General features: G+C 73.0%; 42 protein-coding genes, 1 tRNA gene and 2 pseudogenes (1 of these 45 only partly in view). 31 read left to right on the top strand and 14 right to left on the bottom strand.

Annotated elements, in window-relative coordinates:
• Window positions 1-314: 314 nt before the first annotated feature.
• The 8 genes from gdhA (at window position 315) to ACY1JF_RS14840 (ending at window position 8,137) form a co-directional block, all read left to right on the top strand.
• Window positions 315-1,673 carry an NADP-specific glutamate dehydrogenase gene (gene gdhA, locus ACY1JF_RS14875; protein WP_462705583.1) on the top strand — a complete coding sequence of 453 codons (1,359 nt, stop codon included), beginning with the start codon at window positions 315-317 and terminating at the stop codon, window positions 1,671-1,673.
• 800 nt (window positions 1,674-2,473) lie between these two features.
• Window positions 2,474-4,369: a sensor histidine kinase gene (locus ACY1JF_RS14870; RefSeq protein ID WP_462705582.1), complete on the top strand. Its 1,896-nt coding sequence runs from the start codon at window positions 2,474-2,476 to the stop codon at window positions 4,367-4,369.
• 74 nt (window positions 4,370-4,443) lie between these two features.
• The gene (locus tag ACY1JF_RS14865) at window positions 4,444-4,914 is read left to right on the top strand and encodes a roadblock/LC7 domain-containing protein (RefSeq protein ID WP_462705581.1); all 471 of its coding nucleotides are present in this window, start codon (window positions 4,444-4,446) and stop codon (window positions 4,912-4,914) included.
• 2 nt (window positions 4,915-4,916) lie between these two features.
• A complete protein-coding gene (locus tag ACY1JF_RS14860; protein WP_462705604.1) occupies window positions 4,917-5,291 on the top strand; it encodes a DUF742 domain-containing protein in 375 nt (124 codons plus the stop codon).
• Window positions 5,269-5,901 carry a GTP-binding protein gene (locus ACY1JF_RS14855; protein WP_462705580.1) on the top strand — a complete coding sequence of 211 codons (633 nt, stop codon included), beginning with the start codon at window positions 5,269-5,271 and terminating at the stop codon, window positions 5,899-5,901. Before ACY1JF_RS14860 ends, ACY1JF_RS14855 begins: the two co-directional genes overlap by 23 nt.
• A complete protein-coding gene (locus ACY1JF_RS14850) occupies window positions 5,898-6,467 on the top strand; it encodes a GAF domain-containing protein (RefSeq protein ID WP_462705579.1) in 570 nt (189 codons plus the stop codon). Before ACY1JF_RS14855 ends, ACY1JF_RS14850 begins: the two co-directional genes overlap by 4 nt.
• A 564-nt stretch (window positions 6,468-7,031) precedes the next feature.
• Complete coding sequence (locus ACY1JF_RS14845) at window positions 7,032-7,616, top strand: helix-turn-helix domain-containing protein (protein WP_462705578.1); 585 nt, start codon at window positions 7,032-7,034, stop codon at window positions 7,614-7,616.
• Window positions 7,613-8,137 (top strand): N-acetyltransferase family protein, encoded by a 525-nt coding sequence (locus ACY1JF_RS14840; protein WP_462705577.1) that lies wholly within the window; start codon window positions 7,613-7,615, stop codon window positions 8,135-8,137. Before ACY1JF_RS14845 ends, ACY1JF_RS14840 begins: the two co-directional genes overlap by 4 nt.
• Window positions 8,138-8,144: 7 nt before the next feature.
• Here the strand turns inward: ACY1JF_RS14840 and ACY1JF_RS14835 are convergent, their stop codons facing one another.
• A complete protein-coding gene (locus tag ACY1JF_RS14835; protein ID WP_462705576.1) occupies window positions 8,145-8,984 on the bottom strand; it encodes a class I SAM-dependent methyltransferase in 840 nt (279 codons plus the stop codon).
• Window positions 8,985-9,084: 100 nt separating this feature from the next.
• On the bottom strand, window positions 9,085-9,678 hold the full coding sequence (locus ACY1JF_RS14830; RefSeq protein WP_462705575.1) for a helix-turn-helix domain-containing protein: 594 nt from the start codon (window positions 9,676-9,678) through the stop codon (window positions 9,085-9,087).
• Between the two features lie 169 nt (window positions 9,679-9,847).
• On the opposite strand from ACY1JF_RS14830, the gene ACY1JF_RS14825 reads away from it, so the two are divergent.
• Window positions 9,848-10,207, top strand: coding sequence for an MmcQ/YjbR family DNA-binding protein (locus tag ACY1JF_RS14825; protein ID WP_462705574.1), 360 nt, complete (start codon window positions 9,848-9,850; stop codon window positions 10,205-10,207).
• A gap of 26 nt (window positions 10,208-10,233) precedes the next feature.
• Here the strand turns inward: ACY1JF_RS14825 and ACY1JF_RS14820 are convergent.
• Both ACY1JF_RS14820 and ACY1JF_RS14815 read right to left on the bottom strand, forming a co-directional pair.
• Window positions 10,234-10,620 (bottom strand): annotated as a pseudogene (locus ACY1JF_RS14820) (transketolase); the annotation flags it as partial.
• Window positions 10,619-10,920 (bottom strand): annotated as a pseudogene (locus ACY1JF_RS14815) (transketolase); the annotation flags it as partial. The pseudogenes ACY1JF_RS14815 and ACY1JF_RS14820, both read right to left, overlap by 2 nt.
• A gap of 205 nt (window positions 10,921-11,125) precedes the next feature.
• Here ACY1JF_RS14815 and ACY1JF_RS14810 point away from each other — a divergent pair.
• A tRNA-Pro gene (locus tag ACY1JF_RS14810) sits at window positions 11,126-11,199 on the top strand.
• Window positions 11,200-11,731: 532 nt separating this feature from the next.
• The gene (locus ACY1JF_RS14805) at window positions 11,732-12,559 is read left to right on the top strand and encodes a class I SAM-dependent methyltransferase (protein ID WP_462705573.1); all 828 of its coding nucleotides are present in this window, start codon (window positions 11,732-11,734) and stop codon (window positions 12,557-12,559) included.
• A gap of 538 nt (window positions 12,560-13,097) precedes the next feature.
• On the opposite strand, the gene ACY1JF_RS14800 is transcribed toward ACY1JF_RS14805, so the two are convergent.
• Both ACY1JF_RS14800 and ACY1JF_RS14795 read right to left on the bottom strand, forming a co-directional pair.
• Window positions 13,098-13,817, bottom strand: a complete 720-nt coding sequence (locus ACY1JF_RS14800) for a response regulator (protein ID WP_462705572.1) — start codon at window positions 13,815-13,817, stop codon at window positions 13,098-13,100.
• Window positions 13,814-15,076, bottom strand: a complete 1,263-nt coding sequence (locus ACY1JF_RS14795; protein WP_462705571.1) for a sensor histidine kinase — start codon at window positions 15,074-15,076, stop codon at window positions 13,814-13,816. Before ACY1JF_RS14795 ends, ACY1JF_RS14800 begins: the two co-directional genes overlap by 4 nt.
• Before the next feature lie 181 nt (window positions 15,077-15,257).
• Between ACY1JF_RS14795 and ACY1JF_RS14790 the strand changes: the two genes are divergently transcribed.
• From ACY1JF_RS14790 to ACY1JF_RS14775, 4 genes are read left to right on the top strand one after another with little or no spacing between them, the layout of a single operon-like run.
• Complete coding sequence (locus ACY1JF_RS14790; RefSeq protein ID WP_462705570.1) at window positions 15,258-16,916, top strand: hypothetical protein; 1,659 nt, start codon at window positions 15,258-15,260, stop codon at window positions 16,914-16,916.
• Window positions 16,913-17,374 (top strand): hypothetical protein, encoded by a 462-nt coding sequence (locus tag ACY1JF_RS14785; RefSeq protein ID WP_462705569.1) that lies wholly within the window; start codon window positions 16,913-16,915, stop codon window positions 17,372-17,374. The genes ACY1JF_RS14790 and ACY1JF_RS14785 overlap by 4 nt, the downstream gene beginning before the upstream one ends.
• Before the next feature lie 37 nt (window positions 17,375-17,411).
• Window positions 17,412-18,611 (top strand): hypothetical protein, encoded by a 1,200-nt coding sequence (locus tag ACY1JF_RS14780; protein ID WP_462705568.1) that lies wholly within the window; start codon window positions 17,412-17,414, stop codon window positions 18,609-18,611.
• Between the two features lie 4 nt (window positions 18,612-18,615).
• Window positions 18,616-19,236 carry a hypothetical protein gene (locus ACY1JF_RS14775; protein ID WP_462705567.1) on the top strand — a complete coding sequence of 207 codons (621 nt, stop codon included), beginning with the start codon at window positions 18,616-18,618 and terminating at the stop codon, window positions 19,234-19,236.
• A 166-nt stretch (window positions 19,237-19,402) separates the two neighbouring features.
• Here ACY1JF_RS14775 and ACY1JF_RS14770 read toward each other — a convergent pair whose 3' ends face one another.
• Entirely contained in the window at window positions 19,403-20,314 is a 912-nt protein-coding gene (locus tag ACY1JF_RS14770) for a LysR family transcriptional regulator (RefSeq protein WP_462705603.1), read from the bottom strand.
• A 164-nt stretch (window positions 20,315-20,478) separates the two neighbouring features.
• On the opposite strand from ACY1JF_RS14770, the gene ACY1JF_RS14765 reads away from it, so the two are divergent.
• The 16 genes from ACY1JF_RS14765 to ACY1JF_RS14690 all read left to right on the top strand — a co-directional run bounded on the left by ACY1JF_RS14765 (window position 20,479) and on the right by ACY1JF_RS14690 (window position 37,746).
• Window positions 20,479-21,447 carry a PDR/VanB family oxidoreductase gene (locus tag ACY1JF_RS14765; protein ID WP_462705566.1) on the top strand — a complete coding sequence of 323 codons (969 nt, stop codon included), beginning with the start codon at window positions 20,479-20,481 and terminating at the stop codon, window positions 21,445-21,447.
• A gap of 43 nt (window positions 21,448-21,490) precedes the next feature.
• Complete coding sequence (locus ACY1JF_RS14760; RefSeq protein WP_462705565.1) at window positions 21,491-22,741, top strand: FAD-dependent oxidoreductase; 1,251 nt, start codon at window positions 21,491-21,493, stop codon at window positions 22,739-22,741.
• 8 nt (window positions 22,742-22,749) lie between these two features.
• Window positions 22,750-23,601 carry an SDR family NAD(P)-dependent oxidoreductase gene (locus tag ACY1JF_RS14755; protein ID WP_462705564.1) on the top strand — a complete coding sequence of 284 codons (852 nt, stop codon included), beginning with the start codon at window positions 22,750-22,752 and terminating at the stop codon, window positions 23,599-23,601.
• 44 nt (window positions 23,602-23,645) lie between these two features.
• Window positions 23,646-24,854: a cytochrome P450 gene (locus ACY1JF_RS14750; protein WP_462705563.1), complete on the top strand. Its 1,209-nt coding sequence runs from the start codon at window positions 23,646-23,648 to the stop codon at window positions 24,852-24,854.
• Window positions 24,855-24,880: 26 nt separating this feature from the next.
• Window positions 24,881-25,876 carry an alpha/beta fold hydrolase gene (locus ACY1JF_RS14745; RefSeq protein WP_462705562.1) on the top strand — a complete coding sequence of 332 codons (996 nt, stop codon included), beginning with the start codon at window positions 24,881-24,883 and terminating at the stop codon, window positions 25,874-25,876.
• Window positions 25,857-26,510 carry a flavin reductase family protein gene (locus tag ACY1JF_RS14740; RefSeq protein WP_462705561.1) on the top strand — a complete coding sequence of 218 codons (654 nt, stop codon included), beginning with the start codon at window positions 25,857-25,859 and terminating at the stop codon, window positions 26,508-26,510. The genes ACY1JF_RS14745 and ACY1JF_RS14740 overlap by 20 nt, the downstream gene beginning before the upstream one ends.
• A complete protein-coding gene (locus ACY1JF_RS14735; RefSeq protein WP_462705560.1) occupies window positions 26,507-27,334 on the top strand; it encodes a carbon-nitrogen hydrolase family protein in 828 nt (275 codons plus the stop codon). The genes ACY1JF_RS14740 and ACY1JF_RS14735 overlap by 4 nt, the downstream gene beginning before the upstream one ends.
• Window positions 27,335-27,337: 3 nt before the next feature.
• Window positions 27,338-28,375: a hypothetical protein gene (locus ACY1JF_RS14730; protein ID WP_462705559.1), complete on the top strand. Its 1,038-nt coding sequence runs from the start codon at window positions 27,338-27,340 to the stop codon at window positions 28,373-28,375.
• 13 nt (window positions 28,376-28,388) lie between these two features.
• Complete coding sequence (locus ACY1JF_RS14725) at window positions 28,389-29,636, top strand: YlbE family protein (RefSeq protein ID WP_462705558.1); 1,248 nt, start codon at window positions 28,389-28,391, stop codon at window positions 29,634-29,636.
• 445 nt (window positions 29,637-30,081) lie between these two features.
• A complete protein-coding gene (locus tag ACY1JF_RS14720; protein WP_462705557.1) occupies window positions 30,082-31,551 on the top strand; it encodes a peptide MFS transporter in 1,470 nt (489 codons plus the stop codon).
• 218 nt (window positions 31,552-31,769) lie between these two features.
• The gene (locus tag ACY1JF_RS14715) at window positions 31,770-32,297 is read left to right on the top strand and encodes a hypothetical protein (RefSeq protein WP_462705556.1); all 528 of its coding nucleotides are present in this window, start codon (window positions 31,770-31,772) and stop codon (window positions 32,295-32,297) included.
• A 562-nt stretch (window positions 32,298-32,859) separates the two neighbouring features.
• Window positions 32,860-34,257 carry an RraA family protein gene (locus tag ACY1JF_RS14710; RefSeq protein WP_462705555.1) on the top strand — a complete coding sequence of 466 codons (1,398 nt, stop codon included), beginning with the start codon at window positions 32,860-32,862 and terminating at the stop codon, window positions 34,255-34,257.
• Window positions 34,254-35,594 carry a TRAP transporter large permease subunit gene (locus tag ACY1JF_RS14705; protein WP_462705554.1) on the top strand — a complete coding sequence of 447 codons (1,341 nt, stop codon included), beginning with the start codon at window positions 34,254-34,256 and terminating at the stop codon, window positions 35,592-35,594. The genes ACY1JF_RS14710 and ACY1JF_RS14705 overlap by 4 nt, the downstream gene beginning before the upstream one ends.
• Window positions 35,595-35,607: 13 nt before the next feature.
• Window positions 35,608-35,883 carry a hypothetical protein gene (locus tag ACY1JF_RS14700; RefSeq protein ID WP_462705553.1) on the top strand — a complete coding sequence of 92 codons (276 nt, stop codon included), beginning with the start codon at window positions 35,608-35,610 and terminating at the stop codon, window positions 35,881-35,883.
• Between the two features lie 120 nt (window positions 35,884-36,003).
• Window positions 36,004-36,756, top strand: coding sequence for an IclR family transcriptional regulator (locus ACY1JF_RS14695; RefSeq protein ID WP_462705552.1), 753 nt, complete (start codon window positions 36,004-36,006; stop codon window positions 36,754-36,756).
• A 15-nt stretch (window positions 36,757-36,771) separates the two neighbouring features.
• Window positions 36,772-37,746 carry a cyclase family protein gene (locus ACY1JF_RS14690; protein WP_462705551.1) on the top strand — a complete coding sequence of 325 codons (975 nt, stop codon included), beginning with the start codon at window positions 36,772-36,774 and terminating at the stop codon, window positions 37,744-37,746.
• A 179-nt stretch (window positions 37,747-37,925) separates the two neighbouring features.
• On the opposite strand, the gene ACY1JF_RS14685 is transcribed toward ACY1JF_RS14690, so the two are convergent.
• The 7 genes from ACY1JF_RS14685 to ACY1JF_RS14655 form a co-directional block, all read right to left on the bottom strand.
• A complete protein-coding gene (locus tag ACY1JF_RS14685) occupies window positions 37,926-38,441 on the bottom strand; it encodes a DUF6282 family protein (protein ID WP_462705550.1) in 516 nt (171 codons plus the stop codon).
• Window positions 38,396-38,890 carry a DUF6282 family protein gene (locus ACY1JF_RS14680; protein WP_462705549.1) on the bottom strand — a complete coding sequence of 165 codons (495 nt, stop codon included), beginning with the start codon at window positions 38,888-38,890 and terminating at the stop codon, window positions 38,396-38,398. Before ACY1JF_RS14680 ends, ACY1JF_RS14685 begins: the two co-directional genes overlap by 46 nt.
• A gap of 20 nt (window positions 38,891-38,910) precedes the next feature.
• Window positions 38,911-40,245 (bottom strand): MFS transporter, encoded by a 1,335-nt coding sequence (locus tag ACY1JF_RS14675; protein ID WP_462705548.1) that lies wholly within the window; start codon window positions 40,243-40,245, stop codon window positions 38,911-38,913.
• The gene (locus tag ACY1JF_RS14670; protein WP_462705547.1) at window positions 40,238-41,344 is read right to left on the bottom strand and encodes an amidohydrolase family protein; all 1,107 of its coding nucleotides are present in this window, start codon (window positions 41,342-41,344) and stop codon (window positions 40,238-40,240) included. The genes ACY1JF_RS14675 and ACY1JF_RS14670 overlap by 8 nt, the downstream gene beginning before the upstream one ends.
• A gap of 69 nt (window positions 41,345-41,413) precedes the next feature.
• Window positions 41,414-42,028 (bottom strand): RraA family protein, encoded by a 615-nt coding sequence (locus ACY1JF_RS14665; protein WP_462705546.1) that lies wholly within the window; start codon window positions 42,026-42,028, stop codon window positions 41,414-41,416.
• A gap of 45 nt (window positions 42,029-42,073) precedes the next feature.
• A complete protein-coding gene (locus ACY1JF_RS14660; protein WP_462705545.1) occupies window positions 42,074-42,862 on the bottom strand; it encodes an IclR family transcriptional regulator in 789 nt (262 codons plus the stop codon).
• 92 nt (window positions 42,863-42,954) lie between these two features.
• A protein-coding gene (locus tag ACY1JF_RS14655) for a phosphoglycerate dehydrogenase (RefSeq protein ID WP_462705544.1) crosses the window boundary here: on the bottom strand, window positions 42,955-43,486 show its 3' portion. The gene runs 458 nt beyond the window's last position; 532 of the gene's 990 nt are visible here — the last part of the coding sequence; its start codon lies off the right edge, out of view; the stop codon is at window positions 42,955-42,957.

The following is a 43,486-nucleotide window of genomic DNA, read 5'->3' as shown; positions in this document are numbered from 1 at the left end:
TCACCGATCTCACCACGCTCCTGCCGGAGGACCTCCCCGCGGAGCAGCACTCCGCGCGGCGCCCGCAGGCCACCGCGTGAGACGGCGGCGGGCGCCCCGGCCGGCCCCCCCCCCGGGGCCCCCCCCCCCCCCGCCCCGGGGGCGGGCGGTCGTGCGGTGGGCCCGTCTCGCATAGTGGTCGCTCCTGGACCCCGACGCTGGTCAAGATGTTTACATGCGCGTAACACTTAAGTGTCCCGCGCACGGCAACGGAGCCGAGCGCCCCCCGTCGGCGCGCACCGTCCCCGGTGTCAGCCGTGCCAGAAAGGGCTCCTGTGACCACGCGATCCGAGACGAAGACCACCCTCGCGCGCCTGCTCGGCGAGATCGAGCACCGCAACCCGGCGCAGCCCGAGTTCCACCAGGCCGTGCACGAAGTCCTGGAGACCCTGGCACCGGTCGTCGCCGCCCGGCCCGAGTACGCCGAACCCGGGCTGATCGAGCGGCTGTGCGAGCCGGAGCGCCAGGTCATCTTCCGGGTGCCGTGGCAGGACGACCAGGGACGGGTGCACGTCAACCGTGGTTTCCGGGTGGAGTTCAACAGCGCGCTCGGCCCGTACAAGGGCGGCCTGCGTTTCCACCCCTCCGTCAACCTGGGTGTCGTCAAGTTCCTCGGGTTCGAGCAAATCTTCAAGAACGCGCTGACCGGGCTCGGCATCGGCGGCGGCAAGGGCGGCAGCGACTTCGATCCGCACGGCCGCAGCGACGCGGAGGTCATGCGGTTCTGCCAGTCGTTCATGACCGAGCTGTACCGGCACATCGGCGAGCACACGGACGTGCCCGCGGGGGACATCGGTGTCGGCGGCCGGGAGATCGGCTACCTGTTCGGCCAGTACCGGCGCATCACCAACCGCTGGGAGGCCGGAGTCCTCACCGGCAAGGGCCCGGGCTGGGGCGGCTCGCTGATCCGCCCCGAGGCCACCGGGTACGGCAACGTCCTCTTCGCGGCTGCCATGCTGCGTGAGCGCGGTGAGGACCTGGAGGGCCGGACGGCGGTCGTCTCCGGCTCCGGCAACGTCGCCATCCACACCGTCGAGAAGCTGACCGCCCTCGGTGCCAACGCCGTGACCTGCTCGGACTCCTCCGGTTACGTCGTCGACGAGAAGGGCATCGACCTCGACCTCCTCAGGCAGATCAAGGAGGTGGAGCGCGGCCGGGTGGACGCGTACGCCGAGCGCCGGGGCGCTTCGGCCCGCTTCGTGCCCGGCGGACGGGTCTGGGAGGTCCCGGCCGACCTCGCGCTGCCGTCGGCCACACAGAACGAACTGAACGAGCAGGACGCCGCCACCCTGATCCGCAACGGCGTGAAGGCGGTCTCGGAGGGCGCCAACATGCCGACGACCCCGGCCGCCGTGCACCTGTTCCAGCAGGCCGGTGTCGCGTTCGGGCCCGGCAAGGCCGCCAACGCGGGGGGTGTCGCGGTCAGCGCCCTGGAGATGGCGCAGAACCACGCCCGTACGTCGTGGTCGGCGGCGCGGGTGGAGGAGGAGCTGACCCGCATCATGAACGACATCCACACCACCTGCCACGAGACGGCCGAGCGCTACGGGGCTCCCGGTGACTACGTGACGGGAGCGAACATCGCCGGCTTCGAGCGGGTGGCGGACGCGATGCTGGCGCAGGGCGTCATCTGACCGGACCGACGAACACGGGGGCGCCGGGACGCGGCCCGTCGCCGCGGTGACGGGCCGGCCGGGGGCGGACCCGCCGCGACGCGCTCACCCGGGCGTAGGTCACGGTGGCACCCACCCCGCACGGCCGCGGGGAGCGCTCCGGCGCGCATGGTGAGCCGGCCGGCGCCGTCGTGACGAGGGCGCCCGCCCGGTCTGCCGGGGCGCCGGGCACGGGGTCCTGCCGGGGCGCCGGCCCCGCGTCGACGCGGCCGCGTCGACGCCGCCGCGGCGGCGAGGGCCCGGGCGTGCCCGGTGGTCCCGTCGACGGGCGGTGCGGCGGATGCGGCGCGGCGCGGGGTCCGCGTCCCGGCCTCGTACCCCGACCGGCATCCGCACCGCTGGTCGGCTTCCGTGCCGACGGGCCGGCATCCGCACCGACGGCCGGTACCCGTATCGCTGGTCGGCATCCGCACCGACGGCCGGTACCCGCGCCGCTGACCGGCATCCGCGCCGGCAGCCGGGCCGGGATCAGCGCGCCTCCACCTCGCGCCGGCCGGTAAGAGGTGGAAAGGTGATCCGTAGCAACCGAGAGTGACTCGGTTTGATCGCTTCCGATCGTTAACTCGTCCCTCTATGGCGATGTCCGGGGGATTTCGGCGAACCGCCCCTCGCGCACGAGACGCACGCGACTACTGTGAGTGTCCGTCGGGCGACACGGGCCGGGTCCGCGGTCCGCGCGGCCGACACCGCGATGGCGCATGCCCGCGTGGCGCACCACGCGCGAGCACCCAGCCCCGACGGACCCGCACCCGAGGACACCGATGTCTCACCTCCGCGCCCCGGCATCGCGCGCCGACCGCCGTGAAGGCGGACGGCACGGCCGGCCGGCCGCCCGTACCGAGTCCGCGCCGCCCGAGGCCCCCTTACGGTCCCAGCTGCTCCGTCTCGCCGTGCTGCCGCCCGTCGCGGTCGCCCTCAGCGCCTCGGCGGCCGTCCTGTTCACCGTCCGGTCCACCGGCGTCCGTCCGGCCCTCGTGCTGTGGACCGTGCTGGCCGGCGCGGTCGCCGTCACCGTGGCCGCCGTCGTCACCGCCGCCGTCGCCGCCGACCGCGCCGCCCGCTTGGTACAGGAACGCCTCGGCGCGCTGCGCCGCGGCACCGCCCGCGGCGAGGACGAACTACGGGCCCTGGTGGAAACGTTGCGCCGCGGCGAGAGCCCGCCCCGGCGCACACCACCCGGCGGACCACCGGACGACGCCGACGACTTCGAACTGCTCGCCGCCGACCTGTCCCGCGCCCACGACGGCGCCGTCGGCGCCGTGGTGCAAGCCGCCCAGCTCTCCAGCCAGACGGGCAGCGAACAGAAACTGGAGGTCTTCGTCAACCTGGCCCGGCGCCTGCAGTCACTGGTGCACCGGGAGATCTCCATCCTCGACGAGCTGGAGAACGAACAGGAGGACCCCGACCTGCTCAAGGGCCTCTTCCACGTCGACCACCTCGCCACCCGCATCCGCCGCCACGCCGAGAACCTCGCCGTGCTCGGCGGCGCCGTCTCCCGCCGCCAGTGGAGTCACCCGGTCTGCATGACGGAGGTGCTGCGCTCGGCCGTCGCCGAGGTCGAACAGTACTCACGGGTCCGGCTGGTCCCGCCCGTCGACGGCACTCTGCGCGGCCACGCCGTCGCCGACGTGATCCACCTGCTGGCCGAACTCGTGGAGAACGCCACCGTGTTCTCCGCCCCCGACACCCAGGTGCTGCTGCGCGCCAGCCTGGTCACCGCCGGGCTCGCCGTCGAGGTCGAGGACCGCGGTCTCGGCATGCCGGTGGCCGAACAGCAGCGGATGAACGCCCTGCTGGCCGACCCCGACCAGGTCAACGTGGCCCGGCTGCTGGCGGACGGCCGCATCGGCCTGTACGTCGTCTCCCAGCTCGCCAAGCGGCACGGCATCGGCGTCCGCCTCCAGACCAACATCTACGGCGGTGTCCAGGCCGTCCTCGTCGTGCCGCAGGCCCTGCTGGGCACGGCACCGGAGGCCGCCGCGGCCCCGGGGACACCGGCGCCGGCGCCGCAGGCCACCGGCGGCGACCTGACGGCCGTACCCCCGGCTCCGCCCGCGCCCACCGCGGGACCGGTGCCGACGTCGGCGCCGCCCGGGCCCGCCCCCGGGCCGGTGCCCGCACCCCGGCCCGCCCCGGCCGCCCCCCACGGCGCCCCCGCGCCGCTGCCCGTGCGCGGCGCCCACGGGACGGCACGGCCCACCCCGGCCGAGGCCGTGCCCGGCATCCGGCCCGACGACCGGCCCCTGGTCGCCGAGCACACCGCCACACCGCCCGTACCGCGCCACACCGCCGTGCGCGGCACCGCGGACAAGCCCCGGCTGCCCCACCGCCGCGCCCAGGAGCACCTCGTGCCCCAACTGCGCGAGGGGCCCGCACCCCGCCAGGACACCGACCGGACCACCGGTCACGACCCCGGCCTGATGGCCGCCTTCCAGCGCGGCATCGGCCTCGCCGAGGCGCGGCAGCGCATGGAACCGGGGCTCTCGCGGCCCCTGGCGGACGACACCGGGAACGTCCCCCGCACGACCGGCGCCCGGCCCGACCCCCCGTGGCGGCCCACCGCGCCCGAACCCCGCACCGACCCCACCACCCGGCCGGACATCAGGCCCGGCCTCAGGCCAGGCGCCCGGCCCGACGGCAGTACGCCGGCCGGATGACCGTCCCCCTGCCCGACCCGTCCCCACCCCCGCGCTTGCGCGGATTTCCGTACCCCCCAAGGAGTCGATCCACCATGGCGAGCGATGCGCCCACCAGCCAGGTATCCGATCTCGACTGGCTGATGAGCGGCCTCGTGCAGCGGGTGCCGCACACCTCCAGCGCGGTGCTCCTGTCCTGCGACGGGCTGGTGAAGTCCGTCCACGGCCTCGACGCCGACAGCGCCGACCACATGGCCGCGCTGGCCTCCGGCCTCTACTCCCTCGGCCGCAGCGCCGGAATCCGCTTCGGCGACGGCGGTGACGTACGGCAGGTCGTGGTCGAACTCGACTCGACGCTGCTGTTCGTCACCACCGCGGGCTCGGGCACCTGCCTGGCCGTGCTGGCGAGCCGTGAGGCCGACGCGGCGGTCCTCGGCTACGAGATGGCGATGCTCGTCAAGAGCGTCCGCCCCTACCTGGTGACCGCGCCCCGCCGGCACGCCGTCGGGGCCCCGGCCGGCCCGCCGGTCCCGCCGGTCCCGGTTTCCCCGGCGATGAGGCCTTGAGCGTGGCGACGGCCGGCGACGGGCCGTGGCTGGACGACGCGGCCGGGCGCCTGGTGCGGCCCTTCGCGGTCAGCAACGGCCGCACCCGGCCCACCGTCGCGCTCGACCTGGTGTCGCAGGTGATGGCCACCGGGGCCACGCCGCTGGGTCACCTCGGTCCGGAGCACACACAGGCCCTCGACCTGTGCCGCGCTCCCGTCCCGGTCGCCGAGGTGGCCGCCCATCTGAGGCTGCCGGTGGCGGTCACCAAGGTGCTGCTGTCGGATCTCGTCGACTGCGGCGCGCTGACCACCAAGCCACCCGCCGCGTTCCACCACGACCCCACGGACCGGGCCCTTCTGGAGGCAGTGCTCGATGGACTACGACGACAGCTCTGACTACGACGAGAGCGCCGACGGCGGCGACCCGTTCCCCACCGCGCTGAAGATCCTGGTGGCGGGCGGGTTCGGCGTGGGCAAGACCACCTTCGTCGGCGCGGTCAGCGAGATCGCGCCGCTGAGCACCGAGGAACTGCTCACCACCGTCAGCGCCGCGACCGACGACCTGGACGGGATCGAGAACAAACTGGAGACCACCGTGGCCATGGACTTCGGCCGCATCTCCCTCGACCCGCACCACGTGCTGTACCTGTTCGGCACCCCCGGCCAGGAACGGTTCTGGTTCATGTGGGACGAACTGTGCGAGGGGGCCCTCGGCGCGGTCGTCCTCGCCGACACCCGGCGCCTGGAGGAGTCCTTCGCCGCCATCGACTTCTTCGAGCAGCGCGGACTGTCCTTCGTCGTCGCCGTCAACGAGTTCGACGGCGCCCACCGCTACGACACCGAGGAGGTGCGCACCGCCATCGACCTGCCCGAGGAGGTGCCGATCGTCCGCTGCGACGCCCGGATCTCCAGCTCCGGCGTCCAGACCCTGCTCACCCTCGTACGCCATCTCATCGCCCACACGCCGGCGCCCGCCGCGGGGCACGGCGCCGGAGCCCGCCCATGAGCTACGACCCGCCGCGCCCGGCCGGGCGGCTGCTGCTCACGCCCGAGGACCCGCAGGCCCCGGCGCGGGTACGGCGGCTGCGGCTGCTCGGCCTCGGCGAGCGCTGGGACCCCGCCCTCGACGCCTTCGCGGACCGGCTCGCCCGAGTGACCGAGGCACCGTACGCGATGGTCAACTTCCTGGTGGAGAACGGGCAGTTCTTCGCCGGGCTGCACGCCCCCGCGGGTGTGCCGGCGGGGGACGGCACCGTGCCCGAGTTCACCCGGGTCCAGCCCCGCGACCACGGCTTCTGCCCCCATGTGGCGGCCCGGCGGCGGGCGTTGGTCCTGGAGGACGTCCGCGACTATCCGCGGTTCGCGGGCAACCCGGTCGTCGACACCTTCGGCATCCGCTCCTACCTGGGCGCCCCGCTCATCGACAGTACGGGGACGGTACTGGGCGCGGTGAGCGCCGCCGACGTCCGGCCCAGACCGTGGGGGAAGGCCGGGCTGGAGACCATCAAGGCGACGGCGGCGGAACTGATGGGCCGGATCGAACGGAGCGCGGCCGACGGCCTGCCCCTGTGACCCGCCCCCGCACGGGGCGTGAAGGAGAGCCGCGGCGCGGTCGGGAGAACCTCGACGGACGGGCGACGCCGGGCGGGGCGGATCGCCGGGCGATCACCTCTTTCCCTGGACTTTCCCTGGACGCGGGCCGTTTCGTCGTGCCCGGCGCCGGGACCGCGCCGTCAGGAGCCGCGGCACTGAGAGCGCTGGTCGGGGAGAAGGCGGAGCCCGGCCAGTGGCTCACGGACGTCCCCGGGCCCGCCGCCGGACCCGGTGACGTCCCCGCCCAGGTGCCGCGCACCGGGATCGGCGGCACCGGCCCGCGCGCCCGGGACCGGGACAGCCAAGCGCGCATCCGGGCCCGGGACGGCCGGGCGCGTGGCGGTGAGCTTCCCGCTGCTCCCCGGCCACGAGTTCGCCGGTAAGGCCGTGGCCGCCGGCCGGGGGCCGCCGACAGCGCGGCCGTACGCCGGGGCACGGGAGACCGTCCGCTGATCCGCCCCGGGGCCGGACGCACGGGCGGCGGGGGCCACGAGTGAGCCGCCCGTCACATGTCTGTCTCATACCTGGGATAACGTCTCGGATATGAGACACCGTGCTGACGGAACGGCCCCCGACCCGGTGGACGTCCGGCTGGGCGCCCGCCTGGCCGAGCTGCGCGCCGAACGCGGCTGGTCCCTGGACGAGCTGGCGGAACGCACCGGAGTGAGCCGCTCCACGCTGTCCCGTGCCGAACGGGCCGAGACCAGCCCCACCGCCGCCCTCCTGAACCGCCTGTGCGCGGTCCACGGACGGACCATGTCCCAGTTGCTCGGCGAGGTCGAGGCCCGGCCCGCCCCCGTGGTCCGGGCCGCCGACCAGCAGGTCTGGGCGGACCGCGCCGCCGGTTTCGTACGCCGGTCGGTGTCCCCGCCGCACGCCGGGCTGCGCGGCGAACTCGTGGAGGCAAGGCTCACCGCCGACGCCGACCTGGCGTACGACCGGCCGCCCGTGCCCGGTCTGGAACAGCACCTCTGGGTGCTGGAGGGGGAGCTGGAGGTGACGGCGCAGGACACCGCCCACCGCCTGGACACCGGTGACTGTCTGCGGATGCGCGTCTGGGGGCCGACCCGGTTCCGGTGCCCCGGGCCCGGCGACGCGCGGTACGTGCTGGCGGTGGTGCTGCCATGACGGCGATCCGCCTGGACGCGCCCCGGCTCAACGACGCCGCGGGGGAGCTGGCCGACCTGCTGACCGACACCGTGCGCGGCGGCGCCTCGGTCGGCTTCCTCGCCCCGCTGGACCGGGCCGAGGCCCTGGCCTGGTGGCGGGCGCGGGCCGACGCGGTGGCCGCCGGCGGCCTCGCCGTGTGGGTGACGCGCGAGGACGGACGGGTGACCGGCACCGTCAGCCTCGTCCTGCCCGACAAGCCCAACAGCCGCCACCGCGCCGAACTGGTCAAGCTGATGGTGCGCCGCCGCGCCCGCGGCCGGGGCCTCGGCCGCACCCTCCTGGACACCGCCGAACGGGCCGCCGCCGAGGCCGGCGTCACCCTGCTCCACCTGGACACCGAGACCGGCAGCCCCGCCGAACGCCTCTACCGCTCGGCGGGCTGGACCAGGGCCGGAGTCATCCCCGACTACGCCGCGGACCCGGGCGGTGTCCTGCGGCCCACGACGCTGTACTTCAAACACGTCGGACCGCCCGGCTGAACCGGACTCAGGGGGTGCGCCGCGCGGCCCACACCACGCGTTCGGTACGCACCGCCAGGTCGTCGCGGCGCAGGACGCTGTGCGGACCGTCGGTGTCGAGCAGCCGGTCCAGGGCGGCGAGGTCCCCGGCCGCCAGCGTCCCGGCGGCGGCGTCGCGCAGACGGCGCAGGCCGGCGAGGGCGTAGCGGCCGACCGCGTCGGTGCGCGACGGGCCGGTGTCCACGGTGACGGTGCGTTCGGCCTCGACGGTGAAGCCGGCGGCGGTGAGCGCGGCTCCCCAGTCGGCGCCGCGGCGCGGCACGTGCTCGGTGTGGTGCCGCTCCAGCGCGGCGTGGCAGCGCTCCTCCAGACCGGGACGGTCCTCGGGGGCGTCCGCGGGCAGGAACCGGGGGAACCCGGCCAGTTCGACGACGGCGAACAGTCCGCCGGGCGCCAGCAGGTCACGCACCCGGCGCAGGGCGCGGCCGGGGTCGGCCATGTGGTGCAGGGAGGCGGACGCCCAGACCAGTTCGGGTCTGCCGAGGGCGGGCCAGGCGGCGTCCAGGTCGGTCCGGACGGTGCGCACCCGGTCGGCCGCACCGGCGGCGGAGGCCTTCTCCAGCAGGCGCCTGAGGTGGCCGGCCGAGGCGTCGACGGCGGTCACCTCGGCCTCGGGGAAGCGGTCGAGCAGGGCGAAGGTGCCGGCGCCGGTCCCGCAGCCCAGGTCCACGACGTGCCGGGGAGGGACGGTGACGGGCAGCCACGCGGTGAGGGCGCCGAGGTGCTCGGCGAGCACCTCGGCGTCCAGGTCGAGGATCTCCGCCTGGCCGTCGGAGGCGTGGCCCGCTCGCGGGGAGGTGTGTGTCATGCCGGCCACGCTAGAAGGACCACGGGCCGGCGGCGGGCCCGCTTCCCGGAAGGGCAAGGCGACGGCCGCCCGGCGTGCCGGACGCGCAAGGAACCCGTCCTCACCGGGACGGGCGGCCGGTGTCCTCGGCGGTCTCGGCGCGCTGGTGGCCGCGGCGGGCGTCACGGTCGAAGATGCCCAGGACGTCGCAGGGCCCGCCCTCGGCGCCGAGGGCGTGCGGGAGCATCGTCGGGAACTCGGCGGCCTGGTGGGTCTCCACGCGAACGCGCCGGTCGCCCAGGAGCAGGACGGCGGTGCCGGAGAGCACGACGAGCCACTCCCGGCCCGGGTGGGCGCGCATGCGCGCCGGGTTGTCGGGCGGCGGGTCCGTCAGGCGCTGGCGTACGACGCTCAGACCGGGGTCGGCGCGGACGGACCACCGCATCCGCTGGCGGGCCGCGTCGATCGTCGGGCTGGAGACCACGTCGTCGGCGGCGGTCTCCACCAACTGGTCGAGCGAGGTGTCCAGGGCACGGGCCAGGGTGACGAGCTGGTCCAGCGCGAGGCGGCGCCGGCCGTTCTCGATGCGGCTGAGCGTGGAGGGGCTGAGCCGGGCCCGGCCGGCCAGTTCGTCGAGGGACCAGCCCTGCGCCAGGCGCAGGGCGCGGATCCGGGCGCGTACGAGGGCGTCGAGGTCACCGGAGTATTGCGTCACGCGCACAAGGGTATGCGCGAGCCGCAAAAAACCCGCGGTGCCGGGACCGGCGGGAGCGTCGCGGTGGGCGCCCCAGGACGCGTGCCCGCGCGCAGTCCCCGCGGGGTGCCGGGACCGGCGGGCCGCCGCCTCGGGCCGACTGTCAGTGGGGCGGGCTACGGTGCCCGACATGCCGGACGCCGAAGACGTACGCCGTATCGCCCTGTCCCTGCCGGACACCACGGAGAAGACCGCCTGGAGCATGCCGACCTTCCGGGTCGCGGGCAAGATGTTCGCCACGCTGCCCGAGGACGAGACGTCCGTCGCCGTGCGCTGCCCCAAGGAGGAGCGGGACGAACTGGTCCTCGCCGAGCCGGAGAAGTTCTGGATCGCCGGGCACGAGGCCCAGTTCGCCTGGGTGCGGGCCCGGCTGGCCGCGCTGGAGGACGAGGACGAGCTGCGGGACGTCCTCGCCGACTCCTGGCGCCAGGCCGCCCCGCCCGCCCTGCTGGAGAGCCACCCCCGGCTGGGCCTGCCGCCCACCGGCTGAGCGTGCCCAGGCCAGCGCGGGACCGCCGCCCCGAGGAAGCCGCCGATCCGCTCCCGCAGCGACCGGGCGTCCAGCCCGTGCGCGGCGGCGTGCTCCTCGACGAGCCCGTACCGCCGCAGCTCGCGCCGGCCGACCCCCAGGACCAGCACCCGGCGCGGTACGTCGGACAGAGCCTCGTTCACGGCCGCCGCCGACGTACCCGTAAGGTACGGCTCGACCAGGACCACGTCCGCCCGCGCCGCCCGCACGGCCCGGCGCAGCGCCCCGGCGTCGAAAGGGCGGACCGCGGTGGCGTACAGCACGGTGACGTCGAGGCCCTGAGTGGCGGCGAGCACACCGTCCAGCAGCGGTCCGACCGCGACGACCACGCCCGGGCCGCCCTCGCACAGGGTGCGAAACCGCTCCCCGTCGAGGCAGCCCGTGCCCCAGTGAACCGCTGCCGATCTCCACCCCCGGCACCAGGGCCCGGCCGGGGTGGTGTCCCAGCGGTGAGCTGTGGGAACCGAAGCCGCCCAGCCACTCCACGGGCACGAACCCCTTGGCGGCGAGCACGGCGTAGTACGCCATCGGCCCGTGCCCCTTCGACAGCAGGAACCGGTCCCGCCCCGGGCCGTCCGCGCACCCCGGGCCGACCCGCAGCACCGGTCGTGGAGCACCTGCAGCACGTCCAGGGGGGACGTCGTGGTGGGCCCGTGCTTCTCGTCCCCCGTCATCAGCGCCCTCAGACCGGACAGGTCGTCGTACCCGTGGGCACGTCCGTGTGTTTCGGCGGTCCTCGTCGTACGGACGAGCGTGCGACCTCAACCGGAGTCGAGGCCAAGTGCGGCGGGGACGGGAAAGGGATGCGCGACCACCGGCCCGAGTGCGGTATGGTTTTCCTGCACGCCCTGCCGGGGAAACCCCAGGTCAGGCGGGCATCGGGACGTGGCGCAGCTTGGTAGCGCACTTGACTGGGGGTCAAGGGGTCGCAGGTTCAAATCCTGTCGTCCCGACTGGAGACAGTCGCAGGTCAGGGGCCGGTTTCGGAGAGATCCGAAACCGGCCCCTGACCGTTCCTGGGGGCGGTGCGACTGCGGGCGACGCCGTAAGCAAACGCGACAGCCGCGCCACACCATCGTCACGGCCGAAGGCAATCAGGAGGCTGCCGCGGACGATGTGGTTCACGTCTTCTCTCCGACGGAGAACGGGGCCCGTGGTGACCAGGCCCCGGGTGGTGGATGTTCCTCGCGAGCGCCGTGACTCTCCGTACGGAGGGGGTCCTTGGTGGCGCACCGGTTCACGAGCGGCTCTCGACCGACCAGCAGCCCACCGCCACCGGCAGAACCCTGCCCTCACAACTATGCCATCGGGGCCCCGGTCGTTTCGCGGAGAAACGGAAGTCCCGCTGCTCGCTTGAGGCTCCTCCCGGTTCTCATCACATTCCTACACCCACCGACGAACGGGAACCGGCCGAATCGACACCCGGCACAGCACTTTCCGGTTTTCCTCCCCTCGCGCGCGGTCGGGGCACGGTTGGATGTCCGCATGACTTCCGCCGAGCACGCGCGGCTGATGCGCGCCAACCAGGCGAACTGGGATGCCCGCACTCCGGTCCACGTCGCCAGTCGGTTCTACGGCCTGGACGAGGACCTGGATCCGGAGCGCTGGTTCGCCGCGTTCGAGTGGGAGGACCTCGGCGAGTTGTCCGGCCGGGACGTGCTGCACCTGCAGTGCCACCTTGGCACGGAGACGCTCGCCTTCGCCCGGCGCGGAGCCCGGACGGTCGGCCTGGACTTCTCGGCGGCGTCCGTGACGGCCGCGCGGGACCTCACCGCGACATCGGGCCTCGACGTCGCCTATGTCCAGGCCAACGTGTACGACGCCGTGGCGGCACTTGAGGGACGGCGGTTCGACGTCGTCTACACCGGCAAGGGCGCCCTGTGCTATCTGCCCGACCTCGACCGGTGGGCGGATGCCGTGGCCAGGCTCCTGCGGCCGGGCGGGCGGTTGTACGTCGTGGAGTTCCACCCGCTGCTCAACTCGCTCGGCCCGAAACCGGGTCCGGGTGAGGGACCGGAGCTGCTGCTGCGCCACGACTACCTGGGGGGCTCCGGTCCGGTGCACCGGGACGCCACCTACACCTACACCGACGGTCCGGCCGTCGAGGGAGCCACGGACAGTTACGAGTGGATGCACGGGGTGGGAGAGGTCGTGAACGCGTTGACGGATGCGGGAATGGGCGTCCGGCGACTGCGGGAGAGCGACGAGCTTCCCTGGCCGCGCTGGCCGCGGATGGTCCGTACGGACTCTGGCTGGTGGCGGCTGCCCGAGCCGCGGATTCCCCTTCTGTACGGTCTGCTGGCCGTTCGTTAGGCATACTTCCCCGGCAGTGTGCAGCCCGAGCAGCGCGCGTGCCTGGCCCCGTTCGGGGCGCCGGTGCCGGGTTCCTTAGACGCGAGTCGAAGGGGCGCGGAACCGGCTGCCGGAGCCGGGCCGGCAGGGCCTGTCGTGCGGTGGAGTGGGCATCGCAGACTCCGCGCTGCGCCGGAGGCCTGTTGGTGACGACCTCGCGGCGGATGACCGGCAGGCCGGTGAGACCGGTGCCGGTGGTCCCGGCCGCGGTGGTGAGGGTGTGGACGCAGTCGGCGTCCAGGTCGATGTGGCACTGGCCGGGTTGTGGTTGGCGGCGGCGGAGCAGCCGACGTGGACAGTGGCCGACGGCGTTACTTGACCAGTAGGGCGTTTCTGTGATGTCCATGGACCAGACGGAATCCGGCTGCGAAAAGCGGAGCAAACGGGCGTCGAGGCTGGAGCCTGGAAGACCGTGAAGCTGCACGCAGGACGCAGATCATTCCGGAGAAGCCGAACCTCAAGAGCGCCGTGACACCACGAGCCGTATCTGAATGCCCACTCAGAATCCCGGACGGGCCGTCGGTCCCCGGCGCTGCGCGTCCTCCGCCGGGCCGGACGGCCCGGGGCCCTGGTCGACCAAGCCGTGCAGGTGGGCGTAGGCCACCGCGTGCACCCGGTCCCGCAGGCCGAGTTTGGTCAGGATGCGCGAGACATGGGTCTTGACCGTCTCGTCGCCGATGCCGAGGTGAGCGGCGATCTCCGCGTTGCTGTACGCGCGTGCCACCAGCAGCAGCACCTCGTGTTCCCGTGCGGTCAGCTCGTCCAGCGCGGCGGGGACCGGCGGTGGGGCGAGTCCGTCGGCGAGACGGGAGCTGAGCCGCCGGGTCACCGAGGGATCGATGAGCGCGTCGCCGCGGGCGGCCACCCGGACCGCCGCGATCAGTTCCTCCGGGGGCAGGCTCTTGAGCAGGAAGCCACTGGCTCCCGCCCGCAGCGCCCGGTGCACGTAGGTGTCGTTGTCGTAGGTGGTCAGCAGTACCACCTTGGTGGTGTTCGCCGGGTCGGCGAGGAGCGTCTCGGTGGCGCGCAGGCCGTCCAGGCGGGGCATGCGGATGTCCAGGATGGCGACGTCCGGCCGCAGCCGGCGTACCTCCTCGACGGCGGCCCGACCGTCCGACACCTCCGCCACGCACTCCAGATCGGCCTGGGTGGCCAGCGCCGCGCGCAGACCGGAACGGAACATGGCGTGGTCGTCGGCGACCAGGACGCGCAGGGTCATGAGGGGTCCGCCGGGACCGGTGAGTCGAGGGGGAAGGACACGGTGGTGATCCAGGTTCTGCCGTCGGGCGCGAGGCCGTAGGCGGTGGAACCGTCGAAGAGGGCGGCGCGGCTGCGGATGCCCTGCAGCCCGCGATGCGGGGAGTCGGGCCGCGGGTGCCCGCCCGAGGGCAGTGGGTTGGTAGCGGACACGGTGAGGGTGGCACCGTCGTGGCGCAGGACGACGTCCGCGGTGCGGCCGTCCCCGTGCCGCAGCGCGTTGGTGAGCATCTCCTGCACCACCCGGTACACGGCGATGTCCAGGGACTCCGGCAGCCGGGCCGGGACACCGTGCACGGTGACCTGGGCCCGCAGCCCGGCGGCCCGTACGGAGTCGAGGAGCCCGGCGAGGTCGTCCAGACCGGGCTGCCGGTCCTCGCCGGCGGTGTCCGGCGCGTTGCCGTGCAGCAGGTCCAGCAGCCGGCGCAGGTCGGACATGGCGGCCCGGCTGGAGGTCTCCACGGCGTTCAGGGACTCGGCGAGGGTTTCGGCACCGGGAGCGGCCGTGGCCTTCAGCCGGGCGACGCCCGCGTGCACCCCGATGGCACTGACGTGGTGGGAGATCACGTCGTGCAGGTCACGGGCGATGCTGCTGCGCTCCTCGGCGACCGCCTCGGCCAGCGCCTGCCGGCGTTCGTGCCGCTCGCGTTCGGAACGCTGCTCCAGCTCGGCGATGTAGGCGCGGCGGGCGGTGGTGTACCGGCCGACCAGCCAGGGCAGCAGAGCGTTGGCGACCGGGTCCAGCAGCAGCCGTCCCTCCGCGAGGTTCCCACGGGTGAGCAGCTGCCCGCAGGCGGTGCCGGCCGCCAGGCAGAGCAGCGCCACCACCGCGGGTCCCCGGTCCAGCCAGGCGCCCGCCCGGTAGGCGGAGACCAGCAGGCCCGCGCTGTTGTACAGCGGCGGGGACCCGCCGTGCCCGGCCGGCAGGGCCGCCATCCCCACGGCGACCGCGGCCTGGGCGACGGCCACCACCCCAGACAGGCGCGGCGCGGTCGCCAGCCCGGCGTCCACCAGGACGATCGCGCCCAGCACGACCCAGCGCCAGGGCGACGGCCCCTCCCAGGCGTCGGAGAAGAAGAAGTACAGGCAGTCCACGACCAGCGAGGCCGCGGCCACCAGCAGTGACTGACGGGTGAGCGAACCGCTGACGTCACGGCCGGGGGAGCCGTCGGGCCGTACGGGCGTGGTCCGTCCCGTCCGACGCCCTTCCCTGTCGGACACCGTGCCCCTTTCCTCGGTCGCCGCCGTCGCCGCGATCATGTGGCCGTCCGGCCCGCGGCCGGCAGCCAGGGCATCCATGATGCCTGGTCGCCGGCGCGTACGGGTCCCCCGTCCGGGGGATGCGCGATCCCCTGGCGCCGTGACGACAGCGGCCGGTGGCCGTTCCTAGCCTGGCGGCACCATGAACGACACCGTCTCTCCCGCGGCGGGGCCGTGCAGGCCCCGCCGTCCGGCTCCCCCCACCCGGCACCGGCTGTGGCGCGGTCTCGCCGGTCTGCTGTGCGCCCTGGGTCTGCTGTACGCCGTGAGTCCGCAGGCCGTCGCGGACTCCCCGTCCAGCGGCGGCGACGTCCAGGTGGCCCAGACACTCGGTGACCGAGAGCTGACCGTGGTGCTGCGTCGGGTCACCGGTGTGCCGGGCCCGCTGCACGTCGACGTCATCACGCACCAGGGAACCGCGGCCGGGCAACTCGAGCTGGGAGTGGTGCCGACCGGGGTGTCGGCCTCCGCGTCCGACGCCTCGGCGTCCGGCACCACCACCGACACCGCCACGGTGACACTCGGCGCCCGGGCCGGCACGTACTCCGCCGTGCTGCAGGTGGCGCAGGCCGGCCCGTGGGAGCTGACGCTGAACGACGGCGAACGCACGGCGCGGATCCCGTTCACCGTCTCCGACCAGGCCACCTCCCCGGCGGAGAAGGCCGTGTACGCGGGTTTCATCGGTGCCGGGGTGCTCATCCTGGTCACGGTCTTCGTCGCCGTACGGGTCAGGCGCGGCTGGTGGACGCTGGTCCCGGCGGGCGGCGTGGTCGCCTGCCTCGCCATGGCGGTCACCGGTGCCGTCCTGACCTCGACGCTGCCGCTGCCGGCCGCGCAGGGCGCGGAGGTCGATCCCACGATCGACGGGGTCAAGAACCCCTACACCCACGTCAGCCAGCAGACCGGGGAGTACTCACGCTCGCCCGTCACCCTCGCCGTCCGGTCCTCCACGGTCCGGGCCGGCCGGACCGACGACATCCGGCTGGTCGTGACCGACACCGCAACGGGGCTGCCGGCCGACGATCTCATCGTCCATGACGGGGCGCTGATGCACCTGATGATCGTCGGCCCGTCGGGGCAGCTGTGGCACCTGCATCCGGTGCGGACCGCCGCCGGGACCTACGAGGTGCCCCTGGAGCTGCCCGAGGCAGGGCATTACGCGGTCTCCGCCGAGCTGGCCCGACGGGGCGGCGGCATCCAGGAGGTCCGCTCCGCGACCGGCATCGACGCCACCGGTGACGCCGGTGACTCCGCTTCCGGCGATGCGGTCACCGAGGCGGGGGCCGGCACCCGCACGGTGAACGGCATCGACGTGAAGCTCACCACGTCCACGCTGACGGCCGGCAAGTCCGTGGTGCTCACCGCCCGGGTCGGTGACGAGGCGACCCTGCAACCCTGGCTCGGCATGCTCGGCCACATGATCGTCGTCGGACCGGTCTCCGCCAAGGGCGCGGGGGTGGGCGAGGCCGCGCAGGACGCCGAGGTGTGGGGCCACTCGCACTCCATGGGCGCGGTGTCGGAAGGCGGCCACGGCATGGCCGCCATGGAGGGCATGGCGGGAACGGCGGACACCTCGGGTTCCGACTCGATGGACATGGCCTCCATGAACGGCCTGACCTCGGTCAACGGGGACAGCACCGCCGACGAGACCGTCGCCGCGTACGGCCCCGACATCTCCTTCGTCTACACCTTCCCGAAGGCCGGCCACTACCGGATCTGGATCCAGGCCGAGCGCGACGACACCGTTCTCACCGTCCCGTACCTGCTGCACGTCACCGACGCCACGGGGAGCACACGATGACCGGGCGCGCACGGCGTTCCCTCATAGCCGCAGGCGTCCTGGCGGCCGTCCTCGTCACCGTGCTGGCGCTGCGCCTGATGTGGGGCGCCACGTCCGGCACGGCCGAGGCGGCGTCCGACGACACCTCGGGCGGTACGACCCTCACCGGCGGCACCGTGCACGACGTGGTGACCCTGACGATCTCCGACCCGGTGACCGGGATGACCGACGTCGATGTCACCCTCACCCCGCGCGACGGCGACTCGGCCTGCGGTTCGACGACGACGGTCACCGTCTCCGCGCTGCTGCCCACGGCGGGCCACGCGCTGCCGGACTACACCGCCACCTCGACCGCCACCGGCACCTACCACGTCTCGGGCATCGCGCTGATGATGCCCGGTCGCTGGGAGTTCACGGTCGGCATCGACGGCGACGACTGCCACGACCAGCTTGTCTTCCCGCTCGCCGTCACCCGGTGAGCGCCCTTCCCGTCACGAAGCCCGAAAGGCACGTCCGATGGAATCCGTCCCCGTACCCATACTGAGCGGCGCCGGCCGGCCGGCGCCGGCGGTCCCGCTCGACGCGGCGCCACCGCGTCAACTGCCCGCCGCCGTCGCGGCCTGCACCGTCCTGGCCGGTACCCTCACGTCGCTGATCGGCATCAGCTGGGACGTGGAGTGGCACGTCGACGTCGGCCCGGACACCTTCTTCACCCTCTCCCACCTGATGCTGTACTCCGGCAGCGCCCTCGCCGGACTCGTCAGCCTGGTCATGGTGCTGCGCGCCACCTCGGCGCAGCGGGCCGGCCGCGCCGCCGAGACCGGGGTCGGCGGCAGCCCGGTCCGGGTCCTCGGCGGCACGTTCACCGCCCCCCTGGGTTATCTGGTGGCCGGCAGCGGCGCCGCGCTGTTCCTGCTGTACGGACTGATGGACCTGTGGTGGCACTCCCTGTACGGCTTCGACGCCGTGCTCAACTCCCCGCCGCACGTCGCGCTGTTCATCTCCATCAGCCTCACCATGGTCGGCAGCATCATCGTCTTCGTCGCCGCCCGCGACCAGCGCTGGGGGCGGATCGGGCTCGTGGTGAGCATCCCGGTGCTCATGACGTTCTGCCCGCTGACCACCTACGCCTTCCAGGGGCTGTCGCGCACCGTCGACCCGCAGCTCGCGGGCAACATCTTCTTCTCGGTCTGCCTCACCATGACGGGAGCGCTGGCGCTGCGCCGCCGTGGGATCGTGCTCGCCATCGCGGCCGTCCTCGGAGCCATGCAGCTGTTCCTGTGGTGGTTCTCCCCGTGGGCGGCGAAGGCGTACGCCGGCCATGTGGGACTGCCGCTGCGGGACAACCTCACCGACATGGCCCCGGTACTGCCCTCCGGTATCCCCATGTTCATGATCGTCGTGGCCCTGGTGATCGAGGGGCTGTTCCTGCTCGGCCGCCGGCAGGGCTGGTCCGGCCGCTGGCTGCCGCAGTTCGTCGGGGCCGTCGGCGGCATCCTGGTCAGCCTCTCCATCCTGCTGCAGGACCAACTGGTCGGCGGAGGGAGCGGCGGTGGCGGCGGTGGCCCGATGGGCCCGTCCGGCACCACCGCGAGCACGGTCCTGATCGACGCGGTGCTCGGACTCGCCTTCGGTGCCCTGGCCGGCTTCCTCGCCGCCCGCTTCGCCGTCCTGCTGCGGCTCAACACCCCCGCCACCGACCAGGAAGACAACTGATCCGATGCGCATCCGAACGCTTTTCGCGGCCCGGCCGCGCCGGTCGGCGCGGCACCGTGCCCGCGCCCTCGTCCTCGCCCTGTGCGCCACCGCGGGCACGCTGTTCATCACCGCGCCGTCCGCCCGGGCGTACGCGCCGGTCGACATCGTCCACACGGAACAGGTGCGGGTCGGCCCCTACGAGCTGACCGTCGGCTTCTCCGAGTGGCCGCTGCGCGCCACCCAGTCACTGGACTTCACGTTCGCCCCCGAGGGCGGGATCGGCAAGAAGACCGGCACCCTCAGCATGACCGCCGCCGGCGCCGAGCAGGCCGGGCCCGGAGGGGGCGGCAGGGGAGGCATGGCCCAACCGCTCTCCCGGCATCCGCGCAAGCGGTCGGTGTGGGGCCTGGATGTCCAGTCGCTGTCCACGGCGGGCAAGTGGGACTTCGCCTTCACCATCGACGGCCCCCAGGGCGAGGGAACGGGCACCCTCAAGGACATCACCGTCCTCGAACAGCCCGGCCCGCCGCTCCCGCTGAGCTGGAGCGTGTGCGCGCTGCCCGTCGTCGGTCTGGTCGTCTTCCTGGCCGTCGCCTGGCGACGGCACCGTCCGGCCGGACAGGTGGCGGCCCTGCTGACCTGACCGCCCGGCCCCGGCCCCGGCATCGGGCCCGCCTGCCCGCCGTATCCACCCGGTGCCGGTGCCGGTGCCGGTCGGCCGAGGAGCCGCCCAGGGCCTGTCGGTGCCGGTGCCGGTCGGCCGGGGGCCGCCGTGCCAGGGCCTGCCGGTGCCGGGGCTCGGCACCGGCTCACCCCGGCTCCGGTGTCCCGACGCCCAGTTCCGCGCACGCCAGCTCCAGGAACCGGGTCACCGATTCGGGCAGTTCGCGTTCCTTGGGCCAGACCAGCTCCATCGTCAGCGTGCGGCGCCCCTCCGACAGGGGGCGCAGCGAGACCGGGCACCCGGGGCCGGTGCCGGTGCTGCCCTGGGCGCTGACGGCCACGCCCAGCCCGGCGGACACCTGGGCCAGCACGGCCTGGTGCTGGCTCACGGTCCGGATGTCGGGCCGTACGCCCGCGTGCTCGGCGAGTTCGGCGAGTACCAGGTTGCCGAGTCCCGGGAAGCGGGCGGAGACCGGCGGGGTGAAGACCGGATAGGCCGCCAGCTCCGCCCAGGACACCGTCTTGGCCCAGGTCTCCCGGGGCGGCAGCACCGCCACCAGTCCGACCTCGCCCAGCCGCCGCATGTGCACCGACGCGCGGTTGAGCTGCGCCGTCAGTTCGTGGTTGCTGGTGGTCATCAAAGCGGCGTCGACGGTCCCGTGCTCCAGCCCGGTGATGGCCTCGTCGGGCCGGAGGTCGAGGATCTGGATGTCGACCGAGCGGGCCACCTGCCGGTAGGCCGCCAGTACCTTCGGCAGCAGGGTCTGCACATACGGCATGTACGCCACCAGGCGCAGGGAGCCGACCACTCCCTGGCCGTGCCGGCGAAGTTCCTCCGCCAGCCGGTCGGACTCGCGCACGATCTGTTCGCCGCGGTCCATGAGCAGCCGCCCGGCCTCGGTGGGGACCACCCCGCGGCCGGTCCGTTCCAGGAGCCGTACGCCCAGTTCCTTCTCCAGGGCGGCGACGGTGGTGCTCAGCGGCGGCTGGCTCATGTGCAGCGTTTTCGCGGCACCGGAAAGCGATCCGTGCCGCACGATTTCGACGAAGTATCGCATCTGCCTAAGTTCCATCCGCGAACTATAGGTGAACGCTATAAGGGAATACAGGTGGCCGTGAGTCGGGCCACGTCGGGTGCCGGCCCTCCTAGATTGCCGGAATCGACAGGCACCGCCCTCCTGGCGGACGAAGTCACCCGATTCCTCGACTCAAGGGAGCAGTCATGTCCCACGCCGCAGACGGAAGGCGTCAGCCGCCGTTCGAGGTCAAGGTCGACTCGATCAGGACGGTGGCCGACGGGGTCGCCGAACTGGTGCTGGTCGACCCGGACGGCAAGCCGCTGCGGGCGTGGGAACCGGGCGCGCACCTCGATCTGCGTCTGCCGAACGGCCTGGTGCGCCAGTACTCGCTGATGTCCGACACCGCGGACACCGGCGCGTACCGGGTCGCGGTACTGCGCGAGGCCGCCGGGCGCGGCGGATCCGCCTACATCCACGACGAGTTGCGCGCCGGGACCGTGCTGACCTGCGACGGGCCGCGCAACAACTTCACCTTCAAGCCCGCGCCCGCCTACCGGTTCGTGGCCGGCGGCATCGGCATCACGCCGCTGCTGCCGATGCTGGCGGCCGCCGACCGGGCCGGCGTGCCCTGGCGGCTCGTCTACTGCGGGCGGACCGCGAAGTCGATGGCCTGGGCCGACGACCTGCGGGAACGCTACCCCGACCGGGTCGAGATCCGTCCCGACGACGTCTGCGGACCGCCCGACCTGGCCGCCGTCCTCGCCGATCTCGGCGAAGGCGAACTGGTCTACGCCTGCGGACCGCACGGCCTGCTGGACGCCCTGGCCGCGCACCTGGGCGACCGGGCCCGAGGGGTTCTGCACGTCGAACGGTTCACGCCCGCCCAGGACCCGGCCGAGGGCGGCGAGGCGTTCCGCGTCACCCTCCAGCGCTCGGGACTGGAACTCGACGTCCCGGCGGACAAGTCGATCCTCCAGGTGATGGAGGAACAGGGCATCCCGGTGATCTCTTCCTGCCGGGAAGGCACTTGCGGCACCTGCGAGACCGCCATCCTCGCCGGAACGGCGGACCACCGTGACTCCATTCTCTCCGACAAGGAGAAAGCCGCGAACGAGACCATGATGATCTGCTGTTCCCGCGGGGCGGGAACGGGTCTGGTCCTCGACGCCTGAATTCCGAGCGCGCACGCGCACTTCATGGAAGGCGGAAAAACCCGTGAAAGACCAGACAGAAAGCGGCGAGAAGACGGGACCCGCGCGGAAGAGCACCGCGGTCGCACCCGTGGTCGTCGTGGGCGCCGGCCCGGTCGGCATGCTGAACGCGCTCGGACTGGCCCGGCAGGGCATCCCCGTGACGGTCCTGGAGCGCCACGCGGACGTCGTCCGCGCACCGCGCGCCGTGGTGCACCACTGGGCCACCCTGGAGGGACTCGACCGGCTCTCGGTCCTCGACGCGGCGGTCGCCGCCGGCTTCAAGAAGCAGGACTACTGCTTCCTCAACTGGCGCACGGGCGAGCGGGTGCGCTACGGGCTCGCCGCGCTCGACGGCTCCGTCGCCCACCCGTACAACCTGCACCTGCGGCAGGACCGGTTCGTCGAGGTGATGCTCGACGTCATCGAACGGGACGGTCTCCCGGTCGAGGTGCGCTTCGAACGCGAGGTCATCGGCGTGCGGAACCACGACGACCGGGTGGAGGTCACCGTCCTGTGCCCGGACGGGTCGGTGGACCGGCACCAGGCGTCCTGGGTGATCGGCGCCGACGGCGCCGGAAGTGCCGTACGGCGCCTGCTCGGCCTGCCCTTCGAGGGGTTCACCTGGTCGGAACGGTTCGTGGCGACCGACGTCGTCTACCCGTTCGAGGAGGAGGGGTACGACCAGACCACCTTCGTCGTCGACGAGACATACGGCGCGATCATCGTCAAGATCGACAACTCGTCCGACGCCGGGCTGTGGCGCTACACCTACAGCGACCCGGAGGCCGACAGCCCGGAGAGCGTCGAGCAGCGCATGGGCGGCTTCTTCGACACCCTGCTGCCGCGCGCGGACCGGCGCGCACTGCGCGCCCACAGCCCGTACAGGATGCACCAGCGCTGCGCCCCCGCCTTCCGGACGGGCCGGGTGCTGCTGGCCGGCGACGCGGCGCACGCCACCAACCCCACCGGCGGTCTCGGGCTGACCAGCGGGCTCTTCGACAGCTACCTGCTGATCGACGCCCTCGCCGCGGTCGTCCACGGGCGCGCGGACGACCGGGTGCTCGACCGGTACGCCCACGAACGCCGCCGGGTCTTCAAGGAACTGGTCTCACCGGCCGCCTCCGCCAACAAGAAGATGATCTTCGGTTCCACGGCGACCGACGAGGGCGCGGCGGCCTGGGACCGGGTCCGGCGGCTCGGCCGGGACGAGGAGGCCGCACGGGCCCGGCTGATGTTCCCCAAGTCGCTGGAAACACCGGCCCGCACGGCCTAGGAGACCCGATGGACGACACAGTGGACAAGGCCGCGGTGGTCACCGGCGGAGCCAGCGGCATCGGCTTCGCGCTGGCCCGCGCGTTCCTCGCCGAGGGAATGAACGTCGCCGTCGGCGACATCGAGGCGAGCGCCCTGGACGACGCGGTGGCACGGCTGCGGCAGCACGCCGGCGACGCCGAAGTCATCGGCATACGCACCGACGTGACCAGCACCGAGGGCGTCACCCGGCTCTGCGACGCGGCCGAGGCGGCCTTCGGCCGGCTGGACGTGGTGTGTGCCAACGCCGGGGTCGAGACCGGCGGCCGCGTCCTGGACGTCGCCGACGAGGCGTGGCGCTGGGTGATGGACGTCAACTACTTCGGCACCCTGAACACCGTGCGCGCGGCCCTGCCGCTGCTGGAACGGTCGGGGGACGGGCACCTGGTCATCACCGGGTCGCTCGCCGGATTCGCCTCCGGCACCCCGTTCATGACGCCCTACTGCGCGACGAAGATGGCGGTCCACGGACTCGCCGAATGCCTGGAGATCGAGTTGCGCGCCTCCGGCAGCGACGTCCACGTACACCTGCTGGCGCCGGGACCGGTCCGGTCCCGGATGATCGACGCCGAGCGGAACGCGCCCGCCGGTGTCCCGATCAACGAGGACGCCGCCCGGCGCGCGGCGATGGAGGAGTTCCGGGCCCGCCAGAGCGCCGAGGGACTGCCCGCCGAACACGTCGCCGGCCTGGTCCTCGACGCGATGCGCGAGCAGCGCTTCTTCGTCCTGCCGCACCCCGACCGCGCGGTGGCGGCGGTGCGGCGGCGGCTGGAGTGGATGGAGACCGGCCGCACCCCCGCCAGCCGCGTGCCCGGCACCTGAGCCCGCCCGCCGCCCCCTTCCGACGAGTCCGGAGGAACCCACCCATGAGCACTGCCCCGACCACCACCCGGCCGATACCGGGCACCGACATCGACCCGTTCGCGCTCGACAGTCTGCGGGACCCGTTCGCCGCGGACGGCGCAGTGCGCGAGATCGGCCCCGTCGTCCACGTCGAGAAACACGACTACTACGCGGTGACCCGCTTCAAGGACATCCGCAAGGGACTGCGCGACTGGCGGACCTTCTCCTCCACGGACCGCCCGTTCTACGAGGACTCCCCGTTCCGGCCGCGGATCGTGCTCTTCGAGGAGCCCCCGGCCCACACCCGCACCAAGTCGGCCATCATGGACGTACTCGGCCCCAGGAACCTGCAGTGGATGGGCGAGTACTTCAAGAAGCAGGCGGACGCGCTGCTGGACCGGATGCTCGACCGGGACACCGTGGAGGGCGACGGCTACGCCGACCTCGCGGCCGCCTATGTGCTCAAGGTCTTTCCGGACGTCATCGGCATGCCGGAGGAGGGCCGCGAACTGCTGCTGAAGTTCGGCAGCGCGGGACTGAACGCCTTCGGGCCGCCGAGCGAACTGCGGGACCGCAAACTGGCGGCGGGCGCCGAGGCCGTGGCGTGGGTGGAGCGGAACATCGACCGCGAGTCGCTGACCGAGGGCGGCCTCGGCCGGCAGCTCTACGCGATGGCCGACGAGGGCCGGATCAGCGAGGAAGAGGCCCGGGACCTGGTCAAGACGGTGTTCGCGGCCGGCTTCGACACCTCCACCAGCGGTATCGCCTCGATGCTGCGCGCCTTCGGCGACCACCCGGGGGAGTGGCACAAGCTGCGCCGCGACCCCGCGCTGGTGGCCGGCGCGTGGGAGGAGTCCGTCCGGCTCTACCCGCCGAACCGGTTCGGCGGGCGGTGGACCCCGAACGGCGCGGTCGTCGACGGACATCACATCCCGGCCGGCGCCAAGGTGCTGATGATGTGGCTCGGGGCCGCCCGCGACCCCCGAGAGTTCGACCGGCCGGACGACTTCGTCATCGACCGTGAGATGCGCAACGGGCACCTCTCCTTCGGGTTCGGGCTGCACACCTGCGCCGGCAACCTGGTGGCCCGGCTGGAGGCGACGACCCTGCTGCGCAGCATGGCCGAACGCGTCGCGGACGTGGCGAGCGCGGGGGAGCCCCGCACCGCCGTCAACTACCAGGCGTTCGGGCACGAGTACGTGCCCCTGCGGCTGCGCCGGGCCCGCGCCTGATGACGCCCGCCCGCGCAGGTGCCCCGATGAACCACAACGAGACCGCGGACCACCGGCCGCCCCACGCCCGGGTCGCCCCCGCGCTGCGCCGCAGAGGCGGCTTCTTCCTGGCGGACGAGTGGGACGAGGAGGCGGGCAGGCCGGTCGGACCGGCCTGGGTGCAGTGGGAGGCACCCGCCGCCGAGGACGACTGGAAGCTCCCGGTCGTGCTCGTGCACGGCGGGGGCGGACAGTCCACCGACTGGATGTGGGCCGTCGACGGCCAGCCGGGCTGGGCCGAACTGTTCGTCGCCGCCGGGCACCCCACCTACCTGCTGGACCGGCCCGGCCACGGCCGCTCGCCGTGGGACGACCGGGACCTGGGCCCGCGCGACCCGGCCCCCGGCGCGGAGGCGCTGGGCCGGCTGTTCCGGCTCGACCCGGCGCGGCTGCGGCCGGACGGCGCCTTCACCGCCGTCGCCGCCGCCGGCACCGCCCTGCCGCCCGACCCGGCGACCGCCCAGCGGCTGGACGCGGCCCGCCTGTCCCGGCTGCTGGAACTGACCGGTCCGGCGATCCTCGTCACCCACTCCGCCGGCGCCCCCGCCGGCTGGCTGGCCGCCGACCGCGACCCCGGCCTGGTCCGGCTGGTCGTGGCGGTGGAACCCCTGGGACCGCCCTTCGGCGGCCCGCACCACGCCCGCGCGCTCGCCGAGGGCCTCACCGCCCTGCCACTGGACGCCGCCCGCCAGGAGCCGGACGGGCCACCGCGGGGCCTGGCCCGGGTCCCCGTCGTCGTGGTCACGGCCGCCGCCTCGGGCCACCTCGACGCGGACGTGGCGACCACCGCCTTCCTGCGCGGGCTGGGCTGTGACACCGAACACCTGAAGCTGGCGGAGCACGGCCTGACGGGGGACGGCCACGGCGTCGTCTTCGACACCAACTCGACGGCCGCCTTCCACGTGGTGCACGCCCGGTGCGTCGCCCGCCCGGCCGGCGCACACCGATGCCGAGAGGAAGAGAATGCGCAGCTACGACCTTGAGTCCCTCGCCTCGAACGACTCGTACAAGCTCATCACCGGAGTCGTCCAGCCCCGCCCGATCGCCTGGGTGTCCACGGTGTCCGCGTCCGGTGTGCGCAACCTGGCGCCGTTCTCGTTCTTCACCATCGCCTCCCGCGATCCGGTCACCCTGTTCCTGTCCATCGGCGCCACTGGCCGGCCGGGGCACACGGCGAAGGACACCCTGGCCAACGTGCTCGCGACCGGCGAACTGGTCGTCAACGTCGTCTCGGTGCCGGCACTGGCCTCGGTGGTCGCCTCCTCGGCCGAAGTCCCCGAGCAGGTCGACGAGTTCGACTACGCGGGCCTGGACGCCGTGCCCTCCCGGGACGTGGCACCGCCACGCGTGGCCCAGGCACTGGTGGCGATCGAGTGCCGCCTGGACGAGGTCCGGCGGATCGGCACCGACACGGCCGTGTTCGCCAGGGCGGTCCGGCTGCACGCCGCCGACGGTGTCGTGGACGCCGCCCACCACGTCGACAGCGCCGTACTGCGGCCGGTCGGCCGCACCGCCGGGGCCACCTACTGCGCCGACGCCGCCGTCCTGCCCTCCCCGCCGGTCCCGCGCTGGCCGTACGCCGAGACCCGGCCGCCCCGGGAGGTCCGCCCGGCATGACACCCTTCACCGCGGCGGCCGTCCAGATCACCGGCACCCCCCTCGACCCGGAGGACAACGCCCGCCGCATCGAGTCCCAGGTGCGCCGCTGCGCGGACGAGGGCGCCGCCCTGGTCGTCCTGCCGGAGCTGTGCGACACCGGATACGTGCTCTCGCCCGGCCTGTCCCGGGTGGCCGGCACGCTCCCGGGCCGCACCGGCGACCTGCTGTGCGCGCTCGCCGGGGAGCTCGGCGTCACCCTCGTCACCGCGACCGCCGTGCGCACCGGGTCCGGCGAACTGCGCAACACCGGCCTCATCGTCACCCCCGACGGCATCGCCGCGACCGGCGCCAAACGGTGCCTGTGGGGTGCCGAGCCCGACTACTTCACCCCCGGCCCGCCCGCCGAACAGGCGGTCGCGGACACCCCGGTGGGCCGGATCGGGGTGGCGATCTGCTACGAGGGCGGCTTCCCCGAGGTGGCCCGGCGGCTCGCCCTGGCCGGGGCGCGGACCATCGCGGTACCGGCCGCCTTCGGCGCGGCCCGGTTGCACGCCTGGAAACTGCTGACCCGGTCCCGGGCCCTGGAGAACGGCTGCCACCTGGTCGCCGCCAACAACACCGGCTCCTCCGCCGGCCTCACCTTCTGCGGACACTCCACCATCGTCGGCCCGCAGGGCGAACGCCTGGCCGTGCTGCCCGCGGGCGAGGGCCGGGTCCTCGCCCGTCTCGACCCGGCCGCCGCCGACGAGGCCAGGGCCGCCATCCCCTACCTGCGCGACCTGCACCGCGTAGCCGTACCCGGTCCCCGCACGGACACCGACCCACCCACGCAAGGGAGTTGAACGATGCCGAACCTCGCCCCGATGGACCTGGTGGAACTGTTCCGCAAGGAGTTGGAACTGTGCAAGGTGACCGAGGGGGAGTCCCTGGTCATCCTCGCCGAACCGGCCAGCCGCAGCGAGTACGTGGAGGCCGCCTTCGCCGCCGCGCTGGCCCTGAAGGCCCACGTCATCCAGGCCACCCTGCCCGGCGGCTCACCCGTGCCGCTGCCCTCCTCCCGGACCGGCTCGGGCGCCGGCCTGACCTCCCTGGACGACAACCCCCTGGCCCTGTCCCTGCTCCAGGGCGCCGACATGGTCCTCGACCTGACCAACGAGGGCTTCATCCACACCGAGTCCCTGGGGAAGATCCTCGGCGCCGACACCCGGATGCTCTTCGTCGCCGACCCGCCGGAGGTGCTCGCCCGCAACCTGCCCACCGCCGAGGACAAGGCCCGGGTGCGGGCCGGCGCCGCCCTGCTGAAGGCCGGCCGGGAACTGCGTGTGACCTCCGTGCACGGCACCGACCTGGTGGCCGACCTCACCGACGCGCACCCCGGCTTCCAGTGCGGCATCGCCGACGACCCCGGCCGCTGGGACCACTGGCCCTCCACCATGGTGCTGAGCTGGCCCAAGACGTCCACCGGGCAGATCGTGATCGCGCCCGGCGACATCCTGCTGCCGTTCAAGACCTACGTGCGCGACGAGGTGACCCTGATCATCGAGAAGGGCTACATCAGCGAGGTCAAGGGCACCGGCGGTGACGCCCGGCTGCTGGAGATGTTCTTCGCGGACGCCGACGACGAGGAGGCCCGCTTCCTGTCGCACATGGGCTGGGGGCTGATGAAGAACGCCGACTGGTTCGCCATGGCCCTGTACGACCGGGAGTCCCTGATGGGCATGGACGCGCGCGGCCTCGCGGGCAACTTCCTGTTCTCCACCGGTCCGCACCCGTTCATGGACCGGCACACCTACAACCACCTCGACATCCCGCTGCGCGGCTGCACGGTCGCGGTCGACGGACACACGGTCGTGGACAACGGCGTACTGGTCGAGACGGACTGAGGGGACCACGACGATGGCACAACCACGAGACGACGAGCGGCGGGCACGGGCCAACGCGGCGGCCGTCACCGCCATGACCGCGGCCGAACCGGTCCTCACCGACGTCGTACCGGCCCTGGACGCGCTGCCGGGCATGACCCCGAACACCATCCTCACCTCCGGCGCGCCCCTGCCGTGGGCGCGGTACGCGGGCGGCCAGCGCCGCGCCGTCCTGGGCGCGGCCGTCTTCGAGGGACTGGCCGCGACGGTGGAGGAGGCCGACGCCCTCCTGCACGACGGCAAGATCGCGGTCGAACCCTGCCACGACCACGGGTGCGTCGGCTCGGTGACCGGAGTGACCTCCGCGTCGATGCCGGTGTGGGTGGTGTCCGACCCGGTGTCGGGCAGCCGCGGCCACTGCCTGCTCTACGAGGGCAGCGACCGTCAGCGGCTGACCTACGGGGTGTGGAACGAGAAGGTCCGCCGACGCCTGGTCTGGATCAGGGACGTGCTGGCCCCCCACCTCGCGGCGACGCTCCGCACGACCGGCGGCATACCGGTCAAGCCGCTGATCCGGCGGGCCCTCGGCATGGGCGACGACCTGCACAGCCGGAACACCGCGGCCACGGCCGTGCTGTTCCAGCGGCTCGCCGGGCCCCTCCTGGACGCCAACGGCCTCACCGCCGCCAGCCGGGAGGTGCTCGACTTCGTCAGCGGCAACGACCTGTTCTTCCTGCACGTCGCCATGGCCGCCGGGAAGTGCGTCGCGGACACCGCGGCGGGCACCGGGCACAGCAGCATCGTCACCGCGATGGCCGTCAGCGAGCACGAGTTCGCCATCCGGGTGGCCGGCACCGGCGACCGCTGGTTCCGCGCCCCCGTCCCGGAGCTGAGGGCCAAGCTGTTCGACGGCATCACCGCGGACGACATCGCCTTCATGGGCGGCGAGAGCCTGATCACCGAGACCGTCGGCCTCGGCGGTCTCGCGGCGGCGGCCGCGTTCTCCCTCCAGGACTACAGCGCGGGCTCGGCGCCGGGCATGGTGGCGGCCACCGAGGCGATGTACGGCATCACGCACGGCGAACACCCCGAGTGGAAGATCCCCTACCTGGGCTTCCGGGGTGTCCCGTTCGGGATCGACGCCGCTCTCGTGGCCTCGACCGGCGTCACGCCCAGCATCCACATGGGTGCCGCCCTGCGCGAGGGCGGGCACGCCGGCGCCGGACTGCTGATCGCCCCCGCGCAGCCGTTCCAGGACGCCGTCGAGGCACTGGACGGCTGACTCCTCCCCACGCCCCCACGACGAACCCCATGGCCGCCGGGACGGTGCGCCATGGGGTTCGTACCGCTTCCCGGTGACCGCCCGCGCCGGCCCCTGCCATACACCGCCGCTTAAGCCCCATACGGTCGGTGAATCTCAGTGAACGCCGTCCCACGTGCTCCCTAACATCACCCCTACCGTGGTCCGGATCACACCAGATGGCGTTCGAAGCCACCACACGTGTCGGAGTCTCACGAGACCGGGAACCGCGGACCGGTCTCCCCGACAGCGGTGGTGCCGAGGCGACGGCCGACGACGGCCGCGCACCGTTACGTGACCGTAACCCGGCGATCCGGGTCACTGTCCCAAGATGTCCCTCTATCCACGCGGTGATCCCCGACCCGCTCCGACCGCCCCACACGGTCACCGGACGCGTCGCGATCCCCGACTTCCCCAGAGGCAGCCCATGGTATCGAACCCTTCCCTCGTGGAGACCGGTGAGGCGTCGCTCAGGCGCTCGCCCTCCCGTCACCCCAAGTCCCTGTGGACCCTCGCCCTCACCGAACTGTGGGAGCGCTTCAGCTACTACGGGCTGCAGGGCATCCTGAGTTTCTACCTGCTGTACTCGCTCTCCGAGGGCGGCCTCGCCCTGGGCGCCGCCACCACGGCGAGCATCGTCGGGGCCTACGGGGGTGCCGTCTACCTCTCCCAGATCCTCGGCGCCTGGGCGGCCGACCGGCTCGTCCCGCCCCGCCGGCTCGTCCTGCTGGGCGCGGTCATCATCACCCTCGGCCACCTCGCGCTGGCGCTCCTGCCCGGGACCGCGGGACTGGCGGCGGGTCTCGTCCTGATCGCCCTGGGCACCGGCGCGCTGAAGACCAACATCACCTCGATCGTCGGCATGCTCTACGCCGAGGACCGCGACCGGCGCGACGCCGGCTTCTCGTACTTCTACATGGCCATCAACGCCGGGGCCTTCCTCGGCCCGGTGCTCACCGGGCTCACCCAGAGCACCTGGGGCTTCCACCTGGCGTTCGGGCTCGCGGCCGTCGGCATGGTGTTCGGGCTGGTCCAGTACAGCCTGAGGATGGGCGAGCTGCCGGCCGAGTCGGCCGTCGTCAAGAACCCGATCGACCACGCCGGCCTGGTCCGCGCGCTGAGCGTCGTGGCCGGCGGGCTCCTGCTGGCCGGCCTGGTCTGGTGGACGGGCCTGGTCGACAGCGAGAACCTGGTGAACGTCGTCACCGCGGTCGTCTTCCTCGCCGCGGCGGCCTACTTCACCGTCATGCTGCGCTCCCCCGCGGTGGACACCGACGAGAAACGGCGGATCCGCGGCTTCCTGCCGCTGTGGCTGGCGAGCACGCTGTACTACGGTCTGCTCTTCCAGCAGTTCACCACGGTCGCCGTGTTCATCGACGAGCGCGTCGACCTGCACGTCGGAAGCTGGGAGATGCCCGCCTCCTGGCCGGGCTCCGCCAGTTCGCTGGCGGTCATCCTGGTCGCCCCGGCGGTGGCCGCGCTGTGGATCAGGATGGGGTCCCGCCAGCCGGTCACCGCGGCCAAGTACGCCATCGGGCTGGGTGTCATCGGCGTCGCCTACTTGCTGATCCTGCTGCTGTCGTCGCTCTTCCCCGGGCAGACGGTGCCCGCGCTGCCCCTGCTGCTGGTGCTGGCCGTCGCGGGCACGTCGGAGATCTTCGTCGGGCCGATGGGGCTGGCCGTCGCCACCCGCATCGCGCCGCGGCGGTTCCGCAACCAGACGGTGGCCCTGATGATGCTGGCCCTGGCCGGCGGCTCCTCCCTGTCCGGTCTGCTCGGTACTTTCTACACCGCCGTCCCGGCCGGGGGTTACTTCGCCCTGGTCGGGGTGGTTCCCCTGGTGCTGGCCCTGGCGCTCACCCGCTCGGCGAAACGCATCGACACGCTGACCCGCTGACCGTGGGCCGGCGGCCCGGCCGTACAGCGGCCGGGCCGCCTTTCACGGGCGCATCAGGAGCCGCGCGGACCAGATCCGCAAGTATCCGTGCTCGCACGGGAAATCGATTCCGCAACGGCACTGGAACCTTCATTCCGCTCACCCTCAGTTTTGTCCGTGACATGACAGGACATGGTGGTCGCGGCGCACCCCGCACGCCCCTGCGAGGGACTGGCAAGGTGAGCGAAGACAGCGCGCGTCGGAAGTCACCGGGCGGCTGGAAGCGGGCCGCGGTGGCCCTTGCCACGGGCGGGGTCCTCGCCCTGGGCGGGGTCCACGCCCACGCCGACGCCGCGGGCGGACGGCGCGACGCCGCTTCGGCGGCGTCCGAGACCGCCGCGGCGGTCTCGGACGGGGTCGCCGCGGCCGACGCGTTCACGGACACTCCGTCCGCCGGTCGGCAGGGCCAGGTCCTGCTGGACTTCACGGAGGTGAACGCCTCCGTCTGGTCGGACCTGTCCTGCCGCTCGTCCTGCCGGATCGGCATCCAGCTCGGCTCGCTCGGCAGCGCACGGCTGACCGCCGCCAGGGCGGTACGAAGGCGGACGCCGGCATCGCGAGCGGCACCGGGTGCGACCGGATCCAGCAGGCGCCGGCCGCCGGTGCCGTCCTCGGCCGGAGCGGCAGCGGCGACCACTGCCTGGCGTTCCCCGGTGCCCCGGGCGACACCGTCCCACGCGACAGCCGGCAGCCGCCCTGGTGCATGAGCCCAGAGTCGGGCGTGTTCCGCCAGGCGACACCGGTGCGGAACTTCCGCGCGATCCCGTTCAGGGCCCCGCGGTCGACCAGCCGCTTCCGTCCCCGCAACGACACGGGCGGCAACGGCCGAGCGGGCTCCCGCTCTCCGTCGGACAGTTCGCGGCGGCGCATCGCGACACCACGATCCGCCGGCGGTGATCACTGGAAGAAACCGCTCAGGACGATGGTGTCGAGCGGCGGTCGGCGGCGCACGTGGGATGCGACGCCGGGGATCGAGGAGCGCGACGGCACGGGCGAAGCGCTTGTCCGAGAAGTCCGTCCGGGTGTCCGTGGCGGCGCCGGCGCGGGCGTGGTTCCGGGAGAGGTGGCACCCGCGTCCCGGTGGGTCCGGGTCCCGAAGGCGGCGGGCGCCGGCAACTGCTTCGCCGCTCCATGACGGGAGGGCGTTTGATCGATCATTCTCCAGCTCTTGACGCCCGCTTCACGCGCAGGCAACATCCAACTGCTCACTGAACGATAAGCGTTATCACGCAATGATAATCCCCTGTGCGGGTGGCAAGGAGACCACACATGCGCGTCGGAGTGCTGGGACTGGGTGAGGCGGGAAGCCTCTATGCCGCGGGGTTCCTGGAGAACGACTGGTCGGTGACGGGCTTCGACCCGGGGGACGTGCCCACTCCGGAGGGCGTCGAGCGAGCGGACAGTGTCGAGGCCGCGGTGCGCGGCTGCGACCTGGTCCTCGGACTGACCGGGGCGAAGGCGGCGCTCGCGGTGGCCCGGGAGGCCGCTCCGCACCTGGGGTCCGCCACGGTGTACGCGGACATGAACACCACCGCTCCCGGACTGAAGGGGGAGATCGCCCAGGCGGTCGCCGCCTCGTCGAAGGCCGTCTTCGCGGACGTGTCGGTGATCGGTTCCGTTCCCAAGTACCGCCACCGCACGGCACTGGTGGCCAGCGGCCCGGGCGCCACCGTCGTCGCCGACTACTTCGGCACGCTGGGGGCGCCGGTGGAGGACCTGGGCTCGGAGCCGGGGGCCGCCTCGGCCCGCAAGCTGCTGCGCAGCGTGTTCATGAAAGGTCTGGGCGCGATCATCGTGCAGACCGTGGAGGCGGGCCGCGCCGCGGGCGACGAGATGTGGGTGCGTGAGCAGATCGCGTCCGAGCTGGCCGGCGGTGAGAGCACGCTGGACCGGCTGTACAGCGGGACCGTCAAGCACGGGGTGCGTCGCGGCTTCGAGGCGTTGGCCGCCGCGGAGCTCATGGCCGACCTCGACCTGGACGCCGAACTCGCCCGTGCGATCGGCCATGTGCACCAGCTGGCCGCCCGTCCTGAGGGGCTGCGTGACATTCCGCAGGTCACGGACGAACTCCTGGCCGCGCACCAGGACGTGGCCACGGCCAACATCGGCGACGCGGTCGACCGTCTCGCCCTGCTCGACTCGGGCATCCGGCCGCTGTGGCCGGGAGCGCGGGCGGCCGGGCGGGCCCTGACGGTGTGGACGCGGGCCGGCGACAACAAGGCCATCCACGAGGCCGTCAGGATCGCGGCGCCCGGCGACATCATCGTGGTCAACGGCGAGGGTGACACCTCCCGCGCCCTGATAGGTGAGCTGATCGCCGAGCGCGCCAAGGCCCGCGGTGTGGTGGGCATGGTCCTCGACGGTGCCGCTCGTGACGTCGACGTGCTGGCCGAGATCGGCTTCCCGGTGTGGGCGCGGGCGGTGACCCCGGCCGGTCCCTACAAGTTCGGCCCCGGACACGTCAACGTGCCGGTGGCGGTGGGCGGGCTGGTCTGCCACCCCGGTGACCTGGTCGTCGCGGACAGCGACGGAGTTGCCGTGGTCGCCGCCGAGAAGGCAAGGTCGGTGCTCGACGCCGCCCGCGCGGTCGAGGCCGACGAGGCCGGCCGCCGCGCCCGGATCCGTGCCACCGCGGGCGGCCAGGCCACGAGCGGAGGAGAGTCGTGATCGCGGTATGGGCGCTGGGCTGCTACATCGCGGCCATCCTCGTGTGGAACTCCGTCCTCAAGCGCAACATCGGTGAGGCGCTGATCGTCGGGTTCCTGGTCACCGGCCTGTTCTCCGGCGGCGACATCCTCCACGTGATGTGGAGCAGTCTGGCCGAAGCGATGCAGGAGGAGGTGACCTTCGCCGCCCTGGCCTTCGTGTTCATGAGCTACGTGCTGGCCCGCACCCCGGTCCTCGACCACCTCCTGGACATCCTGAACTCGCTGCTCGGCCGTCTGCGCGGCGGCCCCATCTACACCTCGACCGTGGCCGCCGGTGTGTTCGGTGCCATCGCGCACGTGGGGGCGGCGGTCACCGCGGCCGTCGGCTCGGTGACCATCCCGTGGATGAAGCGCTCCCGGATCAGTGGCGAACTCGCGGCGACCGTCGCCGCCGGCGGCGCGGGCATGGGGGTCACCTTCCCCTTCAGCTCCACCATGTTCATCCTCATGGGCTCGGCCGGTGTCGCCTCGGTGGTGTCCACCGACGACATCGTGCTGCCGCTGTTCCTGGGCGGGCTGTGGTGCCTGGGCTACCGGCTCGTCGCCGCGTTCGTCATGGTCCGCCGGCACGGCATCCAGGCGGTGGACACCGGTGAGATCAAGCCACTGCGCCGCACCCTGGGGGTGGGCTGGACCAGTCTGCTGCTGTTCGGCGGCATCGCGGTGCCGCTGCTGCTGACCCGCGGGCCGATCGCCGGCGCGCTGGGCCGCTGGACGGACGGCGTGAAGATGTCCGACATGATCAGCCTGATCACCTGGATACCGGTCCTGATGATCGCCCTGGTCCTGGTGCTCGGCCGCCGCCACCTGCCCCGCACGGGCAAGGCGTGGTGGGACCTGCTGGGCGGGGCGGCCCCGAAGTTCGGCGTCCTCGGCGTCACCATCATCGCCGCCTTCGCCGCGGCCGGTGCCCTGGGCGAACTCGGCCTGCCCGAGCAGCTCACCGAACTGCTCTCCGGCGTGGACGCGCCGCTGTGGGTGATGGCCCTGGTCGTCGGCGTCCTCGTGGTCGGCGTCGCGATCCCGCTCACCGCCAGCGCCACCATGGCCGCCATCGGCCCGGTCGCGGTCGCCGCGCTGATGGGCGCCGGTGTTCCCCCGGCCACCGCCTGCGTCGCCGTCCTGATCTTCGCCTCCACCGAAGGCGCCTCACCCCCGTCCGGCGCGCCCATCTACGTCGCCAGCGGCATCGCGGGCGTGGACCCGTCCCGCACCTTCGTCCCGCTGCTCACCTACTACTGCATCCCGATCCTGCTCATCGGCGCCGCCGTGGCCACCGGCGTCCTGCCCGTCTGAACCGGAGGCCCCCATGCCCGTCCGACAGCTCCAGTTCCTCTTCCGCCTCACCCTCATCGGCTTCCTCGTCGGCGGCCTCCTCCTCGTCCTCGGTCAGATCCTGGGTCTCATCGTCGGCGACGCCGGCTGGGTCGCCGCCGTGGAGGAGCACGCCGGACCGCCCACCTTCGTCGTCGCGGGCATCAGCGGACTGATCGCCTTCCTCCTGTCCTACCTCGAACCCGAGGAAGCACCGGACAGCTCCGGCCCGGCCAAGGAACTGCAGCCCGCCGGCAGCCCTCACGCGTAGTCGAGACGGGGGCCGGAGCCGCACAGGCGGCTACCGCGCCTACCGGTAGCGGCGGTCTGATAACTCTTATCGGACCACGGCACACCGAGTGCCACGCCGACTGCCACAGGAGACCCGCCGATGGCCACCACCTCCGCCAGCACCATGCGTTCGGTCGACCGGGCCCTGGATGTGCTGGGAGTCCTGGAGGACGCTCGTCTGCCCCTGCGTCTGAGTGACGTCGCCCGCCGTGCGGACCTCCACGTGGCCACCGCCCAGCGGATCCTGAACGTCCTGGTCGACCGCGGCTATGCGGCCAAGGAGGACACCGGCTACGTGGCCGGCCCTGCCGCCGTCGCCACCGCTCACGCCTTCCTGGTCAACAACCGGCTCACCCCCGTGGCCCTGCCCGTCCTCCAGGAACTGGCCGCCACCACCGGCCTCACCCCGACCCTGTTCGTCCGCGTCGGAACCGCCCGCGTGCCCGTCGCCCGCGTGGAGGGCCGCAACCCGCTCCGCTACCAACTGCCCATCGGAGACAAGCTGCCCCTCCACCTGGGCGCGGGCAAGGCCTTGCTGGCCTGGCTGCCCGAGAACGAACAGGAAAGCTGTGTCGCCGCCGCCGTGCCCTTCACCCGGGCCTCCGGCCGGCAGATCACCGCGGAGGACCTGATCGCCGAACTGCGCGACATCAAGAAGAACGGATTCACCCTGTCCCAGGGCGAACGCGTCCTGGACGTCACGTCCGTCAGCGCCCCCGTCCTCAAGGACGGCCACCTGCTGGGCGCACTCAGCGTCGTCGGGCCCAGCAGCGACCTGCCCGAGACCGACCACGCCCGCATCATCACCGAAGTCCGCCACGCGGCGGGGGCCATCGCCGCCCGCTGCCCCTGAACCGAAGGCCTGCCCGTGCCGCTCCTGCCGACCTACGACGAACTCCTCCACCGCACCGACGCGCCCTCCGGGTCCAGCTGGCACCTCTTCGACGGCGAACCCGAACGCGGCATGGCCAACCTCGCCGGCTCCCACCAGATCCTGCGCGCCGCGCAGTGCGTACGAGACGGCCGCGCCCTCAACCTCGACTACCCACTCGACGCCTTCGACCCGCCCATGTCCAAGGCGCGCGGTATTCCCCGGCACCGCATCACCGCCAAGCACGAGCAGGCCCGCGACGACGTCCTGGACGACTTCCACCTCCAGGCGAGCACCCAGATCGACGGACTGCGCCACCGCCGCGCCTCCGGACACGGCTTCTACAACGGCGTCCCCGACGAGGACATCACCCCGCGCAGCCCACGCCTGGGCGTCCAGCTGTGGGCCGAGACACCGCTGGCCGGACGAGGACTGCTCATCGACATCGACGGCCTGCTGCGCGACCGCGGCACCCCCCTCGACCACGCCGCAGGTCCCGCCCTCACCCCGGACCTGCTCGACGCGGCACTGGACGCACAGGGCTCCCGCGTCGAAGACGGCGACCTCGTCCTCGTCCACACCGGCTGGGCCCACTGGTACCTCACCACCGACCCCGCCATCCGCGCCGAAACGCGGGAGTCGCGGCGAGCCACCGGTTTCGCCCAGTCCCGCGACTTCGCCGCCTGGTGCTGGGACCACCGCATCGCCCTGATGGCCACCGACACCTTCGCCGTGGAGGTCCTGCCCGTCCTGCCGGACAGCGACTTCCTGCACAGCGCGCCCGAGGACGCCGGCATGATGCACCAGGAACTGATCGCCAAACTCGGGCTCCCCCTGGGCGAGTTGTGGAACCTGACCGCCCTGACCGCCGACTGCCGGGCCACCGGCCGCTGGGACAGCCTGCTGACGGTCAAACCACTGCACCTCACCGGCGGAGTCGGCTCACCCGCCAACGCCACGGCCCTGCGGTAGCGCGGAACGGGACGGACCTGGTTTCGTGCGCGGGAGTGCCAGGTGTCCCGCTCGGAGCGAGTGTGTGCGGGTAGCAGGCCATGGCCGCCTCCCGGCCTGCGAGCAGGCCGGGAGGCGGCCATCGGCGCTGCGCCTCGGCCGTTCGTCCGGGAAGAGGCCGTGGACACGGTCGAGCGGGCTCAGGGCGACACCAGGCGCAGCGGCGCGACCGACGTCATCGACTCGATCTCGGCGTCGGTGAACGACCAGCGCGCGAGCGTCCGCTGCCAGACGGCCATGCCGCCGGAGACGAGGTCACCGCCAGGCCGGCCCAGGTCCGTGGTGACCACGGTGCTGCTCACTCCGCAGACCCGAATGCGTTCCTGGGCCGCCTGCTCGCCGACCTCTCCCCCCTGGACCGCGGAGAGGCGCCTCTCGATCAGGGCGCCCTGGCGCGCGAACTGCTTCTGCTCCTCGACCCCGATCGCCTGCCGCGGAAGGCCGGGATGCGTGACCATCACCTGCTCGATCCGCCGCCCGCGCGCCTCCGCCAGCAGGACCGACACCTCCCGCGCGTCCAGGTGGCCGGTCCCGAGGGCGAGGTCGTACTCGGCGACCACGTCGAGGGCATGGCGCACCTTCGGCCGCAACCGATTTCCGTCCAGGACGGTCACCGGAGGGCCGCATCCGGGTCCGGCGGCCATGTCCTGGTGCACGCCGCTCCACACGGGGACGGCGTAGGAGGGCGGAAGGCCGTGGGCGGCGCGTCGCGCACGGCTGTCCGGTGTGGCATCCACACCACGCGGGCGCCGCAGCGCGCCGCCACCTCGACCGCCGCCGCGTTCAGACCGCCGACCGGCCGGTTGAGGGTGATGCTCCCGACGACCTCCACACCGGGACACCGGGCGCGCACCGACACCGCCCGGTCGGCCGTGGACCCGATGCGGGACTTGATGACGAAGCCGCGCTGGCCGGAGCGGCGGCAGCCCTGGGCCACCTCCTCGTCGGTCTGGCCGCGGGGTGGGAGGTCGGACGCCGGATGGCAGTGGAGGTCGAACGTGCCGACGGCGGACTCACTCGCCTCGGCCCGCTCCTTCGGACTCCTCGATGCGCGACGCGGAGCAGCCGGAGCCTGTGGCGCTCCGGCTGCTGGGGGCGTGTTCACGCCGGTCCCGGCGCGGCGGCTCAGACGGCCGGTGCCTCGGCGGCGGAGGTCTCGGTGGAGCGCTTGCGTTCGGCGCGCGCGGCGACCGACAGGGTCAGGACGCTGACCGCGGCCAGGGCCATGAGCGGCATGAGCGCCAGTGTGAAGCTGCCGGTGCGGTCCTTGATACCGCCCACGACCCAGTTCCCGCCGAAGGCCGCGAGGGAGCCCAGGGAGTTGATGACGGCGATGCCCGTGACGGCCTCGCGTTTGCTGAGCCACTCCGTCCCGAGGCTCCAGAAGGGGCCCTTGGCGCTGTAGGTCCCCACGAGCACCGCGGACAGCACGGCAAGGAAGACCGGCAGGGAGGAGGCGAGCGGGACGAAGGCGAGGGCCAGCGCGGAGAGCGCGATGGGGATCACGGCGAAACGGACCCGCTCGCTCCTGCGGTCGGACGCCCTGCCCCAGAAGATCATCGCGACGGTGGCGACGGCGAAGGGAATGCCGTTCAGCCAGCCCACCTGGGTGTCGGTGAGTCCGAAGTCCTTCACCATCTGCGGCTGCCACACGGACAGTGCCTGACTGATCGCGGCGGTGGACGCGTAGACGAGGGACAGCAGCAGGACACGCCTGTTCAGCAGGACCCGCGAGAGCGGGGTGTGGCCGCTCTCGGTGGCCTCCTTCCGGGCCCGCAGTTCCGCCTCCAGCCAGGCCCGCTGCTCACCGGTGAGCCACGCGGCCTTCTCCGGACGCGAGGGCAGCACCACCAGGGCGACGACACCGAGTACGGCGGCGGGAGCGCCTTCGAGGATGAAGAGCCACTGCCACCCCTTCAGGCCGAGCAGCCCGTCGAGGCCCAGCAGATGGCCGGAGAGCGGGGAGCCGAGCACGCTTGCCAGCGGGATGGCGATGCTGAACAGGGCGATGACCCGGCCCCGGTAGGCCGGCGGGTACCAGAAGGTGAGGTACAGGAGGACGCCGGGGAAGAAGCCCGCCTCGGCGGCTCCGAGCAGCACGCGCATGACGACGAAGGACGTGGGGCCGGTGACGAAGGCCATGCCGGCCGCGACGATCCCCCACGTGATCATGATCCTGGCGAGCCAGACGCGCGCTCCGTAGCGGTTGAGCGCCACGTTGCTCGGTACTTCCAGCAGGACGTAGGCCAGGAAGAACACCGAGGCCCCGAAGCCGAACTGCGAGGCGTTCAGGCCGATGTCGTCGTTCATCTGGATCGCGGCGAAACCGACGTTGGACCGGTCGATGTAAGCGATCAAGTAGCCGAGCACCAGGAGCGGAAGCAGCCGGAAGGAGATCCGCCGCATCGTGGACCGCTCCGTCTCGGACGTCGCCGCGGCGGGAACGCTCTGGTCAGTCACGGGGCTGCTCCTGGGAATCGGAGGGAACGGCGGCACTCGCAGCGAGACCCATCCGGTAGACGGAGTCCGCGGTGCGGTGGAAGAGGTGCTCCCGTTCGGTGCGGGACAGGGCGGCGGTGGTGCGCGCGAAGGCGTTCCACAGCACGCGGTAGCTGAACATCCCCTTGTCGACGGGGAAGTTGGAGGCGAACATGCAGCGCTCGGGGCCGAACAGGTCCAGGCAGGTCTCGACCAGGGGTGACAGCAGCGAGGACAGCAGCGCGGAGTCCGGGGGTGCGGGGCGCTCGTCGAGGCGGAACCCGAGGACGCGCAGCCCGGCTCCTGACAGCTTCACCCGGACATTGGGCAGCCGCGCCAGTTCGGCCATGTCCCGGGTCCAGGCGGCCATGACCTCGGCGCGGGTGTGCGCGTAAGGGCCGACGCCGAGGGGACCGCCCATGTGGTCGACGACGACGGTCGTGTCCGGACAGGCGAGCGCGAGTGCCCGGACTTGCCGCAACTGGCTGTGGTAAGCCCAGATGTCGAGGCTCAGGTCACGACGCGACAGGCGCCGGGCACCCGCCTGGAAGGCCGGGTCGAGCAGGCGGTCGGCGCTCGAGGGGAAGGGGGAGCTGGTGACGGCCGGGTCGGCGTGCCAGGCCGTCTGGTTGCGCACACCGCGCAGCCGGCCGCCGGCCTCGGCCTCCAGGACGTCGAGGACGGCCTCCAGCCGGTCACCGAGAGTCAGATCGGGTGCCGCGACGACGGCTCGGCACGTCTCGGGGGCCGTGGGGTCGGCGTGCCGTACCGCTTCGGCGGTCTCCCGGGCGAACCGGACCTCGCCCGCCGGACGCAGTTCCTCCGGGCCGTCGGCGCGGTAGGCCGACCGGCACTGGACGTAGACGGAGGCGCGCACGGCGGGCACCGTGCCGAGGTCCCTGAGGAACTCGTCGGCGAGGTAGCGGTGGTGGGGCCGGTCCCACAGATGGTGATGGGCGTCGACGGCGAAGAGGTCGGTGAGCAGGGGCGGCTCGTCGACGAGCGCGAGCCAGTCCTCCCGTACGGGAGCGTGTACCTGGGGAGTCGGTCCGGTGGCCGTCGCGGCGGGGGCGGACTGCATGGAAGCACCACATCCTTGGGGGCTCTGAGGCGTGTCGCAGGGGCGGCGTCCCCTGGGGGATGGTTGTTCTCAGGCCCCGGTGGGGAAGGCGTCGAGTCCGAGCAGCGTCGCGATGTCGTGCCGCTGGGCGTCTTCCTGGCGCTGCTTGTCCTCGGCACCGGCGACGACCGCTTCGGCGCGCTCCAGGGGCACGACCACGACACCGTCGTCGTCACCGAGGACGTAGTCACCGGGACGTACGACGACGTCGGCGACGGCGACGGGGACGTCCAGCGCGCCCGGGCCGTCCTTGTAGGGGCCGGCCGGGGTGACGGCGCGGGCGAACACGGGGATGCCGAGCGCGCGGATGACGGTGACGTCCCGGACGGCGCCGTCGATGACGATGCCGGCGCACCCCTTGGCCACGGCTTTCCCGGCGATCAGTTCACCGATCAGGGCGCGGTCGGTGTCGCCGCCACCGGAGACGACCAGGATCTGTCCCGGCTGGATCTCGGCGAGGGCCTTGTGGATGTACAGGTTGTCGCCGGGCCGGGTGAGCACGGTGTACGCCGGGCCCGCCAGGGTCTGCCCCGGGCACATGGTGCGCAGGGCGGCCTTGCAGACGTTGAGCCGGTCCATGGCGTCACCCACGTTGGCGACGGGCAGAGCGGCCAGGCGGCGCAGGATGTCGGGGGAGTCGGTCACGGGAGTGCTTCCTTGCGTCGTGAGCTCCCGCGCCGCGGGGCGTGGTCAGCTCAATCGGGTGGAGACGGCGTCGGCGGCCCGCCGCACCTCGACCACGAGGGCTTCGGCGCGGGCGTCGTCGATGTCCTTCGACAGGCCGGTGACGGAGACGATGGCCAGGTAGCGGCCGTCGGTGTTGTCGGTGACGGGTGCGGCCACCGCCGCGGTGCCCGCCACGCGTTCGTTGGCGGCGACGATCCAGCCCCGCTCGCGCAGTTCCGGCAGCTGGGCCAGGAGCGCGGACAGGTCGACGTCCTCGCGTTCGGCCGGCGGTGCGGTGGCCAGTGAGGCTGTCACGAGCTTCTCGACCTGGTCGTCGTCCAGGTCGGCGAGGAGCAGTTTGCCGATGCCCTTGTGCAGGGGCAGGCGCTGTCCGATGGGCAGTTGGTAGCGCAGGGGAGTGGGCCCCTCGATGCGCTGGACGGCGACCCGCGCATGGTCGATGCGCACGAAGAGGGACGCCGTCAGACCGGTGGCGATCATGAGTTCTTGCAGGACGGGTGTGGCGATCAGGGTGAGCCGGCTGGTGGTGAGGTAGGTGTGGGCGGCCAGCAGCGGCGCGAGTCCTACGCGGTAGTCGCGGTCGGTGCGGCTGACGTAACCGCGGCGCTCCAGGACGGTCAGGATGCGCTGTGCCGTGGCCAGGTGCAGGCCGGTCCGCTTCGCGATGTCCGTGAGCCGCAAGGGTGTCTTGGAGTCGTTGAAGGTCTCCAGTACGTCCAGGGCCCGCTCCAGCGCCCGCAGGCTGGCGTTGCCCTTGCCGTCGCCCGGGGACTTCGTGGTCTCGTCCGTCACGCGCTCGTCACCTCACCGTTCATCTGTGGGAGAACTGTTCTCACCAGGCGAGAGACTATCCGGCCGCCACGGTCGGACCACCGGCCCGCGGGCTACCGGGCCGCAGGCTGCCGGACCGGCGGATCGACGACGTTCCGGGGTGGCTCCCCGCGCAGTACGCGCAGCACGTTGCGGGCCGCCTCCAGGCCGCTGCGCCGGCGTGCCTGTGCGGTCGAACCGCCGATGTGCGGGGTGACGACACAGTTGTCCAGCGCCCGCAACGGGCTGTCGGGGGCCAGCGGCTCCCCGTCGATCACGTCGAGCCCGGCCCCGGCCAGCCTGCCGCCGGCCAGCGCCGCGGCGAGCGCCGCCTCGTCGACCACCGCGCCGCGGGCGGTGTTGATGACGTGGGCGGTCGGCTTCATGCGGGCCAGGCGGTCCGCGTTCAGCCAGTGCCGGGTCTCCGGCGACAGGAACAGGTGCAGGCTCAGGAAGTCGCTGCGCTCCAGCACGTCGTCGGCGGTCGTGAACTCGACGCCCGTGCGGCGCGCGAACTCCAGGTCGGGGTACGGGTCGTGGGCGAGCACCGTCATCCCGAACGTGAGCGCCAGCTCCGCGACGGCCTGGCCGATACCTCCGCAGCCG

The sequence above is a fragment of the Streptomyces sp. SYSU D01066-1 genome (assembly GCF_054956795.1).
Note: the sequence above shows the minus strand (reverse complement) of the source record. Positions and strands in the feature narration are given on the sequence as shown.

Excerpts from the sequence above, each read along its gene's own strand:
- ACY1JF_RS14870 (WP_462705582.1), top strand. The coding sequence starts at position 2,474 with ATGTCTCACCTCCGCGCCCCGGCATCGCGCGCCGACCGCCGTGAAGGC.
- ACY1JF_RS14865 (WP_462705581.1), top strand. The coding sequence starts at position 4,444 with ATGGCGAGCGATGCGCCCACCAGCCAGGTATCCGATCTCGACTGGCTG.
- ACY1JF_RS14855 (WP_462705580.1), top strand. The coding sequence starts at position 5,269 with ATGGACTACGACGACAGCTCTGACTACGACGAGAGCGCCGACGGCGGC.
- ACY1JF_RS14850 (WP_462705579.1), top strand. The coding sequence starts at position 5,898 with ATGAGCTACGACCCGCCGCGCCCGGCCGGGCGGCTGCTGCTCACGCCC.
- ACY1JF_RS14845 (WP_462705578.1), top strand. The coding sequence starts at position 7,032 with ATGAGACACCGTGCTGACGGAACGGCCCCCGACCCGGTGGACGTCCGG.
- ACY1JF_RS14840 (WP_462705577.1), top strand. The coding sequence starts at position 7,613 with ATGACGGCGATCCGCCTGGACGCGCCCCGGCTCAACGACGCCGCGGGG.
- ACY1JF_RS14835 (WP_462705576.1), bottom strand. The coding sequence starts at position 8,984 with ATGACACACACCTCCCCGCGAGCGGGCCACGCCTCCGACGGCCAGGCG.
- ACY1JF_RS14825 (WP_462705574.1), top strand. The coding sequence starts at position 9,848 with ATGCCGGACGCCGAAGACGTACGCCGTATCGCCCTGTCCCTGCCGGAC.
- ACY1JF_RS14805 (WP_462705573.1), top strand. The coding sequence starts at position 11,732 with ATGACTTCCGCCGAGCACGCGCGGCTGATGCGCGCCAACCAGGCGAAC.
- ACY1JF_RS14800 (WP_462705572.1), bottom strand. The coding sequence starts at position 13,817 with ATGACCCTGCGCGTCCTGGTCGCCGACGACCACGCCATGTTCCGTTCC.
- ACY1JF_RS14790 (WP_462705570.1), top strand. The coding sequence starts at position 15,258 with ATGAACGACACCGTCTCTCCCGCGGCGGGGCCGTGCAGGCCCCGCCGT.
- ACY1JF_RS14785 (WP_462705569.1), top strand. The coding sequence starts at position 16,913 with ATGACCGGGCGCGCACGGCGTTCCCTCATAGCCGCAGGCGTCCTGGCG.
- ACY1JF_RS14780 (WP_462705568.1), top strand. The coding sequence starts at position 17,412 with ATGGAATCCGTCCCCGTACCCATACTGAGCGGCGCCGGCCGGCCGGCG.
- ACY1JF_RS14775 (WP_462705567.1), top strand. The coding sequence starts at position 18,616 with ATGCGCATCCGAACGCTTTTCGCGGCCCGGCCGCGCCGGTCGGCGCGG.
- ACY1JF_RS14770 (WP_462705603.1), bottom strand. The coding sequence starts at position 20,314 with ATGCGATACTTCGTCGAAATCGTGCGGCACGGATCGCTTTCCGGTGCC.
- ACY1JF_RS14765 (WP_462705566.1), top strand. The coding sequence starts at position 20,479 with ATGTCCCACGCCGCAGACGGAAGGCGTCAGCCGCCGTTCGAGGTCAAG.
- ACY1JF_RS14755 (WP_462705564.1), top strand. The coding sequence starts at position 22,750 with ATGGACGACACAGTGGACAAGGCCGCGGTGGTCACCGGCGGAGCCAGC.
- ACY1JF_RS14750 (WP_462705563.1), top strand. The coding sequence starts at position 23,646 with ATGAGCACTGCCCCGACCACCACCCGGCCGATACCGGGCACCGACATC.
- ACY1JF_RS14745 (WP_462705562.1), top strand. The coding sequence starts at position 24,881 with ATGAACCACAACGAGACCGCGGACCACCGGCCGCCCCACGCCCGGGTC.
- ACY1JF_RS14740 (WP_462705561.1), top strand. The coding sequence starts at position 25,857 with ATGCGCAGCTACGACCTTGAGTCCCTCGCCTCGAACGACTCGTACAAG.
- ACY1JF_RS14735 (WP_462705560.1), top strand. The coding sequence starts at position 26,507 with ATGACACCCTTCACCGCGGCGGCCGTCCAGATCACCGGCACCCCCCTC.
- ACY1JF_RS14730 (WP_462705559.1), top strand. The coding sequence starts at position 27,338 with ATGCCGAACCTCGCCCCGATGGACCTGGTGGAACTGTTCCGCAAGGAG.
- ACY1JF_RS14725 (WP_462705558.1), top strand. The coding sequence starts at position 28,389 with ATGGCACAACCACGAGACGACGAGCGGCGGGCACGGGCCAACGCGGCG.
- ACY1JF_RS14720 (WP_462705557.1), top strand. The coding sequence starts at position 30,082 with ATGGTATCGAACCCTTCCCTCGTGGAGACCGGTGAGGCGTCGCTCAGG.
- ACY1JF_RS14710 (WP_462705555.1), top strand. The coding sequence starts at position 32,860 with ATGCGCGTCGGAGTGCTGGGACTGGGTGAGGCGGGAAGCCTCTATGCC.
- ACY1JF_RS14700 (WP_462705553.1), top strand. The coding sequence starts at position 35,608 with ATGCCCGTCCGACAGCTCCAGTTCCTCTTCCGCCTCACCCTCATCGGC.
- ACY1JF_RS14695 (WP_462705552.1), top strand. The coding sequence starts at position 36,004 with ATGGCCACCACCTCCGCCAGCACCATGCGTTCGGTCGACCGGGCCCTG.
- ACY1JF_RS14670 (WP_462705547.1), bottom strand. The coding sequence starts at position 41,344 with ATGCAGTCCGCCCCCGCCGCGACGGCCACCGGACCGACTCCCCAGGTA.